The sequence below is a fragment of the Faecalibacterium hattorii genome, from assembly GCF_003287455.1.
Classification (GTDB): Bacteria; Bacillota; Clostridia; order Oscillospirales; family Ruminococcaceae; genus Faecalibacterium; species Faecalibacterium hattorii.
Window position 1 is genome coordinate 1 of sequence record NZ_PRLC01000013.1, and the last position, 57671, is coordinate 57671.

The following is a 57671-nucleotide window of genomic DNA, read 5'->3' on the forward strand; positions in this document are numbered from 1 at the left end:
ATATGCACCTCTAGCTCAGTTGGTAGAGCAACTGACTCTTAATCAGTGGGCCCAGGGTTCGAGTCCCTGGAGGTGCACCAGATATTGAACGTCAAATCGTAAGATTTGGCGTTCTTTTTTGTTATGTAACCCCGAAAAATCGGGGATTGCACGGTCAATGCACGGCTTTTGCACGGTCGTGATTTTCGCCAGCAGATTTTGCAAGGGGCGAAATTGCTTGAAAATGTGTGTCGGATTCTGCATCAGGTCAGCAGAGCCAGACGGAGCTGCGCCTTTACTTCGGGGTCTGCGTTCTTCAGAAGTTCCAGCAAAGCGGTCATAGAGATGGTCGGTTCGCCTTCGGTGGGCACAGCCTGCGGGCTGGGGGTTTCCTGTTTGGCGTAGAACCCTTCCTCAAACTTCTTGCCCAGTTCTACACGAGAGGACTGCTGGATATGGGCGTAGGTGTTTACCAGCATATCTGCCGTAGCGTGTCCAGTAGTTCCCTGAACAGCTTTCACATCGCCGCCGGAGATCATCAGCTGATAGGTCGCACTGGAATGACGCAGACCGTGAAACACGATACGAGGGAACTCCGGGTGTGCATCCTGCCATTTGAGGAACTTCTTGCGGATCAGTACAGGCTCCACAGCCAGACCGTTGGGCAGACGGAACAGCATTCCGCTGTCACGGTAGCGTGTCGGGTCTTTCATCTCGTCTGCCGCCAGCTGACTCAGCCACTTCTTCAATTCCTCTTTCAGTGCAGAGGTCATAAAGATGGTGCGGCAGGAGGACGCCGTTTTGGTGCTTTTCAGGATGAGAGAAGTGGTGCTGCGCTCCAGCTTGTCCGGGAATACCTTAATGATACAGCCATCGTCTACTTGGTTCAGTGCTTCTTTTCGCACCCGCTGCATGGACTTGTTGATACGGAACGTTCCGATGCCATCCGCTGCGTCAAAGTCAATATCTTCCGGGGTCAGACCTACGATTTCGCCCTCTCGCAGTGCGCCTACCAGCGTGAGATGGACTGCCAGATGCAGGATGGGGTCCTCCATGCTGTCCAGTGCTGCCCGCATTTCCTCTACCGTCCAGATGGTACGCTCCTGCGTGGACTTCTTGGGGCTGTCCACAGGAACAGGACTTTTGATCAGGATACCCCACTCCACGGCATACTGGAACGCTGTACCCAGCAGCCGATGAACCTCATGGATGGTTGTGCCAGAAAGAAACCGCTGCTTCTGCTTTTCGGTCAGTTCCTGCTTCTTTCCCTCGATATACGAACCGCAGGGTGTTTTACTCAGGGTCGTGTAGAGGTTCTCCATGTGGTAGGGCTTGAGTTTCTGCATCTCCATGCTGCCGATATAGGGGATAATCAGGTTCTGGATGGTGGAAAGGTTGGATTCGTAGGTTTTGGGTGCCCACTTGTGCTTGCTGCACTGCTTGGGCAGCCAATCCATGAGGAACTCTGCCACCGTCACCGAGGACGGAATCAGGAATGTGCCAGCTGCCAGTTCATGCTCGATTTGCTTCTTTCGGTTCGTTGCCTCCTCTTTTGTGGGAAAACTTTCCCATTTGTCGCAGCTCTTGCCGTGTTCATCTTCGTAGGTGTATCGGACGCTGTAAGAGTTGCCGCGCTTCGTAATATATGCCATACTGTTTGCCTCCTTATCAAGCTGCTCGGTAGAGCCACGCATCGAAACTGTCTTTCGGTACACGGATGCTTCCGCCTACCCGCAGGACACGGAATTCGGTGGTGCTGTTGCACAGGTTGTAAGCAGAGCGCAGGCTGATGGCCAGCATTCGTGCGATCTCTTCCACCGTGTACACCAGTTTCGTGGTTGCCGGGCTGTCAGTCGGAGACTTGACGGCATTGGTTTGAGTGACCACTTCCATTGTAGTGGGATTCGAGTCCTTTTGCAAGAACTTTTTCGTATAATCGGAAGATTGCACAGGGACGGTCATAGAATTACGGTCAAAATCCATAAGCATTGCTCCTTATATTGTCATATCATCTAAAAATTCAGCTTAAAGTTCTACATCTTGCCCACGCTTACGGTTTTGCTGCGGCACATTCATGGTGTGCTCCTGCTTGGGGGCAAGAATCTTTTCCAGAAAGCCACGCACCAGTTCAGGAGCACGGTGGAGAGCATCCAGATAGGGCTTTACATCGTACCACAGGTCGTGGTACTTGTTGCTCCAATGAATGGCTTCCTTCTTGGCGGTGGAAAGTTCTTCTTTCAGGCGGCGGTTCTCCACGTCCATCATATAGCCGTGGTCAGCCTGTTTTTTCAGTTTGGAAAATTCTTCTTCGGTCAGCGAGTAGTTGCCGAGAAAGGTGCGCTTGCCGATATAGTCCAGATCACGCGCATGAATGAGGGCTTCTTTTGTGAGCGTGGCCTTTTTCTGCACAGCGGCAAGTTCCTTTTCGGTCTTGGAGAGGGTTTTGTTGGTTTGGGTGAGGTGCTGCTCTTTCTGGTCAATCTGGGCGGTCAGGCTGTCCAGCCGTTCCTGCTCCCGTTGAACTTTGAACTGTGTGACGGTCAGGTGTTCTTCGGTGCTGCCACGTTCGCCGCGCTCTATATCGGTGTACCCGGCAGCGCGCATAAAATTGAAGAAGTTGTCCTGCAAGATGCTGTACGACTTCTTCAGGACTGGCTTGCCGTTCTTTTGCAGGATAGGCTTTCCAGCATCGTCCAGCAGGGGCTTGGAAGCCCACTTCTTGCTTCGGCTGACCTGCATGACGGTCTCCTTGACGGTGCCGACCAGTGCCTTGTCCTTGCAGCGTTTCGACCAGAGGATCTGCTTTTCCACCACAGGTACATAGACCACGTGGAGATGGTAGTGGTAGACCTCCCGGCCCAGTGCTTCGGTCATGGCACGGTTGATCTCATCGGCGTGCATGACAGCCGAGAGGATATACTGCTCACCACCCACGATTTGCACAGCAGCTTTGTAGGCATCCGCATAGAACTGCTTGGCGAACTCGTAGCCACCGTGATTGTCAAAATAGGCCGAGTTGACATCAAAGACAAGTTCACAGTAGTGGGTAGCATCCGGCTTCAAGCCGCGCGTGGAGATGGTTTCGGCGGCTTCCAGTTGGGCGAATAGGTCGGTGTAGCTGGCGGTTGGCTTTTTGAAGTGGACGTTCCATGAGGTGCGCTGGGGGATAATGTCGGGGTTCCGATAGCTGTCCTTTTCACGCTCATTGTGCTGCTGGGTGTTGCCAACGGCCTTGTCCGAAACGGCGAGATTTCGGACACTGGTGCGGTCAACGCTATCGTTTCTTGCCAAAGGGCATCCCTCCTTTCGGGGTTCAGAGGAAGGTGACGGGGACGGGGATGCACTTCCCCGGAAGTGTAATAACCCACTATAACACTTTCATCCCTATGGGCTGCAAAGTGTAGTGGGCTCTTCGAGGACTCTCCGAGGGGGAACGTCTCCTGCGGGAGAGCTAATCAAGTTCACGTTTGCGAAGCAATGAAAGCCCCAGTGGGGCTTTTAAGTGACCGAACGGTCTTGCGCCAGCAAGATGGAGGGGCCTCGCCCCGACAAGTTCGCACAATGCGAACTTGATTGCTCCGTACGCATCTGAAAAAATTGCGTACGGACTTCAAATAACCTGTACGGTTCGTACGGTGTACGGAAACCCGAAATATAAACGATAACACGCATTAATTTATCCCGATTTGCCGTACAGGTGCGTACAAGTACAGACCGTACAGGTTGTACGAACTTCTTCCGTGAAAAAATGCACTTTTTACGGACAGGGGTGGACAAGCGGCTCGATGCCCACGAATCCTCGCACCCTGCGACCACCGGGCAGGTAGATGTTGTTGGTGGCTTCAAGGTTGTAGCGACGGTCATTCTGGCGCAGTTCTGCGCTGAAACGGATCGCCGATACGCTGTGACAGGCGTTATCTTCGCACCACAGTTTGTAGATTTCATAGAAATCTTTGGAACTGATGGAGTAGTCTGCCTTAAAGCGGAAGTAGCCCTCGGATTCCATGAAGTCAATGACATTGTTGCTGCTGCGCTTGATGGTGTCCACGTTGGCAGCGGCACGTTCGCTGACCGTGAAACGGAAGTTGTTCTGCACCAGCCGGTGCAGCCCTTCCAGACACCACAGCAGGATGCCTTCCAACTCGGCGCACATCTTCTCCACGAGGAAAGGGTCATCCGTGCGGTCGGCAGGCTTGTCCTTGGTGGTCAGGATGAGCTGGCGGCGAAAGAAGCCATCCGAATGGTCGTACAGTGAGGTCAGCGCACCGTTGCCAAAGCAGAGGAACCGGGCGTAAATATCCCGCTGGTAGCTCTGGACACCCTTGCGCTCCAAGTCCAGCTTGGCTTCGGCGGTCACGATGGTCTTGATATAATTGGTCTTGGGCAGGGCGTTCATGTCCATGTCATCGTCGATCATCAGCAGGCGGCGTTCCAGATCGGCACGGGCAAAGCGGTTGTTTTCCACTTTCTGGACGCTGCCGTTGCTGGCGGCATCTCCCATGAGTCGCTTGAGCACCAGCCCGATGCGGGACTTGCCCTCGCCGCCCTTGCCGACAATGAGCATCATCTTCTGCCCCTTGGTGCTGGGGATGAGGCAGTAGCCCAGATACTCCTGCAAGGTGGGGATGTCGGCATCGTCCAGCAACTCGTGCAGGAAAGTTAGCCAGCGGTCAGGGGTGGCGGCTTTGGGGTCATACCTCACAGGCAGGCGGTTCTGGCAGAACAGGCGGCTCTCCTGAAAAGAGCCGTCCGGCAGATGGTACACGCCGTTCTGGAGGTGGATGCAGTCTTGCTCGATGGGGAACGGGTCGGAAAAGGCCAGCAGCTTGATGGTCTCCAGAATGTTGGTGACCTTTTTGGACAGGCCGGAGGTGACATATTCCTCGATGTTTTCCAAAATCTGCTGCTTGATCTCGCTTTCGTCCTCCACCGGACCGTCCAGCGTGTACAGCGTACCGTTGACGCATTTCAGCGGCCGCTGTTCCAGAAAGGCGCGGCCAAACTGGACTTCATCGATCTTCTTGCCGTTGTACCAGTCCGGCCATAAGGGGTTGCGGGAAATGTTTTTCTTCATAGGGTGGTTCTCCTTTAGAAAAGTGAAGTGGCGGGTCTCACGGTGAGACCTACCACTTCAGGTGAATAAATTATCAGGCGCACTTCGCCAGAGCAAGGCGGTCGGTGCGCTCTTCCAGCATCAGCAGGTACGACCCGGACAGCAGCCGTGCAGCGGCATCGGCCTTCTGCTGGGGCGTCCCAAATGCAACGCAGTCCGTCAGGTGCTCGACGGTCTCGGTCATGTGGAAGGCTTCCACGAACCGCTCGTCCAGCGGTTCTTCCGGGCTAGTAGGCTTGTAACACTCTCGCCAGTCGTGCAGCAGGTCGAGATAGTCGGTCAGCACCCGCAGACAGTAGGCGATGTCTGCCCACTGCTCGTCCGTCAGGCCACGCTTGGGCGGCGGCAGGGCGATGGCATTGGCGGGCGGCTTGTCCGGGTTAAGCCAGAGCTTGTCGGGGCGAGGCCCCTCCATCTTGCTGACGCAAGACCGCTCTGTCACTTGCAGTCCCCACTGGGGACTGCATTGCTTCGCAAACGCGAAGTCATTTATCAGCTTCTCGGCGGCTTGCCGGGGGTTCAGGTCGAACAGCTTGGCGGTGAGGTCGATGGCATCTCCATTGGCCCCGCAGCCAAAGCAGTAATAATAGGTGTCGTTCAGCTTCATGCTGGGGTCGCTGTCAGAATGGAACGGACAGCACACCATGCCATGGCGGTCGGGTCCCATGCCGTACATCTCTCCCACCTGCCGAACGGTGATGGCGGACTTGACAGTTTGATACAGGCTCAAGGGCATTTCTCCTTTGTTTCGTGCGTTGCACCAGAGTCCCTAGCGTGGGAACTCTGGTGTTTTTTGCTTCCTGCCTGAATATACGGAAAATTTTGCAGGAAAGGCGAAAAAGCGGCAGAACTGCAACGGAAAAAGAAAAAAGCCCTTACTGGTTGCAGATTTGCAACAGCAAGGGCAGAGGGGAAACCGTATATTGAACAAAACGGCAGAGCGTATTATAATGAGGAAAAAGCTCAAAAAGGAGGGCCGACCACATGGCACAGGAATATCTGCCCGCACCATCCAACATCCGTCTTGCGGACTTGATGAAAGAACACAACATCAGCCAACCAGAGCTTGCCAAGGAGATCGGCTGCTCCAAGAGCACCATCAGCCGCTTCATCAGCGGTGCGAAAGGAACCCTGACCCATGAGCAGGTGCTGAGGATTGCAAGGCTGTTCAACGTGTCCACGGATTTTCTGCTGGGAGAAACCAACATCCCCGACCGCAAAAATTACGACATTGCCGAACTGGGCTTGTCCGTAGAAGCCGCAAAGAACCTCTACACAGGGCGCATCAATGCAGAGGTGGTCAACCTGCTGCTGGAAAACGCCCGGTTTGCAGAGCTTACGTACCGCATAGCGCAGTATTTTGATGATACCTTTGCATCCGGCATCGCAGCACAGAACGCTATGCTCACGACATTGAGTACCCTTCTGCGCACAAAGGTCAAGACCCCGGAAGCAGCCAAGGCTGCAAAGGACATCAGCCTTCGGAGAAAGCCTGTGTACCAAGGCGACCTTGATGACATTGAGATGTATTTCATGGCAGCGGTCAAGGAGATCAAAAAGGGTATCGGGAGCCATTACGCCAAACAGGAAGCCATGAGCAAGAAAGTGGCAGAGAAGATGTTCACCGAATTAACCAAAGGGCAGGATGTGCAGCACCCAACGATTACGGCAGAGCAGCTGACAGACGCAATGTTGGGTAGCGTTTCGGGCATGGAGGGAGCTACGCCGGAAGCACTGGAACAGCTGCGGAACGGTCTGCTGGGAATCTTGCAGTCTGCCGCAGAGCAGGAAAACGCCCATGAAGCAGACGAATGAACGGCTTTGTGCGCTGGCGCAGAAAGGGGACGCCGCCGCACTGGACAGCCTGATCGAAAACAACAAGTCCTTTATTGGCAAGGCGGCAAACGACCTCTTCCGCAGCATGAATCTGGCACAGTCCGGCCTGAACCTTGACACGGACGATTTGAAACAGGCGGGCAATCTGGGCTTGTGGAAGGCTGTGCCAAAGTTCGAAGCAGCGCGCGGCATGAAGTTCCTGACCTACGCGGCTCCTGCCATCCGCAACGCCATGATGGACATGGTACGGGATGCCTTTGCCGCTTTTGAACAGCGGATGGTAACGGAGGACAAGGACGGCGTCTGCTACCAGCGCGTTTCGCTGGACGATGTTCTGCCGGGAGAAGAGCAGCTGCGGCGCATCGAAGCCATAGCCGACCCCTATGCTATGCAGCCGCAGAGCATTATGGAAGAGCAGGAATCGCGCCGGGAACTGTACGATGGCCTGAAACGGCTGACCCAACGGGAGCAGACCTATCTGCTGTACCGCTATGGCTTTACTGATGGCAAGAAACATCCTTTGATCGGCACGGCGATATACTTTCACCTGACGAAAGGCCGCGCCAAAAAGACCGAGGAACAGGCCATGGATAACCTGTGGCTGGAACTGCCGTGGTGGTTTGATTGAATGAAAAGAAAAATCGTGATTGTGCTACAAGTTTTCTGGAAATTTATGTGCAGCTATACGATTTTGAAAAATTTTGTGGACAAACGAAATAAATCAGGCTTAAATTTCGTTATCTAAACAAAAAAGCAAGGCGGGAAGGTTTGATGATTTGTAAAAAATGAGGGCATAAAAATAAAGTAGGCGTTTGATATTTCCAGCAATGTGGGCAGTAGTGAAAGAAGGTATAGAAAATGAAGAAAACTTTATATACATTTTTGGTTTGGAATTTTCTGTTGTTTGTAGCTGGTTTAAGTGATATTGTTTTTTATAGAAATCTTACATCGGTAGAAGGTATGACAATAAGCTGGACCCAGCCAGCGCTTGTAAGTATTACTTCATTTTTAATATTGCTTTCAATATATTATGGGATGCACCAGCTCCTTTTCGGGAAAAATTTTTATTTGAAACTGGAAATCAAGCAGGAAGACATAGATAAATTGCGAAATTCAATTTATGATTTTCTGAAAAAAGGCGAAATTGACCCCGAAAAATTGCAGCAACACTTGAAGTGTTTGATAATTGCTGAAGTTGTTTTGTGGGGTGGATTCATCGTTTACTTATTTATATCAAAGGGCTACTAATTTTCAATTCTAATAATGGGGTAAAGTGGTACGAATGAAAAAGATACAGAACTTTTTCTCGACGATTTTGCAAAAGCTGTGGAAAAGTTCGATAACTATCGTTTAGCATTAAAAACTACGGAAGCTTTACGCTGAAAGCTGTAACTTTAAGCAGACCGGAAAGCTTATAATGAGGGTAGAACAGAAATATGACCAACGAAGATACCACTGATTTTGACGAGCACTTCGCTAAAATTTCGTCCTATATTGTGGACACATTGCACGGCGTTCCACTTGAGATGACCGAGGATGAAAAAGAACAATTTCGCATACAGGTTATTTCAAATCAGTATGCAGAACGGTTGCTAAGTGAAGCCGAAAAGACAGAAACGTATAGAGGTTTATCAAAAATTGATATTCTCCATACAGTTTCTATCCCTCAACTGGCTAGAACAATCCCACTTAAAGGTTTGAATCTCAGTTTAGAAAAATACAGAATGCCGGATGGTGTAATAATAGAGGTTGAGAGTTCGTCACATTATTTGGGGTCATTTAGTGAGAAAAATGATTCTTCCACAAATTGGATAGAAAAGATCATGGAGGGTGTCGGTATTCACTAGATGGATTCTCAAGAAGCATAAACAGCCCGCTATTTGCAGAGAATTCTGGAAGAAAATTGAAGAAAGCATCCTTCCGGCAACAGCACCCCGGACGTTTGTGAACTCTCACAACAGAGATCAAGAACCAATCCCTGCTTTGCGCTTACACCGTTTTGGTGACATTTTTTCTCCGTCTTGCTACAATATTGTGGATTTTTTCTATTTGTGCTTTGCTATTATCAACATCTAAAATGGAAACCGTGATGGAGGTGATTCCAATGCAGATAATTTCCTTGAAAACAAATTGAATGCTTTGGCAAACGGTGGCCAGTTCTCCATTTCCTACGACATCACGATTCCGTAATAAAAGCATTAGATAATGGGTATAAAAGCCACGATTCTTTAGAGTCGAAAGAAAAGAATCGTGGCTTTGTACGTTTGAATTAAGGAGCAAGCCAAATGAATAAGAAATTGGAATTTTTTAGCAGTATGGCGGTTGCCTTTATAGTTTTGATATTGGTCTTTCTTTGCATTCGTTTTTCAGGTCAGGGAAAATTTGCTACACATGGAGGAACCAATCCGTCTGATGTAAAATGTATTTATACTTCAGTTTGGCCGGATAATGAATACACTAGGCTTATTTGTGAGCCGGAAAGTGGAACGATAGAATATATATTGGATGGTTCTAATGCTGGGTATTATGCAATCTTTTATAATAATATCTCTGAAGAAGAAATACAAAAATATATTGACCAATTGAAAACCTTAGGATACGCTGAAGAGGCATCGGCTTCAGAAAGCGTTTCGACAGGCGTTTTGCTAAGAAAAGATGAAACATGGATAAGCATTGCATACTCAGAGGGAGGATTTGGAATCCGGATTTCAGTAGAAAAATCATGAATAAAAGAGATGCTGGGGAATTCCGGTTATCCCTATGATGCAGTGGAAAGAAAATGGATTGCTCAATATGCGAGCCTCCATGACTTGATTTTGATGTTCGGTCACTCAAACCAATGCCGTCAAGCCGGTGGGGGATATGGATAACCTGTGGCTGGAACTGCCGTGGTGGTTTATCTGAGTGAAAAGAAAAATTGTGATTGTGCTACAAGTTTTCTGGAAATTTATGTGCAGCTATACGATTTTGAAAAGAATTGTGGACAGATGAATAAAGCAGGCTTAAAATTCGTTATTCAAACAGAGAAGCCAATAATCATGATACCATTGATGTGATTCTTATAGCTGCAATCGTTCGGAAAAAATGTGACGTTCAGAAAATTCAAATGGAGCTATGATGAAGAGGTGCTTAAAATGACGAAATCAAGTAAGAAATTGACTGCTTTTGGTATAGCTTTGGCCCTAGCAATTCTTATAGGCGGTTTCCTGTTGCATCCGTGGGAGAGGACAAAATCGGAACTTACTGTAACAAAGGTGGATTTAAGCGATAATTCTATCTATGCAACCGCTCCCAATCAACTGTACGGTACAAATGATTACTATCTCATTCAGGGAGCTTCGGAATACTTAAAAGGAAATATTCAGCTATCGCAAATTGAAGAAGGCGAAAATATTGTGGTAGTTTCCAATGGAAAGGTTTTGTTATCTGACCCCTATCAGTTTGATACGATATACAGTATTCGATTGCAGTAATCCTATTTTTCATTAAAGGTCAATCTTCCAGTCTGCCATGGTCGCAGCCAAGTGAGAGGTAATGTTCAAGCTCCCCACCCAGTACAAGCTGGGCGTACTCCAAGGGCTTATTGTAGAGCAGCCAGTCCAGTTCTGCCCGCTGTGCCGGGGTGCTGCCGTATTCGTCCTCAATGGCGATGCAGTCAATGGCAAGGGTGGTGCCATCCTCAAATCGGGCTTCTACCCGGTTGGTGTCCATGTTAAAGCGACAGGAAAGCAGTTTCATCATAGTAATATCCTCCTAGACTTGATTTTGATGTGCGGTCACTCAAACCAATGCCGTCAAGCCGGTAGGGAATAGGGCGATTTTGTTTGTCAGAGAGTAAGTGCACGGTTTCTGCACGGATTTTGCACGGTTTCAAAACGTGCAGAGGGTGCTTTTCGCTGCAAAATCCGACAAAGGGTGCAGAAATTGCTGGGTGAAAAATCACGTTGATTTGATTAAAAATAACGATGGCTCGAAACTTCCATAAATTGAGACGAACCGGCGGCTTGCTCTCTTAATCAGTGGGCCCAGGGTTCGAGTCCCTGGAGGTGCACCAGATTTTGAACGCTAAATCGTAAGATTTGGCGTTCTTTCTTTATGTAAGAAAGCGGCTGCACACTTTCTGCACACCGTTTGCACATTTGCCCGAATCGGGGGCTTTTCTGCGCAAGGTTTGCACAGCCTGCTTTCCTTTGCATAAAAAGAAGAGAAGTTAGGCGAACAAGGCTCTCGTCAATTCTCTGCGTTCGTCTGCGTCCATCAGCCGGATGGCTTCAAGGATCTCCCTACCGGAGATTTTTGTTGCCGCCGGCTTTTCGTTTTGCCGGGGCTGGGATGCTGCCGAGGTCAGGTCTTGGGAGTAGAAGTTTGCTTCGATCTTCTCGGTCAGCTCCAACCGGGGCTTGTCCTGCGTGTGGGCATAGGTGTCCATCAGGACAGATGCGGTAGCATGGCCTGTGTTGCCCTGCACCGACTTGAAGTCACCATCCGACTGCAAGAGCTGGTAGGTGGCACTGGAGTGCCGCAGACCGTGGAACACGATCTGCTCAAACTCTGGATGCTCGGCTCTCCACAGGCGGTACCATTTTGTCAGCAACTCCGGCGCGATGGGCAGACCATCCGGGAGCCGGAACAGCTGCCCGCAATTGCTGTACTTTTCCGGGGCGTTCTGCTCGTTCTGTTTGAGCTTTTCAAGCCATGCTTGAAGTTCCTCTTTCAGAGGTTTGGTCATATACAGGACACGGTTGGACTTCTTGGTCTTAGGCTTTTTCAGGATGAGAGAGGACTTGCTGCCCTCACGCCTGTCCGGGAAGGTGTGGTAGATCTGATTGGGGTCGAGCTTTTCCAAAGCGTCCTTGTTGGCTCGCTGCATGGTCTTGCTGACTGAGATGGTGCCACGCCCATCGGCGGCATCGAAATTCAGATCACTCGGCTGCAAGCCGAGAATTTCGCCCTCACGGAGCGAAAGGATCATGCTCATGTGCACCGCCAGATGCAGGGCGGGGTTTTCGATGGTCTGCAAGGCTGCCAGCATGGTTTTCTCGTCCCAGATGGTGCGTTCCTCGATATTGACCTTGGGGGCATCACGGGGCAGGGGAATCTTGTGGATCAAGTCCCATTCCACCGCATAGGAAAAGGCGGTTTTCAGCAGGGTGTGGACTTCGTGAATAGAGGTGCTGGACAGCAGCCGCTTCTTCTGCTTCTTGGACAGGTCCTGCTTCACACCGTGCACATATTGCCCGCAGGGGGTCTTGGCAAGGGTGGCATAGAACTTCTCAATGTCGTAGGTGCGCAGCTCCTGTACCTTCCGTTTCCCGATATACGGCACGATAAGGTTCTGCACCATCGCTACGGACTGAGTGTAGGTCTTGGGGGACCACTTGTGCTTTGTGGACTGGATCGGGATCCACTTGTACAGCATTTCCTCCACCGTCATGGTGTCGGGGACGAGGAATGTGCCGTCCAGCAATTCCTTTTCGACCGTGATCTTTCGCTCCTGCGCCTCCTTCTTGGTCTTAAAACTTTCCCATCCCTCGCAGGGTTTGCCGGAATGGTCTTTGTACTTGTAACGGACGGAGTAGGAATCTCCGCGCTTCATAATAGATGCCATAGATTACCTCCCTCAGACCGCCGCAAACCAGTTGTCGAAGCTCTGCTTGTTTACCCGGATACTGGTGCCGATGCGCAGCACCCGAAAATCCTTCGTGGTGTTGCACAGGTTGTACGCAGCGCGAGGAGAAATCGCCAAAAGCTGGGCGATTTCCTCCACCCGGTAAACAAGAGGTTCGTGCTTGGCTGCTTTGGTCTGGTCAGAAGATTCAATGGCAGGGGATTTAGACGCTTTCATTGTAACCGGGTTCGAGTCCTTTTGCAAGAACTTATTCGTATAATTTTCGGATTTCACAGTTTCGGTCATGTCAGGCCGATTCATATTCATAGGCAGACCTCCAATTCCTTGTAACCGAACGCCTGTAACCGGGCAGGAAAACTCTCTTTTTCTGCACACAGGCTGTCCGATGCACTTTATACTTTTTCTTATTCTTTTAAGGTTACATGGTTACAGAAAGAGGAAAACGCAGCGGTCATGCGGCTTTTGCGCCGTAACTGAGGTGTAACCGAATCTGTAACCAGACGTGTGACCGCTGCTCGTCAGAAGGGAAAGCCCAGCTGCTGGGCTTCCGCATCCGTTATTTCGGAGAAATCTTCAGCCCCGGTTTCGGGGCTGGTTACGCGCTCCCAGCCTTTCTGAACGCCGTACTTCGGGTAACGCTTGGCGATCTTGTGCGCCTGCCAGCCTTGGATATCGCCGCGCGAAATTCCTGTGTTCATGATCTCGCAGATAGCGCGGGTCTCCCACTCTGCCGGGATGTTGGTGTTGCCCAGTGCCTCCGCATAGAGCTGCTTGGAACACACCCGGTCACCCGTGTAGTCCTCCAGAAAGGCATAGATCATGCCCGCCTGCGCGTCCTCCTGCATGAAGTCCTGTTGATGGGCTTGCAACGTTTCCTGCATGGCAGGGCTGAACGCCAGCTTGTAATTACCGCTGTTGTAAATCGTCATGGCTTCTGCCCAGAGCTGGTCGATATAGGCGCGAGATTCCTCCTCGTTGTCCAAAATGTGGGTCTCAGCCAGTTCCGCATCCACCGGGACGGGGATGAAGCGGCGGTTGCCTGTACGGTCACGGGGCAAAAAATCCTGCCGATTGGTCGTGCCAGCAAAAATACACTGGCGCAGACGGTCGGCAGGATGGGTCTCATAGGGGACTTTATAGGTCTCCTTCTGTTTACTGAGAAAACTTTTGATCTCCTCGATGCTCTTGGCATTGGCGGTGGCGATCATCTCCGACATTTCAATGATCCAGTGCCCCTGCAGCTTGCGATATACGTTGTCATCGTCCAACCGCCGCAGGTCGTCCGAGAACCATTCGTCCTTGACCGCCAGCAGCCGGAAGAAGGTGGACTTTCCTGCACCTTGCCCGCCCACCAGACAGAGCATGGTTTCAAATTTGCATCCCGGCTGGAACACGCGCTTAATGGCTCCCAGCAAGAAAATCTTCATGGCTTCGCAAGTGTACTCGTCCTCCGCAGCACCGAGAAAATGATGCAGGACATGGGGAATCCGTTCAGTCCCATCCCATTTCAGACTGTTTAGATAATCCCGGATGGGGTGGTAGCGATTCTCGTTGGCAACGATGCGGATGGCGGATTCGATCTTCTTCTCGCTGGAAATACCGTATTTCTCCATTCTCCGCAGGATATACTTCATGTCGGTGTCGTTCAGGGGCTTGCCGGAGCGGGGCCAGCCTACGGTCTTCACAATGTCGATGCGCTCACTCAACAAGTTCAGCCGGATGGCATCGGCAAGCACATGGTCGTTCTGCAAAATCGTGATACAGTTCTGAATCGTCCGCTGAATTTCGCCATTGGAGTGCTTGGTCAGCATTTCTTTCACATCGGTAACGGTTCGGGGAGCACGTTCTTCGTTGACTTCTTTGCTCAATAAACATCACCTCGTACTATTATTGAAAGCGATTTTCTGACTTTTCCGCAGTTGAAAGTACAGATGGATTCCGCTGCGCCTGTTCTGCCTGCAAGCGGCTCAGCAGTTGCAGAACAGAATCCCGTGCTTTCTCCTTGACCTGTTCCTTGCCTTTCTGCCGGACTTCCGGTTTCAGCATCTTCTCTTGCAGACGTGCAGCAGTGGTCTGCATGGTCTTGAGGAACTTGTCCAGCACGCCATCCAAACGGTGAGCGACATACTCTCTCGTGGCCTGCGGAGCCTTTCTCTCCGGGGACAGCACCCACTTCTTCGTGTCCTCGATCATCCGCATATCCTCTTTCCGGGTCTCGGTGCGCACTACGTCCGTCACGACCTCCACCGCCTTGTCATAGGCCGCAGCCGAAACTTCATCGATCAGCGTTTCCATGTCGTTGACCCTGAGGGTCAATTCGTCCAGCTTGGTCTGCTGGGCGGTGAGCTGCTCCTTCTGCTTGGCGAGGATGAAGTCCTGCTTTTCCAGATACTGCCGGTTACCGTACTCCGCTTCTTCCTCCAATTCCAGCCCGTGCCGCTTTGCAATCTCGAACAGCATCTTCCGGCAGGCGGCATCAAAGGTGATTTTGCGGTTGTTGCGGCGGCTGAGGGGCTTGTCCGGGTCGGGCAGCTCGAAGCCCAGTGTTTCCAATGCCTTTTCCTGCTGGGGAGCAACCTCGCCGTACTTGTTCTCACAGTCGAACACATGGCGCTCGTGGATGTGGGGCGTGCTTTCATCCAGATGCAACGCCCAGTCCAGCACATGAACATGGTCGCCGAATTTAGCCTTGAACTCCTCGATGAACTCGGTGACGATGTTCAGCAGATCCTCCGCCGAAGCGTGTTCATCTAGCGTTCCCAGTTGGTAAATCGTCTCTTCCGGGCAGGTCTTGCGGCTGGACAGCAGGTCAGGAATGGAGCGGTTGCGTTCCGTGTGCCGGATCTTGGCGTTGCGCTCGTTCTGGCTTTCCACAAAGTTGGAATAGCGGCTCTCATAGAATTGCCGTTCCACATCTGAGAAGGTCGCCGCCAGATCATCCGGGTCGGGTGGAGCAAGAGCCGAGCGGAAACCGTGGAAGCAGTCCCAGTAGATGTTGCCCTTGGCTCGTTCCGAGTCGATGTGTTCACTGTTGGCAAGGTTGAAACTGCGGTCGTTGTGCTTGGGGTTGTAAGTGCCGTGGGTTCCGGCTCGTCCGTTGTGTCGTGTTAATTTCAGATAGACATCCCTCCGTTTCAACAGCTTGGTGGGGAGAACGCAGCAGCGAAGCTGCTGGATCTGCCGCCTTTTTGCGCCAGATAATACCCAGTAGGATATGACGCACAGCATCATATCACTGGGCAAGGCGTTCCCCCTTGACTCCCTTCAACGGGCCATTTTGGCCCGTTGATTTTGGCAAGCTGGCGGGCAAAGATTTGCGAATCCCTGCCCACAGCTCGTCCGGCTTTTTCAGTGGGCCATTTTGACCCACTGATTCTGTTACGGGTAGAATCAAGTGCCGGGTGGCGGCACCTGATTTTCAGCCAACCTTGAGTCGTTACAGGTAGAATCAAGTGCTCATTTTGATCACCTGATTTTTACGGAGTGGGCGCGACGCGTAACAGATAAAACCGAAGTTCTCAAAATGATAACGCCGGTGGCTTCGTTGCAGATGAAATCAAGTTATCATTTTGACAACCTGATTTTGATACGGCTACAATCAAGTTCCCAAAGTGGGAACTTGATTCGGCAGGAGTTACAAATCAAGTTACGGAAAGCGTAACCTGATTTCAGATGACAGCCCAAATTCCCACTTTGGGGATTTGGGAGTGAGCGATTAAGAGTTACGGTATTTTGGCACTTCCCAGAATGGGAAGTGCCACTTTACTAAATAAAAGTATCACCGATAAGGAACTTGACAAACTTTGTCAAGTTCCTAAAAGAGAAGTGTGTGCGGCTGTTTTACGATGGCGGTAGTCTTTCTGACGACAGGCATTGCTGCAATATCTGGCATCCGCCCGAATTGGTAAGAACTGCTTCCCGCAGCAAGCGCAGGTATACTTTCCTCGCTCAACGCGCTTTTTAAGGCTTTTCCGCAGATTCAGCATCTTGTGACCGCAAGTCTGGAAGCTGCAATATTTTCGGTTCCGGGTCTGGGTGTAGATGACCTTGCGGCAGTATTCACATTGGATTCTGCGCACACTGGGGTCGCCATCAATGAAATATTCCATTAAGGTGTCCTGATTTTCGCGTTCCCATTGTTCTGTTGTCATAGGCATTCTCCTTTGGCTGTTACGGATATATGGTGGTTATCAAAATGGTAACCACCACTTTTACACAATAAAGCGTTACGATTGTCTGGTTGGTGATCAAAATGATCACCAACTAAAATCTGTGCGTTATGGCTGGGTGGTAAGTGGATATTTTGTCCATTTACCACTTCCAAGTGGTGAGTTACGGTTTTCGTAACCCACCATGGGGTAATCGTGTTACAGTAATCTGGCAAATACCGGAAAGCGACACTTACCAGATTTCACCGTGGCTTGACAAAATGTCAAGTCGAGGTTAAGCGTAGCACGAACAGAATCAATGTGGACAATTTGTCCACATTGATTTCTCCTACCTCAACGAGTAGATAAACGTCCGTTTCGCCTCATGTGCTCATTTTGAACACATGAGGCTGAGCGCGCCGTTCTCCCTGCATGGCTTTCCTGCCCCCTTCCGGCGGCGTTTTCCGGCTCTCCCTTGCGGGGTCATCGCCGGGTATCCCATGCAGACGGTCATACGGTTTTCAAGGTGCGGTGCTGGATTTGGCAATAAAAAATCGCCACACAACAACCTGAACCTGACCATCCCTTCTGGGATGGCCTTGGTTCGGGTTTGCTATGTAGCGATAAGAAAGTTAAAAACTTGCTCCGGCTGCTTCGGGAGCTGAGCTGGAACTCTAAGTAAATATGTTATATTAAATTGTTGGGATAGATTACCACAAAAATTGAGTTGTGTCAACAAAAAGTTTTGAAAACATGCCACTTTCGGCAGCTTGCAAGAAAACACAAGGAAAACTTTAGCAAAAAGAGAGAGGGCCGGACGATGCCAACCCTCTTGACAAGTTTTTTAAATCAGAAACAGGTTATCGTACCATGCTCTCAAACCGTTTCTGCAAGCGTTCAAACGTTTCGTCATCCACGGTCAGAAAGGTTCGCAGCGACCGCAAATTCAAACGGTGATTCGGCATGAGCTTCAATTTGGTATGTTGAACATCTGATGCATCTGTGAACACTGGCCGACCGCATAGTATTATTCTACTTTTATCATACGGTAGCCCACACCAATATGTGTTTGGATGTATTGCGGGGATTCCTCTGTTGGCTCCAGCTTTTTCCGCAGTGTTGCCATAAATACCCGCAGGGAAGCCACATCGTTATCCCAACTGCGGCCCCAGATATTTTGTGTGATAAAGGTATGGGTCAGTACCTTGCCGACATTCTTGGACAGCAGACACAACAGCTTATACTCAATGGGTGTCAGGTGAAGTTCGTTTTCATCCAGATAAGCGCATCCCCCGGCATAATCCACTTTCAACTTACCATTCACAAATACAGAACTGGCAGTAAACATCTCTGCCGTCATCAGAGAGAGTCTTCGCTGCGTCACCCGAAGTCGAGCCAATAATTCTTCAACAGAAAAAGGTTTTGTCAGATAATCGTCAGCTCCGGCATCCAATGCATGAATCTTGTCATTATCTTCACTTCTGGCGCTAATTACAATGATGGGGGTATTGGACCAGGAGCGTACCGTTTGAATGACTTGAACGCCATCCATATCCGGCAAGCCCAAATCCAGCAAGATGATTTCAGGATGGTGCGATGTGGCCTCCATAATGGCTGTCGAGCCACTGGGCGCTACCACATAACGATAATCATTTGTTTTCAATGTGGTTGTAATGAGATTTCGTATAGATGGATCATCCTCAACCACTAATATCAAAGGTTTATTCATGAAGTTCTACCTCCCCGGCGGGTAATGTGAATGTGAACACAGTGCCGGTTGGCTGATTGTCTGATACGGAAATCGTGCCGCCGTGGGCGGTCACAATGGACTTACAGAGGGACAGCCCCAATCCAAGGCTTCTGCGGCTGTCGACCACTTTATTGGCCCCACTATAAAACATATCGAAAATACGGGGTTTCTGCTCATCGGGAATCCCAGGGCCGTTGTCGGAAACGGAAACCGTGACCCATTGCTCTTTTTGATCGGTATGTATTTCAATTACTGAACCGGCAGGGGTATATTTGATGGCGTTGTCAACCAAATTTATAATCACCTGAACGATCAGCTTCGCATCAATGTGGGCAAGGATAAAGTCTTTCCCGCTGGTTACACGAATGGTGTGTTCTTTACTCTTTCTGTTGATGTGCTTCAGTGCTTCAGAAACGACCTCATCCATGAGTTCGATACTCCGAGTTAGATTGACCTGTCCGCCCTCAATTCGTGTGACTGCCAACAGGTTTTCAACGAGATTGATCAGCCACATGGAATCGTCATAAATATCGGTAAAGGTCTGCTCCCGCAATGCATCATCCATCTTTTTATAATTTGCAAGCAAATTGTCTGCGCTGCCAGAAATCGCTGTCAAAGGGGTTCGAAGATCATGAGAGATTGCCCGCAGCAGGTTAGCACGAAGCTGTTCATTTTGCGCCAGAACAGCCGCTTCCTCTTTTTCTTTGGCGTTTTTGATGTTTTCAAGAGCCAAAGCGCACTCGCCCAGAATAGAGAGGAGTACGCTGTTTTCGAAAGAGTCCAGCGGAATACCGTTCACCGCAATACCAGCCACTCCATATACATGCTGGTTGACCCGAATCGCAAGGTATAAACACTTTGCACTGGATAATGTATCTGTTGTGGCACCGGCGTGTTTATTGTTTCGGAAGACCCAATCGGCGACTGCTTTCTCGTTCTCAGAAATTAAATCTTCCTGAATGCTATTAACAGCACGAAAAACGTTAGGGGTGGCAAGTTCTTTACCATCAGATAGGTAGACGACAATATCTTTTTTCAGCAGCTTCATGAGCTGCCCTGCCGTAGCGGTGATTACCGCATTCTCATCCTGCTCTTTTTGCAGAAGCTGGTTGGTTTCAAAAAGAATCTTTGTACGGTAAGCTGTATGGGCAGATTGTTTCGCATTTTCTTTCAGCCGGGTAGCGAGAGATCCGGAAAGCAGTGTTACTATAAACATAATGGTAAAGGTAACAATATAGTTCGGATCGTCAAAATGGAATGTCAGTCTCGGAGTGGTAAAGAAGAAATTGAAAACCAGCACACTGACAACCGAGGTCAGAATCCCGCACAGTCGGTTGGTTGTGATTACAGCGGCCACAAGTACGCCTAATATGTAAACTGCGATAATATTACTCTCTGTGAACCCAAAAGCGTCAAAGCCACAGCCAATTAGTGTAGCTACCAGCAATACGACGATACTCTTCAGAACATCACGCAGGGGCATCGCATCTGCCTGCGCCTTACTCTTTTTTTCCTGATAGCTGGTTCCTGCGCTGGCATCCGGTATCACATGAATATCCAGATTAGGTGCGCTGGAAATCAGGCGTTCCGTCAAGGTGGGCTTGCTGAAAATATTCTTTCGTGCAATGGTACTTCGTCCAATTACGATTTTTGAGATGCCGGAAAGACGGGCAAATTCCGCAATCTGATAAGGCACGTCATCGCCATAACTTGTCTCAATCGTAGCGCCAAGTTGCTGGGCCAGACGCTTATTATCCTGCAAACGCTTTTTATCATCGTCACTCATCGCCGCTGTATTTGGCGTTTCCACATAAAGAGCGGTAAATGTTCCCCGAAAGGCTCTTGCCATCCTTGCAGCAGTCCGAATGATTTTTGCGTTGGATGGCGACGAGGAAAGACATGCCAGAATGCGCTCGTCTGTATGGTAATCGCCTCGGCTCTGTACTCTGGCGCTTTCCGTCAGCAAGTTCACCCGGTCAGCGCACCGACGGAGGGCGATTTCCCGCAATGCGGTGAGATTTTCCAGCGTGAAAAAATTAACTGTTGCCCGCTGCGCCTGATCTTCCCGGTACACATTTCCACTTGCCAGTCGTTCCAGCAACTCCGCAGGCTCAATATCCACCAGTTCTACCTGATCTGCTTGATCAAAGGTGGAATCCGGAATGCGCTCCCGCACAAGAATTCCGGTGATAGAGGCTACTGTATCGTTGAGACTCTCGATATGTTGGACATTTACAGTCGTATAGACATCAATTCCAGTATTTAGCAGTTCCTGAATATCCTGATACCGCTTCGTGTGCCGACTGCTTTCGGCGTTGGTATGGGCCAACTCATCCACCAGTATGAGCTGGGGATTTCGCTTGAGCGCAGCATCAATATCAAATTCACGAAGGGTCATTCCTTCGTAAGCAACTTGTTTCACAGGAAGCTGCTCCAAGCCGTCCAGAAGTGCCATCGTCTGGGGTCGGGCATGGGGTTCTATGTATCCAGCAACCACATCGATGCCACGCTCCTTAGCCTGATGAGCCGCCTGAAGCATGGCATAGGTCTTTCCGACACCTGCGGCATAACCGAAAAAGATTTTGAGTTTTCCGCTTTTCTTAGTGGATGCATCGTTACGGATCGCACGAAGAAGCTGATCCGGATCTTGTCTTGGCAGTTCCATTTTAACCCTCCTATCAAAGAAATCTTCCGACCGGAAATCATTGCAAAGGATGTGGCTATGGTAATAACCCCCATACCTGCAATCCTCCTTTATACCCCTTTATGTGCCCTTAATTATAAATCAAAGGGATTAAAAAAGGTAAAAGAGAATGCGTATCTGTATTAAGACCGTCTAAAGATGCAGGACTTATTCTTTTTTATCACGAGCTTGTGCCAGAAATTCAATCAGCCGTTTCCTTGTCAGAATCCCGCATAGAGCATTCCGGCCATCAACGATGGGGACAAAATTCTGATTCAGCATTGCAGTTACAACCTGCTCGGAATCTGCATCTATTTGTAACGCAGGGCAAAAATCTCTGCGAACAATGCTGCCAAGTTGGTATCCCTCCTGTACTTTCAAGTCTGTTGTCTGGCAAGCAAGAAGGTGGCGGAGGAAATCTCCCTCCGTCACGCTTCCAATATACTGTTCCTGATCATTCAGTACCGGGACAGCGGTATAGCCATGTACCATAAACCGTTCCAATCCCTGACGAATCGTATCCTTTTCATAAAGAAATACAGTGGAGATTTTGGGAATCATGATTTTAGCTATGTTCATTTCACTTCTCCAGAATACCGTCCAGCATCAGATTGACTTCCAGCACATTGACGGTCTCTTCACCAAAGATGCCAAGGAATCGTCCGTCGGTGCAGTTTTGGATGATCTCACGCACTTCATCTTCGGTCATATCATTTGCCTTTGCAATGCGTGCTACCTGATATTCCGCTGCTGCCGGGGAAATATGGGGATCAAGCCCACTGCCGGAACAGGTGACAAGGTCCACCGGAACAGCTGTTTCATCCATATCCGGATCGGCAGCCCGGAGCTTTTCCACCCGCTCTGCCACGAGCTGTGCATACTCCTCGCTTGCCGGAGAGAGGTTGGAGGGAGCGGCGTACATCAGTGCCTTTCCGTTTTCATCCGTATAGGTTGAAACATCAATATTCATAATGCGCCCCCACATATGAGCTTCATCTGTATATTGCTGCCCCAGCAACTCACAGCCATATTTTTTTCCGTCTACTTCAATGATGCTTCCGTTTGCATTATCCGGGAAAATAAGCTGAGCAATTCCTGTGACAACACCCGTATAGATTACGCCGCACAGCAGCGTAAAGATTAAAAAGATCATACCTGCCTTTGGCAGTACACTTTTCATTGTTTTCATAATATATACCCCCTTATCCGAAGATGGTGAGAAAAATTTTCTGAAGCAATTCCGGCGCCCACAGGGCGAAACGCAGGGTGGTCGCACATAGAACGGTGAAGCTTATTCCAAGCATTCCTTCAAAGTACGAGATCGTTTTCTTTGTTACTGCATTCATAGGATGCATCCTCCTTACATCAGACCGGTAAATACAAGCAGAATATCGATTAGTTTCACAAAGATAAAGGGAGCAGCCAGACCACCCAGCCCATAAACCAGCAGATTCCGTGACAGCAGCTTTCCGGCAGAGACCTCACGGTATTTCACACCTTTCAGCGCCAACGGAATGAGCGCGATAATGATGAGTGCATTATAAATGATCGCAGAGAGGACAGCACTCTGCGGGGAGTGCAGCCCCATAATATTCAGAGCAGACAGACCCGGATAAAGTCCCACAAACAGCGCCGGAATAATGGCAAAGTATTTTGCCACATCGTTAGCAATGGAGAAGGTGGTCAGGCTGCCTCGTGTCATCAAAAGCTGTTTGCCGATGCGTACAATGTCGATCAGTTTTGTGGGTGAAGAGTCCAGATCCACCATGTTACCTGCTTCTTTTGCTGCTTGTGTGCCGCTGTTCATGGCAACTGCAACATCTGCTTGTGCCAAAGCCGGAGCGTCGTTGGTGCCGTCGCCTGTCATGGCGACCAAATGACCCTTGGCCTGAAAATCACGAATCATTGCCAGCTTTCCTTCCGGCGTTGCTTCCGCAAGGAAGTCATCCACACCGGCCTCGGCAGCAATGGCCGAAGCAGTAATCGGATTGTCGCCGGTGATCATAATGGTCTTGATGCCCATTTTCCGCAGATCTGCAAATTTCTCCTTCACACCCTGCTTGATAATATCCTTCAAATAGATAACGCCGAGAATCTTGTGGTTCTTAGCCACAACCAGAGGTGTGCCGCCCTTGGACGCAATAGACTTGACAACTCGATCACAGTCTGGAGAATACATTCCGCCTGCATGGGTCACATAACTCTGCATGGCATCTGCTGCGCCTTTTCGGATTTCGTTGCCGTCAAAGTCGACGCCGCTCATACGAGTCACGGCAGTAAATGGGACAAAGTGCATATTCTTGTCCTGAAGGCTTCTGCCACGAATTCCAAACTGCTCCTTTGCCAGCACAACAACGCTTCTGCCCTCGGGGGTTTCATCGGCCAGAGAAGAAAGCTGAGCGGCGTCCGCCAGTTCCTGAATATCAACACCATCTACCGGAATGAACTCCGATGCCTGTCGATTGCCCAGGGTGATTGTTCCGGTTTTGTCAAGCATCAGAATGTCTACATCACCGGCGGCTTCAATGGCACGACCACTCATGGCCAGAACATTTGCCTGGTTCAGTCGGGACATACCGGCAATACCGATGGCGGAAAGCAAGGCACCAATGGTAGTAGGCGCAAGGCACACCAACAGCGCTACCAGAGTTGTTACAGAGGTGGGATTCTCAATTCCCGCCAGCTTTGCAGAAAAAATGGAATAAGTGTAGAGAGAGACTGTCACCAAGATAAAGATAATGGACAAGGCTACCAGAAAAATCTGCAAAGCAATTTCGTTGGGCGTCTTCTTCCGGGCAGCACCTTCTACCATCGCAATCATCTTGTCCAGAAAGCTCTCTCCGGCTTCGTTGGTCACTCTGACAACGATCCAGTCCGACAGTACAGTGGTGCCGCCGGTCACAGCGCTGCGGTCGCCGCCTGCCTCACGAATTACAGGAGCGGATTCGCCGGTGATGGCGCTTTCATCCACAGATGCCGCCCCTTCTACGACTTCGCCGTCTGCCGGAATCTGCTCTCCGGCTTTGACGATCACCAGTTCCCCCTTTTTCAGCAGAGCGGAGGGAACCACGGTCACGCTGTCCTTCTCCGAGACAGAGGAAATCTTATGCGCGTCTACGTCCTTACGGGATGCCCGGAGAGAATCAGCCTGTGCCTTGCCTCGGCCTTCTGCAATGGCCTCGGCAAAATTGGCAAATAGCACGGTAAACCAAAGAATCACCGCAATCGCCAGCGTATATCCGCTTGGAGCGTCTTTTAAGCCGAACAGGGACACCACCCAAAGAATGCTGGTCAAAATAGCAGCCACAAAAACCAGAAACATGACCGGATTTTTTGCCTGTGTTTTCGGGTTCAATTTCACAAAAGAATCTTTAATTGCCCTGCCGAGCATTTTCCGGTCGGCAAAAGCAGTTTTCTGTTTTGTACTCATATCTGTAACCCTCCGTTACGCAATGCTTCCAAAGAACTCAGCAAGTGGACCAAGAGCAAGCGCCGGGAAGAAGCTCAGCGCACCGATTAGCAATACCACAACAATCAGCAGGAAAACAAATATTCCATTTGTGGTAGACAAGGTGCCCGCAGTCGTGGCAATTTTCTTTTTCCCAGCCAGGCTGCCTGCGATTGCAAGTGTGCCGATGATGGGCAGGAACCGGGCAAAGAGCATCGCCAGTCCCAGGCTTACATTCAGAAATACGGTATTCGCATTGAAACCTGCAAAGGCAGAGCCGTTATTGCCGCCACAGGATGAGTAGGCATACAGCATTTCAGAGAAACCGTGGGCACCGCCGTTATGCAGGCTATCCATGACAGAGGGTACTACAGCGGCAAGGCCGCTGCCGACCAGAATTGCAATGGGTGTTGCAAGGCAAACCAGTACCGACCATTTCATCTCATAAGGCTCAATTTTCTTGCCAAGGAATTCCGGTGTACGGCCTACCATCAGACCGGCAATGAACACCGTCAGAATAGCAAAAGCAAGCATACCGTAAAGGCCGCAGCCCACGCCGCCGAAAACAACCTCGCCAAGCTGCATCAGCAGCATAGTCACCATGCCGCCAAGAGGCGTGTAGCTGTCATGCATGGAGTTTACAGAGCCGTTGGAGGCTGCTGTGGTGAAGGCTGCCCATGTAGAGGACCCTGCAATGCCAAAGCGAGTCTCCTTGCCCTCCATATTGCCGCCTGCCTGTTCGGCCATTGACATATTGACTGCGCCGTTTTGTGCAAGCTGGGGGGTGCCAACCTGTTCAGTGACGGCGATACAGCTCAAGGCAACAACCAGGCAGAGAAACATTGCCATAAAGATCGCAACACCCTGCTTCTTGTTCTTTACTGCAGAACCGAATGTGAAACACAGTGCCGCCGGAATCAGCAGAATGGAAATCATTTCGATCAGATTGGTAAAGGCATTGGGATTTTCCAAAGGATGTGCGGAGTTGACGCCCATATAACCGCCGCCGTTGGTGCCGGTCTGTTTGATTGCGACCTGGCTGGCCGCAGGACCCATCGGTACGAACTGCTCGGTAACGATCTGTGCATTCGAAACGATTTCGCCATCTACAGTGACGGTTTCGGTGTCTAAGTCAATTACCGCATCCTCAAGGATTTCGCCTTCTGCACTGACGGCAATCGGTTCTACAAGGGATACTGTTTCTGCACTTTTCAGGTTCTGAATCACGCCGCCGCCTACCAGCAACAGAGAAATGACCAGATTCAGCGGGAGTAGGATGTGAACCACAATGCGGGTCAAGTCCACCCAAAAGCTTCCTAACCCGGAGGATTTCACCTTGATAAAGCCACGGATCAATGCAAATAGAACGGCGATACCTGTAGCTGCGGAAACAAAGTTCTGAACAGTCAGACCTAAAGCCTGAGTGAGATAACTCAATGTGGATTCACCGGAATATGCCTGCCAGTTTGTATTGGTAATGAAACTTGCAGAAGTGTTAAATGCCAAATCCCACTTCACACCGGAAAGATTCTGCGGGTTTCCGGGAAGAACTCCCTGCAGAAGTTGAAGCAGGAACAGAAAAACAAGCCCGATACCGGAAAAAATCATTACACTTACCGCATATTTTTTCCATGTCATCTGTTCTTCTCTGTCTACACGCGTAACCTTGTAAATCAGGTTTTCGCATGGTGTCAGAACTTTGGACAAAAAAGTTTTCTCGCCGCTCATGACGTTTTTTATGTATGCGCCCAGCGGAATTGCCAAAACAACCAGAATGGCAAGATATAAAACATACTGAATCATGGTGCTCATGCCTGATCATCTCCCTTCATTAAAATATAGACATACCACAGCAGCATTGCTGCCGCACATACACCTATGAGTGCAATTAGCATTTGCATAAGATTCATCCTCCTTTTTTGCTGTCCCCAATATCATAAACCCTTTCCTCTAAAAATGGCATTAGTGATCTTTTGTGCGTTTAAAGATGAAATAAAGATTACAACCAACCCAAAAGCCATGCCATAGGAAAGGCGATAACGATCGTACTGATACAGACACACGCCAAAACCAGTAAGGGCATTCCAACAAAGATGGAGATGGAGCCAAGTAGCGGATGATGCCAAATAAAGCGCTCCGCTTTTGCGTCAAATCTCTGTTCAAATCTTCTAGTTGCATTTGTAATACTCATAACTGTTCACCCCCATTTCTTTCTTGCAAAGTCATAATACCGCTAAAAGTATTAAGAGGGGAAAAGGGTCCTGCAATCGAAACTAAGATTGTATAAGTCTTTGTCGATCCAGAAAGTGATCTTACGGCTTTGTTCAAGCCTTGTGCGCTTTTGTCTGAAATCCATCACGCTTTATAACGAGTTGTGATCCTTCAGGGTTTTGCTGCCAAATAGATGTCAAAACAGCAGTATAGCCCGGATGGAGGCGCTGTCGATAAAATAAAAAAAGTGAACCCTCTGGGTATTTCCGCCCAGAAAAGTCCACATAGAAAGAGCTGCTTTGGGTTTATAAGAGATCGCAGTTGTCCAAATCCCTGCCATGAATCGTAGTTGTTGATGTACATTTGATGCTTGGTCTAAACAGGCAAGATTTCAGCTGCTGTTTTGGGCTCGAACCCGACCGTTTTCCCGGCTTTGAATAAAAATCCGATACCCGTTTTAAGGGGCTGATTTTGGCTCTGCACATTTTCGCACACTTTTTGCACACCGGAACGGCTGGATAACGGATGCAAGAGGGGATGGCGGGTGCAAAGAATGCAGCAGATGCAAAATGTTAATTTACGACAAAACGCTAAAAACGACGAATTTACGTAATTCCGGAAATTGACGATTGTTGCACGTTGGTTTCTCTTAATCAGTGGGCCCAGGGTTCGAGTCCCTGGAGGTGCACCAGAAAATGCCGTGAAATCGAAAGATTTCATGGCTTTTTTGTTTTGTAAGCCATGAGTGCACGGTTTCTGCACGGTTTTTGCACGGTCGGTGTTTTCCATGTCCGATTATGTAGGGCGCTGTATTGCTTTGCAATCAGTGCCCTTTTTTGCATCAGGTGAGCAGAGCTAAGCGGAGCTTTGCCTTCATTTCCGGGTCGGCATCCTTGAGCAATTCCAAAAGAGCCGTCATGGAGATGGTGGGTTCGCCTGCGGCGGGTACAGCCTGCGGGCTGAGAGCGTCGGGCTTGGCATAGAAGCCGCTTTCAAACTTCTTGCCCAGCTCCACACGGGAGGACTGCTGGATATGGGCGTAGGTGTTCACCAGCATATCCGCACTGGCGTGTCCTGTGGTCCCCTGCACCGCCTTGATGTCACCGCCGGAGATCATCAACTGGTAGGTGGCACTGGAGTGTCGCAGACCGTGGAACACGATGCGCGGGAACTCCGGGTGTGCATCCTGCCATTTCAGGAACTTTTTGCGGATGAGCACCGGCTCCACCGCCAGACCGTTGGGGAGCCGCAGCAGCATCCCGCTGTTGCGGTACCGCTCCGGGTCGAGGGCTTCTTCCCGCTTCAGCCGTTCCAGCCACTGCTTCAGTTCCTCCCGCAGGGCGGCGGTCATAAAGATGGTGCGGCAGGAGGCTTCGGTCTTAGTGTCCTTCAGGATAAGAGAGGTCTTGCTGCCCTCCAGCTTGTCCGGGAAGATGCGGAGGATGCAGCCCTTGTCCACCTGTGCCAGCGTGTCCTTCTGCACCCGCTGCATGGAACGGTTGATCGTGAAGGTGCCCATGCCGTTGGCAGCATCAAAGTCGATGTCCTCCGGGGTCAGACCTGCCACCTCCCCTTCCCGCAGTGCGCCCACCAGTGTGAGGTGGACTGCCAGATGCAGGATGGGGTCCTCAATGCTGTCCAGAGCCGCCCGCATCTCCTCTACCGTCCAGATGCTGCGCTCTTGGGTGGTCTTTTTGGGGGCTTCCACCGGGACGGGGCTTTTGATGAGGATGCCCCACTCCACCGCCAGCAGAAAGGAATTGTGCAGCAGTTGGTGGACCTCATGGAGGGTAGTGCCGGAGAGGGTACGCTTCTGCTGCTTGGGCGAGAGGTCTCGCCGCTTGCCACCCACATACTGTCCGCAGGGGGTCTTGCTCAGGGTGTCGTACAGGGCTTCGATGTGGTAAGGCCGCAGCTTCTGCATCTGCATCTCTCCGATATAGGGGATGATGAGATTCTGGATGAGGGCCAGATTGGACTGGTAAGTCTTGGGTGCCCACTTGTGCTTGCTGCACTGCTTGGGCAGCCAGTCCATCAGGAACTCTGCCACCGTCACGGTGGACGGGATCAGGAAATTACCGGTCGCCAGCTCGTGTTCGATCTGTTTCTGGCGTTTCACCGCCTCCTCTTTGGTGGGAAAGCTCTCCCATTTGTCGCAGCTCTTGCCGTGCTCGTCCTGATAGGTGTAGCGGACACTGTAAGAGCTGCCGCGTTTCGTGATATATGCCATAGATTTGCCTCCTTATCAAGCTGCCCGGTAGAGCCACGCATCGAAGCTGTCTTTCGGGATGCGGATGCTTCCGCCTGCCCGCAGGACACGGAACTCGGTGGTGCTGTTGCACAGATTGTAGGCGGCACGCTGGCTGATAGCCAGCATCTGCGCGATTTCCTTCACCGTGTACACCAGCTTTGTGGTTGCTGGGCTGTCAGTCGGAGACTTGACGGCATTGGTTCGAGTGACCACCTCCATTGTAGCCGGATCAGAGTCCGACTGCAAGAACTTTTTCGTATAATCCAAAGATTTCACATTCTCGTACATTTTATTACACATAGGCATTGCTCCTTACTTATCATGGCGCATCGCAGGCTCCTGCGTGCTGCGGTTCTCATAAAATCGAATGACCTCCGGCGGGATGCTGTCCAGCGTTTTCAGGGCGGCTTCATAGTCCTGCCGCAGCTTGGCATCCTCCAGACGCTTCAAGACGCTCACTTCCGTCGCTTTGTCCAGCGAGGCAGAGAGCGTCTTGTTCTTCTCTTTCAGCTTTTCGTTTTCGGCGGCGGTCTTGGTGAAGGCTACGTTGTACTTTCGCAGCTGGTCCCTCATCCGTGCCACGTTGGGAATATAGCTGTCCAGCACCTTGCTGATTTCCGCCGCACGGCTCTTGCCATTGAAGGGATTGATACCCACCAGCAGGGCATCCAACTGCTCCTTCTGCTTGGTCAGTTGGGTCATCTCTTTGAAGATACGAGGCGGGATATGCTCCCGTCCAGTCTGGCTGGCGCTTTCGCCCCGTTCCAACTCCGGGTACTGCTTGACCATGTGCTGCCAGAACTCGTCCTGCCACTTCACAAGGTTCTTGCGGTTGCCGATGATCTCCTTGGCGCTCAGCCGTCCGTCAGCAGTCAGGGGCACGAAGCAGAGGTGCAGGTGGGGCGTTTTCTCGTCCATGTGGACAACAGCAGAGAGAAAGGTATCCGGGCACTGTCTGCCCTCCAAAAATTTCAGGGCGTACGCAAAGTACGCCCTGATCTCCCGGTTGTTTTTATCCTTGAAAAACTCCGGGCTGGCGGTGACAAGAGCCTCTACCACCCGCACGCTGTCCTTGCGGACACGGCAGTGGGCGGCAGCTATCATGCGGTCAGCTTCTTCCCGGTACCTGCCCTGCGGCTGCACCAGATGGAGGTTGTATCGGCTCCGGCTCGTGTCGATATCCGGGTTGCTGGCGTACTGCTCCTTGGTGCGCTCGTTGTGGGCTTCGATGGGGCTGATGGCAGGCCCCTTGTACTTTTTGAACCTTAAAATGCCGTATTGGGCTTTCATAGATCACGCTCCTTCTTGGGGTGTACAAAAAATCTGTACGGACTTCAAATAACCCGTACGGTCTGTACGGTGTACGGAAATTCGAAATATAAACGATAATTCGTTTTAATTTGTTTCAATTCGCCGTACAGATGCGTACAAGTACAGACCGTACAGGTTGTACGAACTTCTTCCGTGAAAAAATGCACTTTTTACGGGCAGGGGTGGACAAGCGGTTCGATGCCTACAAAACCCCGCACCCTGCGGCCACCGGGCAGATAGATGTTGTTGGTGGCTTCAAGGTTATAGCGGCGGTCGTTCTGTCGCAGTTCTGCGCTGAAACGGATGGCCGATACGCTGTGACAGGCATTGTCCTCGCACCACTGCTTATAAATGTCGTAGAACTCCTTGGAACTGATGGAGTAGTCCGCCTTGAAACGGAAGTAGCCCTCGGACTCCATGAAGTCGATGACATTGTTGCTGCTGCGCTTGATGGTGTCCACGTTGGCGGCGGCTCGTTCGCTGACCGTGAAGCGAAAATCGTTCTGCACCAGCCGGTGCAGCCCTTCCAGACACCAGAGCAGGATGCCTTCCAACTCGGCGCACATCTTCTCCACAAGGAAGGGGTCATCCGTGCGGTCAGCAGGCTTGTCCTTGGTGGTCAGGATAAGCTGGCGGCGAAAGAAACCGTCCGAATGGTCATACAGCGAGGTCAACGCACCATTGCCGAAGCAGAGGAACCGGGCGTAAATGTCCCGCTGGTAGCTCTGGACACCCTTGCGCTCCAAGTCCAGCTTGGCTTCGGCGGTGACGATGGTCTTGATATAGTTGGTCTTGGGCAGGGCGTTCATGTCCATGTCATCGTCGATCATCAGCAGGCGGCGTTCCAGATCGGCACGGGCAAAACGGTTGTTCTCCACTTTCTGGACGCTGCCGTTGCTGGCGGCATCCCCCATGAGCCGTTTCAGCACCAGCCCGATGCGGGACTTGCCCTCGCCGCCCTTGCCGACAATGAGCATCATCTTCTGCCCCTTGGTGCTGGGGATCAGGCAGTAGCCCAGATATTCCTGTAAGGTGGGGATGTCGGCATCGTCCAGCAGTTCGTGCAGAAAGGTCAGCCAGCGGTCAGGGGTGGCGGCTTTGGGGTCATACTTTACAGGCAGGCGGTTCTGGCAGAACAGGCGGGTCTCCTGAAAAGAGCCGTCCGGCAGATGGTACACGCCGTTCTGGAGGTGGATGCAGTCCTGCTCGATGGGGAACGGGTCGGAAAAGGCCAGCAGCTTGATGGTCTCCAGAATGTTGGTGACCTTTTTGGACAGGCCGGAGGTGACATATTCCTCGATGTTCTCCAAGATGCGCTGCTTGATCTCACTTTCGTCCTCCACCGGGCCGTCCAGCGTGTACAGCGTTCCGTTGACGCATTTCAACGGCCACTGCTCCAGAAAGGCACGGCCAAACTGGACTTCATCGATCTTCTTGCCGTTGTACCAGTCCGGCCATAAGGGGTTGCGGGAAATGTTTTTCTTCATAGGGTGGTTCTCCTTTAGAAAAGTGAAGTGGTGGGTCTCACGGTGAGACCCACCACTTCGGGTGAATAAATTATTAGGCGCACTTTGCCAGAGCAAGGCGGTCGGTGCGCTCTTCCAGCATCAGCAGGTACGACCCGGACAGCAGTTGTGCGGCGGCAGCGGCCTTCTGCTGGGGCGTCCCAAAAGCAACGCAGTCCGTCAGGTGCTCGATGGTCTCGGTCGTGTGGAGGGCTTCCACGAACCGCTCGTCCAGCGGTTCTTCCGGGCTAGTAGGCTTGTAACACTCTCGCCAGTCGTGCAGCAGGTCGAGATAATCGGTCAGCACCCGCAGGCAGTAGGCGATGTCTGCCCACTGCTCGTCTGTCAGGCCACGCTTGGGCGGCAGCAGGGCGATGGCATTGGCGGGCGGCTTGTCCGGGTCAAGCCAGAGCTTGTCGGGGCGAGGCCCCTCCATCTTGCTGACGCAAGACCGCTCTGTCACTTGCAGTCCCCACTGGGGACTGCATTGCTTCGCAAACGCGAAGTCATTTATCAGCTTCTCGGCGGCTTGCCGGGGGTTCAGGTCGAACAGCTTGGCGGTGAGGTCGATGGCATCTCCATTGGCTCCACAGCCAAAGCAATAATAATAGGTGTCGTTCAGCTTCATGCTGGGGTGGTTGTCGGAGTGGAACGGACAGCACACCATGCCATGGCGGTCGGGCTCCATGCCGTACATCTCTCCCACCTGCCGAACGGTGATGGCGGACTTGATCTTTTGATATAAACTCAAAATTTCTCCTTTGGTCAAAGGTTTTGGCACGGATCAATTTGATCCCTGCCACGTTCAAAGTCACCGGGGTTCCCCCAATGGGAACTTCGGTGAAGCCGGTCTCCCTTGCTGCCTCCCGACAGGAAATCTTTTTGGACTCTGTGTCGGCCCCATGCAGGGCGCTCGCTCCCCCGATGGGAGGTCTTGGCGGTCTGGGCAGTTCGGACGGTCATTCGGTTGTCAAGGTTCTGGTATGAAAGATATTTCAGAGGGCTTTCGCGGGAAGCCCTTAATATGTTCGCTGCTGGGGAGTTAATATGTTTTCTTTCTGTCTATAGGATAGCACTGCAATGGCCGCTGTGCCGTATATCCATAATGTCGGAAAACAGGTGCAGAAACTGCAAAATTCCACGTTTATGGACAGAAACCGCCGGAAGTGGTATACTGTGCAAAAAACATCGGAGGTGCGACCATGAACATCAAGCTGACACTGGGAGAACGGCTCAAAGACCTGCGTGTGGAGCGGAATCTGAAGTTGGAAACGCTGGCAGAACAGACGGGTCTGTCCAAATCGGCGCTGTCGAAATACGAGAGCGACGATGTGACCGACCTCAGCATTTATGCGGTGACAACGCTGGCTGAGTTCTATGGCGTGACCACCGACTACCTGCTGGGTGTGACGGAAAACAAAAAACGCCCAGATGCAGTCCTTTCGGACTTGCATCTGAGCGATGGCGCAGTGGACGTATTAAGGAATGGAAAATTCAATCATCGGCTGCTGTGCGAACTGATCGTGCATGAGAATTTCCGGCGGTTCATGACCGATCTGGAAATCTATGTGGATGGATATGTCAGCGCAAACATTCAAAACCTCAATGCTGGTCTGGAAGCGACCCGGCAAATGCTGAAAAAGAAGTATGCAGCAGATGAAAACGATCTGTACATGAGCACCTTGAAGCTGGGGCAGATCGATGAAGATGAGTACTTTGGTCAGGTCTTGTATGACGAGTTGGTGGCTATCCTGAAGAACATCAAGACGGAACACCGCAAGGACAAGACCACTTCGGATGGTTCAATGATCGACAACCTGATGAAGGAACTGGAGGATGCACAGAAACTTGAAGGGTCTGCGGATGAAAAGAAGATCCGAACAGCATTGAAGGCAATCGGCATCAACTACGATAAGCTGACAGAGGATGAAAGAAAGCTGATAAAGAAGATTCTTTATAAAACGGCAATGCTGAAACCGGGGACACTTGCAGGCAACCGGGGAAAGCACAGACGCTGATCATTTGCCTTGCGGCTTATAGGAGAAACGCTGCTGCGGCAGGAAGGAGAACGTACACCATTGGTTCTTCTGAAAGCCTGCGCTGGGTGGGCGGAGATCGTCAACTGCCACGCCCATCCGCGCATCCTTCTGCCACAGAACAGGTGCTTGCCGGAGCCTTTCGCAGCCCCTTTTCCGCATCAGCCGGAACCAAGGTGTAACACACTAGACTTTGCAGGCAAAGTCGTGTGCCAACGAGCGTTCCGCCGCTCTTTGGATTCTTCCCGGCAGGGCACTGGAAAATGGGGTGCCCTGATGAAAACGGTGGATGGTACACATTCACAAACCCCGAAAGGTGTGTTATTATAGTACCATCAATAAATGGAAGGGAGGGCGGCGGATGTTCAGCATTGCAGGGATTGACCTGTTGGAGCAGGAACTTTTGGACCATGAACGCACCCTCCTTGAGATTTTGCTTCAGGACAAGACCACCAAGAAAAACATCATCTGGGCAACCGATGATTACGCTGAACTGGGCGAACGGTACAGCTTCAAAAAAGAAATCCTGCCGGAACTGGTTACAGGCGAACAGGACAGCCTGATTCAGCCCAGAGTGGAAAAAGCACTGGAGCACCAGACCAACCGCACCCGTGACAAAGCAGAGGTATTTACCCCCAGTTGGATCTGCAACGCACAGAACAATCTGGTGGATGAGCAGTGGTTTGGCAGGAAGGATGTTTTCAACATCCAGAAGGAGATGTCGTGGAAAGCAACGGCTGACAAAATCGCTTTCCCGGACGACCGTCAGCACACATGGCAGAAATATGTGGATGCACAGCGGCTGGAAATCTCCTGCGGCGAGGCTCCCTATCTGGTAAGCCGCTACGACACCGTAACGGGCGAAACCATTCCCATTTCCCAGCGAATTGGCCTGCTGGACCGCAAGCTGCGTGTTATCAGCGAAAACACGGACACCGAAGAAGAATGGTTCACATGGACGAAGCGGGCATTCCAGAGCGTGTACGGCTTTGAGTATCAGGGCGACAGCCTGCTGCTGGCACGGGAAAACCTGTTTGTGACCTTCGTGGAGGTTTACCGGGAACGCTTTGGTAAACTTCCCCACCTGCGGCAGATGAAGGTGATCGCTAACATCATTGCGTGGAACCTCTGGCAGATGGACGGCACAAAGTATGTAGTTCCGGGCAGCTGTAAGGAAAACAAAATTGAAATTATCAGCTGGTTCGGCAGTGAGGAACAAATTGACCTCTGCCCCGGATGCAAAAAGATAGCAGCATGAGGTTCTAATATTTACAGTGCCTGACCAACGTGGTACAATAAAAAAAGCGATATCCGGTGTGAGGATTTTTGACTATGAACTTGTGTTTTGACCAATCGCTGGGACTTGGATATAAAAGCAATTCACAGAAAATCCGTGTAATGAGTGAAAGCTGGGTCAATGATAACATTTTCTGCCCGGTATGTGGAAACGCTCGAATTTCAAAATTGGAAAATAACCGCCCTGTTGCAGACTTTCAGTGCCCATCCTGTGGGGAAATCTTTGAGTTAAAAAGTAAAGATGGAAGAATTGGAAGAAAAATATCGGATGGCGCATACGATACTATGATAAGTCGCATAACCAGTATGACAAATCCTGATTTATTGGTTATGCACTACTCCTCGTTACAGGTTGTCGATTTAACGGTTGTTCCCAAATTCTTCTTTACGCCTATGGTGATCGAAAAGAGAAAACCGTTATCGCCAACTGCCAGACGTGTTGGATGGGTCGGTTGCAATATTTTGTACGGGGATATTCCAGAACAAGGGCGAATCCCTATTATTGAAAATCAGAATTTCCGCAGTAAGGATCGTATCGTACAAGACTATGCAAGAATCAAACGTCTGCAAACGGGATCTATTGAAAAGCGTGGATGGCTGTTTGATATACTCAACTGTGTAAACGTTATCCCGACGAAAGATTTTTATCTGAAGGATATTTATGTGTTTGCAGACAAACTGAAGATTCAGCATCCCGACAATCAAAACATTGAAGCGAAGATTCGCCAACAGATGCAATTTCTTCGGGATAAAGGGATGATCGAATTTCTGGAACGAGGTCATTACCGAAAACTTTTGTAGATCCGGCAGGAGCAAAGACGCAAGCGGGAGTGGGAGACCCTGCACGGGATTTTCGTCCTCTGCCTGCTGGCGCACAGGTGGGCGATTTTGTCCACGAGGCCGATGTGCGCAGCTTTCTGGACCTGATTTCTTCGGAGAACCCGGAGAGCAACTACCCCTACTCCACGCCGGAGTACCGGGAGATGTTCCGGCATACCCTCTGGATGGTTCCGGGCGTGAAAGAAGCCAGTGCCCTGAGCAGGCTGCTGAAAGACCACCCTGTGTTTGGAGCCTATAAAATCGCTAACGTTGCAGGTGACGGCGATGCCGAAATGCCTTACGACAATGCCCTGACGCTGGTAAAGCAGGTCATCAAGGCGAACCGCTACACCATTACCATTTCCTGCGGCAAGCTGACCACCGGCGTGACGGTGCCGGAGTGGACGGCTGTGATGATGCTGACCGGGTCGGCAAGCACGGCTGCGTCCGGCTATATGCAGACCATCTTCCGGGTGCAGTCGGCAGGAGTGCTGGACGGCAAGCAGAAGGAACGCTGCTACGTCTTTGACTTTGCCCCGGACCGTGCCCTGAAGGTGATTTCTGAGGTCAATCGCATTACCAAGCGGGGTCGAACTAACGAGGAGCAGAACCGGGCGGCACTGGGCGAGTTTTTGAACTTCTGCCCGGTGATTGCGGTGGACGGCACCCAGATGACTGCATACAGCGTCTCCAGAATGATGCGGCAGATCAAGCGTCTGACGGTGGATAGAGCCATCAAGAGCGGCTTTGACGATGAATCGGTCTACAAGCAGGACACCGGCATCGTCATGGACGAGGACGATGTGCAGCTGTTCCATACCCTGTCGGACAAGCTCAGTGAGCAGAAAGCCGCCAAAAAGGAAACCAAAGTCCACATCAACCATCAGGGGCTGACGGGCGAGGAATACGAAAAGGCAGACAAGATTTCCAACAAGCCCAAGCGGGAGCGCACCAAAGAGGATGATGACCTGCTCAAGAAACTGCAAGAGCAGAAAAAGGAACGGGAGAAGGTCATCCGGCTGCTGCGGAATGTGTCCATCCGCCTGCCCCTGCTGATTTACGGTGCCAAGGTGGATCTGACCGAGAGCATCAAGATGGCAGACTTCATCACGCTGGTGGATGAGGAATCCTGGCAGGAGTTTATGCCCAAAACCGTGGACAAACCCCTGTTCCGCAAGCTGCTGAAATACTACGACGAGGATGTGGTCAGCGGGGCGGGTCTGCGCATCCGCCGCATGGCAAAGGCTGCGGACGAACTGCCGCCCACCGAGCGTGTGAAGCGCATTGCCGAGATCTTCAGCCACTTCCGCAACCCCGACAAGGAAACCGTTCTGACCCCGTGGCGGGTGGTGAACCTCCATCTGAGCAACATGGTGGGCGGCTACTGCTTCCTCAACGAGCAGTTCGATCCGCAGGAGGTTCTGGAGGAGCCTCGTCTGGTGGATCAGGGGCAGGTCACCGAGGACATCTTCCTCAACCCGGAGGCACGGATTCTGGAAATGAACTCCAAATCCGGCCTGTATCCCCTGTATATGGCATACAGCCTGTACGCCATGAAGCTGCCCGGCCCGGAGGACAAGCTGCCACTGGAGCAGACACAGGCTCTCTGGCAGGAGACCGTGGAGCAGCAGATCTTTGTTCTGTGCAAGACCCGGATGGCAGAAAGCATCACCCGGCGGACGCTGGTGGGCTATCAGGATTGGACGGTCAACACCACCTACATTCCGCACCTGCTGGAACGAATGGAAAAAGACCCGCAGCGTCTGGCAAAGAAGCTGCAGCGAACCGATACATGGGGAAAGGAGGGACAGCCCATGAAATTTGATGCCATTGTGGGCAATCCGCCGTATCAGGAGGATACAGGCGGCGGAAGCGCAGCCAATGTGGCGGCGAAACAGGCACGCCCGGTTTATAACCTGTTTGTGGATCAGGCAAAAACCATGCAGCCCCACTATATCTCCATGATTATGCCGGCACGCTGGTATGCTGGCGGCATCGGACTGAACGATTTCCGCAATGAGATGCTGAACGATCCGCATCTGATCAGGCTGACGGATTTTGTGAACTCCAAAGACTGCTTCAGCACCGTAGATATTGCTGGCGGCATCTGTTATTTCCTGTGGGATCGGGACAAGGAGGAGGTCTGCGAGGTTACAAACGTCAGCGGTCTGGAACGTCATACCATGCGGCGCAACCTCAATGAGTTTGGGGAGATCTTCATTCGGTCGAATGAATCGCTGTCCATCATCCATAAGGTTCTGAACCGTTCGGAACACTTCCTGACCGATCGGGTGCAGCCCATTGATGCCTTTGGCTTCCCCTCTGCGGCTCGTGGCGAAAAAGAACCCTTTGATGGTTGCATTTCCCTTATTCACAGCCAAGGCACCGGCTATATTAAGGGAAGCGATGTCAAGAAAAATGCGGAGCTGATCGACAAGTACAAGGCAACGATCTCCATTCTGGTTCCCTGCAATGGTGAGGTTGGCATTGACCCGTCCAAGGGCTATAAGGCCATCACAACACCCCGGATTGAGGTTCCGGGTGAGGTGAACACCTTCTCCTATCTGGTTCTGGGCGTATTTGATACTGAAAAAGAAATCAAAAACTACAAGCAGTATCTGATGTGTAAGTTTACTCGCTTCATGTTGCGCTTGACCTACTCTTCCATGCACATTGCAAGAGCAAACTTTATCTTTGTGCCCGATCAGGATTTTACAGAAGAATGGACGGATGAAAAGCTGTACAAGAAGTACGAGCTGACGGAAGATGAAATTGCGTTTATTGAGAGTACGATTCGGGTGATGGAATAAGAAAAACCAGAAGATTAAAGATGAACGGAATATCTGTTAAAAATATTGATGGAGAGATAAAATTATATTATATCACGATTGGATGTAAAAAATCAATAACCGTTTTCTTATGAAATATGTAGTGGATTTCAAACATCGTGTTGTGGTATGATGAAATCGGAAAGGGGTGAGAATCGTGGAGAAAATTTACGCTTTCACGGACGAATCTGGTTCTTTTGGCTGGGAATTGGACAATGAAAACACTTCTACTCATTTTATCATTACAGCCATCATTGTAAGAGAGTCGGATGTTGATGCTGTTAGAACAGCCGTGGCGGATATTCGAGATCGTTATTTTCCAAAAGGCGAAATAAAGTCGTCTAAAATTGGAAAAAAACATAATCGCCGGAAGAAGATACTCGAAGAAACTTTGGATATTCCATATCGAATTTTTGCAGTTGTTGTAGATAAAAAGCTTCTGAAAGATTCTCGTGGATTGAGATTTAAGCCTCCATTCTATAAATTTATGAACAATATTGTTCATAAAGAACTTCGTGCGGCTTTCAAAAATTTGGTAGTTGTTGCAGACGAAATTGGCGGAAGTGATTATATGCAGAGCTTCTGCAAATATGTTGAAGAACATTCTGAAATTCCCAATTTGTATGGAGAGAGTGAATTCTCCTTTGAAAATAGCAAAGCAGAAGTTGTCGTCCAATTAGCGGATTTAATTAGTGGAACATTATCTTTCTTATATGATGAGCATAAGAAAGATGCATCTGTTCCAGATTACCAAGAAATTCTTAAGGATAAGATCATCAGAATAGAACAATATCCGAAGACATTTTATAATTATGATTTGGAAAAGAGTGCACTTGCATCAGAGTATGATAAAGACATTGCTGAGATTTGTCTTCATCAGGCTATCAATTTTATTCGTAAGCACGAGGATGACGAGAGCGAACTTTGTCAGGCACAGTTAATTGTTCTTAAATATCTTTTGTTCCGGTTTATGAATAATGATACGAGAGCTTATATTCCGACGAGTGAACTTATTCACCAACTTGAGTGGACGAAATACGGAAAAATTAAAGAGCAACCATTTAGAACAAATATAATTGGTGGACTAAGGGATGCTGGAGTTATTATTTCTGGATCACATCATAAAAAGGGATATAAAATTCCATCAAAAAAATCCGAGATCGAAGATTTTTTGAATCATGATGTTTCAATTATTTTGCCGATGCTGGGACGTTTGAAAAAATGTCTTGATACAGTGAAATTAGGAACTTGTGGCGTGGTAGACTTGTATCAAGCAGATGCGTATAAAGAACTGAAAGCGTTTATTGAAAAAGATATGGCTGAATGAGTTTTAGAGGAAGGAGGCCCCCACCATGACCGAACAAGCACTCCGCAAAATGATTGCTGCCGGGGAGAGCACACGGCAGGAGTTTAAGTCGTGGGTGAAGTGCAAGGACTACCGGCAGCGGAAAGACCTTGCGGTGAAAAGTGCGGTTGCGCTGGCAAACACAAAGGGCGGCGTTTTGCTGTTTGGCGTGGAAGATGACGGCACCATTACAGGCTGCCCTAAAAGCGACCCGCAGGCACTGATGGAAGCCATCTACGATATGACCCGGCCCAGCCTGTTTACCGAAATCGAGCCGGTGGAAACCTCTGACGGTGTGGTGCTGGTGGTATCAGTGGAGAAATCCAATTCTCATGTTGCCACCACCGGCGGCATCTATTACAGGCGGCTGGGGAACGTGACAAAACCTTACTACCCGGCAAATGATGTGTACTCCCCTGCCGATAACCCGGATTTTTCGGCAAAGATCGTGGAAGGCGCAACCGAAAGCGACATTGACCTGCTGGAAGTGTACCGCCTGAAAGAGAAGCTGCGGATTCGGGATGCAGGCTCTGCCCTGCCGGACTTGGCAGATACCACCTTTCTGGACAACCTGAACCTGATCCGCATGGATAAGGATGAAGTGCGTGTGACGGTGGCAGGGCTGCTGTTTGTGGGCAAGGCAGCGTCTATTGCACGGCTGCTGCCGCAGGCAGAGGTGATCTACCTGCATTACAGCGATGAATCACAGACAGAATACGACAACCGCATGGATATGCAGGAGCCGCTGATCTCGATTTTGGATAAGCTGACGGAACGCATCCGCACCTATAACCACCTGACCAATGTGCAGGTGGGGCTGTTCCGGCTGGAGGTGTACGATTTCTCCGAGGCGGTTTTTCAGGAGGCTTTGCTGAATGCACTGGCGCACCGCTCCTATGAGGATATGGCACCGGTCTACGTCAAGCACTACCCCACAAAGATCGTGATTGAGAACCCCGGTGGTTTTCCGGGGGACATCAACGAAAGTAACATCATCACCCACCAGTCCATTCCCCGGAATAAGCTGATCGCAATGACTCTTCAGCACCTGAAGTATGTGCAGCGTTCCGGGCAGGGCGTGGACATCATGTTCCAGAGTATGCTCACCGAGGGCAAGCCCTACCCGGAGTACGCCAGCACGGCCAACTCCGTCCGGCTGACCCTTCGTAGCACGATGGAAAACCAGAACTTCGTGCGTTTCATCGCAGAAACGCAGGATAAGCGTTCCAAGATGTTCACGCTGTCAGAGCTGATGACCCTGCACTATCTGCGGGAACATCAGAAAATCACCCTGAAACAGGCCGCAAAGACGATTCAGGAAACCGATGACAATGCCCACAAGGTTCTGAACAGTCTCCGGGACGAAGGGCTTCTGGAACTCAACGGCAAGACCTATATGCTGTCCCTCAAGGTCTACGAAACGGTGAAAACCGATGTGGCCTATGTGCAGGACAAGACGGTCAGCCAGATTCAGGCAAAGGATCGGATTCTTGAATATCTGAAGCATAAGCCGTCGATTACGAATCAGAAAGCTCAAGAGCTGTGTGGGTTTAACAAGAATCAAACCTATTATATCCTGCACCAGATGTGCAAGGACGGCATCTTGCAGCCTGATGGCATAGGCCGGGGAACGAAGTACAAGAGCGTGAAGTGAAAATTTACGCTGACTTTTACGCTGAAAGTTTGATTTGCGCTGAATTTACGCTGACTTTCCGGGATTTACGCTGAAAATACGCTGACTTGGCATGGTTTGCGCTGAATTTACGCTGAGAAATGCGCGCTGCGCGATTAGCGATTTTGCCGCGCGTTTTCTATGGCTCAATCCTCCAGTCTGCCATGGTCACATCCCAGCGACAGGTAGTGCTCCATCTCCCCTCTCAGCACCATCTGTGCATACTCCAAGGGCTTGTTCCACAGCAGCCAGTCCAGCTCCGCCCGCTGCGCTGGTGTGTTGCCGTACTCGTCCTCAACGGCGATGCAGTCGATGGCAACAGTAGAGCCATCTGCGAACCGGGCTTCCACCCGGTTAGTGTCCATATTGTAGCGGCAGGAAAGCAATTTTGTCATAGTCATATCCTCCAAGACTTGATTTATGGTGTGCGGTCACTCGAACCAATGCCGTCAAGTCATTGTCGGATGAAGTGGTTTTTAGTTTGTCCGGGAGTAAGTGCACGGTTTCTGCACGGTTTTTGCACGGTTTCAAAACGTGCAAAGGGTGCAAATCGTTGCAAAATCGGACAAAGGGTGCAGAAACTCGAAGCTCAAAACCTGCGATGTATCGCTTGGAAATGACGATGAAACGTAACTTCCAAAAATTGAGTGAATCGCCCGGCGTGCGCTACGAATCAGTAGGCCGGGGGTTCGAGTCCCTTCCATCGCACCAGATATTGAACGTCAAATCGAAAGATTTGGCGTTCTTTTTTGTTATGTAACCCCTAAAAATTTCCACTTGACAATCCAATATTGCCTTGCTATAATCCAATTCGCAACTAAGTTGCAAATTCGAGAGGGGAGGGCAATGGAATGAACTGCACTGTAAAACAACGCCGCGCTGCGTGGATTCTGCTGGTTGGTTTTCTGCTGGCCATTTTGGTTTCATTGACGTTCTGCGCGGAAGAAGTCAACCACGACTGTACCGGGGCAGACTGCGCCGTCTGCGCACAACTGAAACTTTGCGAGAATATCCTGCACGCCGGAAAAGATGGTTCCGAGCAGTTCATTCGGACATCCACGCCGCATTTTGTGCTGGCGGCTTTGCTGTCGCTTTGCTCTCCGCTTTTGCTGATAAAAACACCGATTCGACTAAAGGTAAAGCTGTCGGATTAAGAAATGCCTGTCCGTATGATTCTTGAGATCAAACAATGGAGAGCATTTCTATGAAAAAACTCAAACGTATATTCGCTGTATTTTTTTGCCTTTTACTGGCTTCTGGCATTTTGGGTGGCTGTGGGAAGGCCGCATCTTCGTCCGCTCCTGCACTGTCTGCATCGCAGAGTGGCAGCAAGCCGCTGAAAATCGTCACGACTATTTTCCCGGAGTATGACTGGGTGCGCGAAATCCTCGGCGATAAGGCCGATCATGCCGAGGTTACCATGCTTCTGGACAACGGCGTGGATTTGCACAGCTATCAGCCCACCGCAGATGATATCATTAAGATCTCGGACTGTGACTTGTTCATCTATGTTGGCGGCGAATCGGATGGCTGGGTGGAGGATGCCTTGAAGGAAGCCGCCAATAAGGATATGCAGGTCATCAACCTGCTGGATGTGCTGGGTGAGTAGGTAAAAGAGGAAGAAGTCGTAGAAGGCATGGAGGCCGAGGAAGAAGAATCCGAGGATGAAGATGAGCCGGAGTACGATGAACACGTCTGGCTGTCCCTGAAGAACGCCGAGACCCTCTGCAGCGCCATCACCGATGCACTGAAAGAAATCGACCCGGCCAACAAAGATGCCTATGCTGCCAACGCTGCATCCTATCTGGAAAAGCTGGCCGCTCTGGATGGCGAATATCAGACGGTGGTGGACAATGCCGCCCGGAAAACCGTGCTGTTCGGCGACCGTTTCCCGTTCCGCTATCTGGTGGACGATTATGGTCTGAGCTATTATGCCGCGTTTGCGGGCTGCTCTGCGGAAACGGAAGCCAGCTTTGAGACCATTTCTTTCCTTGCTGGCAAGGTGGATGAACTGGGGCTGCCCTGTGTGCTGACCATTGAGGGCGCACAGCATAAAATCGCTGAAACCATCGTGCAGAATTCTGCCGCCAAGAACCAGTTCATCCTGACGCTGGATTCCATGCAGTCCACCACATCCGCCGATGCGGCAAACGGCACGACCTATCTTTCCGTGATGGAAAGCAACCTTGACGTGCTGAAACAGACTCTGAACTAAAGGAAGGAACCGTTATGTCTCAGCTCATTTGTAAGAACCTTCTCGTTGGCTATGAGGGAAAGGCCATTCTGGATCCTCTGAATTTTGAGATCCACGCAGGTGACTATCTTTGCGTGGTCGGAGAAAACGGTGCGGGCAAAAGCACCTTGATGAAAACGCTGCTCGGTTTGCAGCAGCCTGTTTCCGGGCAGATCGAGATGGGTGATGGTCTGCGCCAGAACGAGATCGGCTATCTGCCCCAGCAGACCATCGTGCAGAGAGATTTTCCGGCGTCGGTGCAGGAGATCGTGTTGTCTGGCTGCCAGAGTCGCTGCGGTCTGCGTCCGTTTTACAGTCGTGAAGAAAAGCAGCTTGCGCAGAATGCCATGCGCAAAATGCAGATCGAACCGCTGGCAAAACGCTGCTTCTGGACGAGCCTGTTTCCGGACTTGACCCAAAGGTGACTGCGGAGATGTACCATCTGATCGAAACGCTGAACCGACAGGAGGGCATTACTGTCCTGATGATCTCCCATGACATTCGGGCTGCGGTTTGCTATGCCAGCCACATTCTCCATATCGGCGAAAGCGTCTTTTTCGGCACACGGGAAGAGTATCTGCAAAGCCCGCAGGGGCGGCTGTTTGCGGCTGGGAAAGGCGGTGCCGTATGAACATGTTGGAAAAGCTGGCCTTTTACTGGAACTATCCTTTTGTCCGCTATGCGCTCATTGTGGGTGTTCTGATTGCCCTGTGTTCTTCGCTGCTGGGCGTGACGCTGGTGCTGAAGCGGTTCTCCTTTATCGGAGATGGCCTTTCTCATGTGGCGTTCGGCGGCATGGCCGTTGCGACGGTATTGGGAATGTCCGACCATATGCCGCTGACGCTGGCCGTGACTGTGGCGTGTGCAGTCCTGCTGCTGCACACCGGGCAGAACACCCAGATCAAAGGCGATGCTGCCATTGCGATGGTGTCCGTTGGCGCGCTTGCAATGGGCTATCTGCTGATGAATCTGTTCTCGACCTCGGCAAACCTGTCCGGCGATGTGTGCAGCACCTTGTTCGGCTCTACCTCGATTCTGACCCTGACAAAATCAGAGGTCTGGCTCTGCATCGGGCTGTCCATCGTTGTAGTTCTGGTGTTTGTGTTGTTCTACCATAAGATATTCGCTGTCACTTTTGACGAAACCTTTGCAAAGGCGGTCGGAACCAATGCGAACGGATACAATCTGCTGATCGCCATTGTCATTGCCGTCATCATTGTGCTGGCCATGAACCTTGTCGGCTCGCTGCTGATTTCTGCACTGGTGATTTTTCCGGCTCTTTCGGCCATGCGCCTGTGCAAAAATTTCTGCGCCGTCACCATCTGCTCGGCGGTACTGTCCGTGAGCTGTGCCTTTGTGGGCATCGTGGCTTCCATCCTAGCCGGAACGCCGGTTGGCTCGACCATTGTAGCGGTTGACATGGCGGCGTTTGGTTTGTGCTGTCTGGCCGGAAAACTGCTGGGGAGGGCATCATGAAACGATTCTTGAAAGGGCTTCTGCTGCTGGGTATCGCCGCTGCGTTGACCGCCTGCGGTGCAAAATCTGAAACAGCATCTTCTGTGGTGACGGTCCTGCCGGAACCCGCATCCTCCAATGCTGCTACTGCGCCCGCCCCGGAACATTCTATGCAGCTCCCGGAAAGCAGCACTGCTGATGCAAGCGATATTCACGCCGGGATGGATGCAGAGATTGACCTGACCTTACTCAGTGATACGGTTGTGAACGCAGAAGTTTACAATATGCTCGTTACCCCGGAGAACTACACCGATAAAATTGTTCGTATGACGGGCGAATATCAGGAGTACATAGATGAGCAGACCGGGGAGCTGTATCACTCCTGTGTCATCTACGATGCGCTTGCCTGCTGCCAGCAGGGAGTGGAGTTCGTGCTGACCGATGGCGATTACCCGGAAGAAGGCGCACCCATTACCGTGGTGGGGCGGTATGAAACCTATACAACACCGTACTATGATTACTTTCATCTGGTGGATGGAGTAAGAGAGTAATTGATTGGCGGAAAGAGGTGCTCCATGCGGATCTTTTCCAGTGTCAGCAGCTTTGCCTTTTTGTCGATGCCGCCTGCGTAGCCGGTCAGGCTGCCGTTGGTGCCGACGACCCGGTGGCAGGGGATGATGATGGAGATCTCGTTGTGCCCGACCGCCCCACCCACGGCCTGTGCCGACATCCGGGGAAGACCGTGCATCGCCGCCAGCTGCTTTGCCAGTGCGCCGTAGGTCGTGGTCTGGCCGTAGGGGATCTGGAGCAGAAGCGCCCAGACTTCCTGCCGGAAGGGGGAACCAATGGGGTGGAGCGGCGGAGTGAAGTCCGGCTCCTGCCCGCGGAAGTAAACATCCAGCCAGCGCTTTGCTTCGCGGAGGATGGGCGTTTCCTGCGCCTTATGCTCCGGGTCCAGCGTATCGGCGAAATATTTTTCGCCATCGAACCAGAGTCCGGTCAGGCCGACCTCATCCGCTGCCAGCAGGATGCCGCCCAGCGGGGAATCGTAGTGCAGCGTGTACATCATGGCGGGTCCCCCTTTCCTTTTCTTGGAGGTCAAGCGTAGCAGATTTTGCACGCAGTGTCAAGAAAAACGGAGTGATTGAAAAGCCTTGCGTAATTTTGTATAATAAAACTGGATTTTGCCGAACATGGAAAACAGGGGAGGTGCGGGGCGTGATCCGAGTGGCCATCGTGGAGGACGAAGAGGCGGTGCGGGAGCAGCTGCTGGGCTATGTGCAGCGCTACACCCGGCAATACGGCACGACCTTTGAAGTACGAACATTTTCGGACGGGGTGGAGATCTTGGAGGGGTACCGCCCGGTTTTCGATCTCATCCTGCTGGATGTGGAGATGAAGCATCTGGACGGCATGGAAACGGCCCAGCGCATCCGGGCGCTGGATTCAGACGTGATGATCGTCTTCATCACCAACATGGCGCAGTATGCCATCAAGGGCTATGCGGTGGGGGCACTGGACTACGTGCTGAAGCCGGTGCCCTATTTTGCGTTCTCCCAGCAGCTTCAAAAGGCGGAGGAGCAGCTGCGCCGCCGTACCCGGCACTATCTGGCTGTGCCGGTGGAGGGTGGTCTGCGGCGGCTGGACACCTCCCGCATTTACTATATAGAAAGCGAGGGCCACCGGGTGCGTTTTTACACCGAAGAGGGCGACTTTGCGGCCCCCGGCGCGCTGAAGGCACTGGAAGAAAAGCTGGCCGACCGCCCCTTTGCCCGCTGCAACAGCGGCTACCTTGTCAATCTGGCACAGGTACAGGCCGTGCAGCAGAACACGGTGCAGGTTGGGCCCTATGAGCTGCAGGTCAGCCGCCCCAAGCGGAAGAGCTTCCTTGCGGCGCTGACCGACTACATCGGGGGTGACGGCTTATGATTGAGCTACCCAATATCCCGCGCCTCTATACGGCGCTGGCGGAGGTGCTGGCCGTCTGCCTGTACGCCGACCGTCTGCCGCTGCGGTGCGGAAAGACCGCCACAGGGGCGATCACCGTGGTCTGGGTGATCGTGCTGGGGGCTTTTCTGAAATGCACCGGCTTTGTGCCGCTGATGTGGTGGATCCCCTGTATGCTCTGTGCGGTGAGTCTGCTCTACATCTACCTTTGGGGCACCCGGTGCGTGAACTGGCTGGAAGCGCTGTATACCACGGCGCGGGCCTTTATGCTGGCCGAGCTGGCCGCCAGCGTGGAGTGGCAGCTCCACTGCTGGGTCTTCCCGCACCGCAGGGGCGGCGACCCGCTGGCACTGCTGCTGTTGGTGGTCGTGTACGGTGCGGTGTATGGGGAGATGTACTGGCTGGAGACCAGCCGCCCCCAGCCCAGCGGACATCTGGACATCAGCAACAAAGCGGCGCTGGTGGCGGTGGTCATGGCCGGGACCGTCTTTGCGGTGAGCAACCTGCTGTTTTTGGGCAGCGGCAAGGTCACGATGATGCTGTACTATGTTCGCACGCTGGTGGATATCTGCGGCGTGCTGATCTTGACGGTCCAGCAGGACCAGCTGCGGGAAGCGGCCCTGCACAAGGAGCTGACCGCGCTGGACAGCGTGCTTCACCGCCAGTATGAGCAGTACAAGCGGAGCAAGGAGGGCGTCAAGCTCATCAACCGGCGCTACCACGAGCTGAAAGTTCAAATCGCCGACATCCGCGCCGAGCGGGACCGCGCCAAGCAGGACGCGGCCTTGGCTCGGATGGAGTCGGGCATCCTGCAATATGAGGCCGAGAACAAGACCGGCAACCCGGTGTTGGACACCCTGCTGACGGCCAAGAGTATGGACTGTCAGGAAAAACACATCCAGATGACCAGCGTAGCCGACGGCCGGGCGCTGAATTTCCTGACCACGCGGGAGATCTGCACCATCGTGGGCACCGCGCTGGACAACGCCATTGAGAGCTGCGCCGCTGAGCCGGACCCCGAAAAGCGGCTCATCCGAACGGCGGTCTATGTCCAGAACGGCTTTGTCATGTTCCGGTTTGAAAATTACTGCGCTGAACCCGTAGAACTGGGCCCGGACGGTCTGCCCGCCCGGAGCGCCCACGGCGGCTACGACCTGAAAAGCCTCCGTGCGCTGGCCCAGCAGCACGGCGGCAGCATGACCGTCCACTGGGAGAACCAGTGGTTCACGGTGCGGATGCTGCTGCCGCTGCCGAAAAAAGCATAAACGAGAGGGAGCATTTTGCAAATTGCACAAATGCTCCCTCCTTTTCTTTGTATATTAGCACAATAGAAATTGAAACCGATTTGAAACTTTTGACAGATTATGTTTCCAAAACGACAGATTATGAAGAAACTGAAAAATTTCTGTGTGGATTTGTTATCCTATAGATCAGTTCGGCGGAGTTGTGCGCTCCGCCATCCGTTTATTAACCCCATAAGAAGGAGGAGAAACATTATGCTGTCCATCAATTTGGATGACGTGATGCAGGTTCTGACGAACGTTCGCAGCTACCTCATCGCGTTTGGCGTAGTTCTCGCTCTGGCGATCATTGTGATGGTTGCGGTGCGGAAGCTGCCCAAAGCAAAAAAGAAGATGATCCGTGCACAGTCTGGCCTTGCCATTCTGCTGGCGCTGACCATCGTTGTCAACCTGATCTGCACCGGCCCCATGTCCACCATGCTGGACCTCGTTTCCGGCAGCGGCACCATCAACGAGGAGACCTCTGCAAAGGCCACGGAGCTGGTCAATGAGATCACCGCAGAGGGCGTCGTTCTGGCAAAGGACGAGGACAATGTTCTGCCGGTGGCTTCTGGCTCCAAGCTGAACGTCTTCGGCTGGTCTTCCACCAACCCCTGCTATGGCGGCACCGGTTCCGGTGCGCTGAACACCGCTTACCCTGTCACCGATCTGCTGACCGGTCTGCACGATGCCGGCATCGAGACCAACGAGGAACTGAGCAAGTTCTACACCGATTACAAGGCGGACCGCCCCAGCGTTGGCATGGTGGAGCAGGACTGGACCCTGCCCGAACCCAATGTCAACCTGTACACCGATGAGATGATGGAGAACGCCAAGGCATTCTCTGACACGGCAATGGTCGTCATCACCCGCGTCGGCGGCGAGGGCGCTGACCTGCCCACCGATATGGCTTCCGTCGTGGACGGCAGCTGGATCCGCCGCGTGGCACAGGCTTACGGCTCTGAGCGCGGCACCGCTTACTACAATGGTACTTACGACGATTCCCTGAACGAGGGCAACGACTGGGATAAGGGCGACCACTTCCTGCAGCTGTCCAACCGCGAAGAGGATCTGCTCGATCTGGTCACTTCCAACTTCGACAACGTCATTCTGGTCTACAACGGCGCAAACGCTTTCCAGATGGACTTCCTGAAGGATTATCCTCAGATCAAGGGCGTTCTGCTCTGCCCCGGCACCGGTCAGTCCGGCTTTGAGGGCTTCGGCAAGGTCGTTTCCGGCGAGGTCAACCCCTCTGGCCGTACCGCGGATACCTATGTTTCGGATCTGACCGCTGCTCCTTGGTGGAACAACTTCGGCGACTTCAAGTACACCAACACCGAGGATCTGAACTCGGATGCAAGCTTCTTTGACCCGGAAGGCGCCACTCCTTCCTTCGTCAACTACGTGGAAGGCATCTACGTCGGCTACAAGTTCTATGAGACTGCTGCGGACGAAGGCCTGATCAACTACGACGATGAAGTCGTGTTCCCCTTCGGCTATGGCCTGAGCTACACTTCCTTCACCAAGGAAATGAGCAGCATCACCTCCGACGGCACCAACCTGAACTTCACCGTCACCGTTACCAACACCGGTTCTGCTGCCGGTAAGGATGTTGTGGAGATCTACAGCAATCCTCCGTACACCAATGGCGGCATCGAGAAGGCCTCTGCAAATCTGCTGGACTTCGCCAAGACCAATGAGCTGGCTCCCGGCGAGTCTCAGACCATGGAGTTCTCCATCCCGGTGGAGGATCTGGCTTCCTATGATTACCAGACCAACGGCTGCTATGTGCTGGAAGCTGGCGACTATATCATCAGCGCCAACAACGATTCCCACAATGTGGCTGATTCCGAGACCTACACCGTTGCATCCGACATCGTTTACAACGAGTCCAACAAGCGCAGCAGCGACGCTGTGGCCGCTACCAATGAGTTCGATTTCGCAGAAGGCGAGGTCACCTATCTGTCCCGTGCCGACGGCTTCGCAAACTATGCCGAGGCTACCGCTGCTCCCGCAAACTATGAGATGTCCGATGCGGACAAGGCTGTGTTCTACAACGCGCACAGCTACACCGAGTCTGGCTATGAGGCTGACGACGACGCAAATGCTGAGGACATCACCACCGGCGCAAAGAACGGCCTGAAGCTGGTTGACCTGCGCGGCGTGGATTACAACGACCCCAAGTGGGATGACCTGCTGGATCAGATGACCATTGAGGATATGCAGCAGCTCATCGGCTTTGGCGGCTACCAGACCGCTGCGGTCTCCAGCATCGAGAAGGTCCGTACCAATGACTGCGACGGCCCTGCTTCCATCAACAACAACTTCACCGGTGTCGGCTCCGTCGGCTTCCCGGCTGCTACCCTCATCGGTATGACTTGGAGCAAGGAGCTGGCCCACGCCTTCGGCGACAGCATCGGCGAGATGGCCAATGAGATGGACACCTCCGGCTGGTACGGCCCCGCTATGAACATCCACCGCACTGCATTCGCTGGCCGTAACTTCGAGTATTACTCTGAGGACGGCGTCCTGTCCGGCGTCATGGCTTCCAACGCCATCAAGGGCGCTCAGGAACACGGCGTCTACGCTTACATGAAGCACTTCGCCCTGAACGATCAGGAAGGCAACCGTACTTCCATGGTGGCTACTTGGTCCAACGAACAGGCCATCCGTGAGATCTACCTGCGTCCCTTCGAGATGTCGGTCAAGGATGCGGACAGCCACGCAGTCATGTCCTCCTTCAACTACATTGGCAACCGCTGGGCTGGCGGCTGCTCCGAGCTGCTGAAGAATGTCCTCCGTGGGGAGTGGGGCTTCGTGGGCTTTGTTGAGACCGACTACTTCGGTGTCTACGGCTACATGACCGCAGATCAGGGCGTCCGCAACGGCAGCGACCTGATGCTCTGCACCACCGGCAACGATTTCAATACCGTTACCGTGCTGACCAACAGCAGCAAGCAGGCTCTGCGCGAGGCTTCCAAGAACATCCTCTACACCGTGGTCAACAGCCGCGCTTATGCGGAGGAGAACCTGAACCCCGGTATGCCCAAGTGGAAGATCATCATGATCGGCGCTGACGTCATCGTCGCCCTGCTCATCGTTGGTCTGGAGTACACTGCCATCAAGGGCTACAAAAAGCGCAAGGAAGAGGAAACCGAGAACGCCTGATGCGCACTCTGGGTTCTGAACCGATGCAGCACCTGAACTGAACCAACGGCAAAGGCCCGCTGCGCAAAAACAGCGGGCCTTTGCCCTGCTCAGGAAACAAAGAGGAAAATGCGATGAAACACGCAGACATCATTCAAACACTGGATCTGGAACAGAAATGCGCCCTGCTTTCCGGCGGGACGGTGTTCGACACCCGCGCGCTGCCGGGCAAAAACGTCCCCTCCATCACCCTGTCGGACGGCCCCAACGGCGTGCGCAAACAGGCGGGCGCGGCGGACCATCTGGGCCTGAACCCCAGCGTGCCCGCAACCTGCTTCCCGACGTCCGCCACCGTGGCAAACAGCTGGGACCCCGCCTTGGGCGAGGCCGTCGGCGAGGCCATGGGCGAGGAAGCCGCCGCGCAGGAAGTTTCGGTCCTGCTGGGCCCCGGCCTGAACATCAAGCGCAGCCCGCTGTGCGGCCGCAACTTCGAGTATTTCTCTGAGGACCCCTATCTGGCCGGTAAAATGGCGGCGGGCTATGTCCGCGGCATCCAGAAGAACGGCATCGCGGCCTGCCCCAAGCACTTCGCGGTGAACAGTCAGGAGCTGCGCCGGATGGCCAGCGACTCCATCGTGGACGAGCGCACCCTGCGGGAAATCTACCTCACCGGCTTTGAGATCGTGGTCAAAGAGGCAAAGCCGAAGACCATCATGTCCTCCTACAACCTCATCAACGGCACCTATGCCAACGAGAACGCCCATCTGCTCAAGGACATCCTGCGGAAGGACTGGGGCTTCGAGGGTGCCGTCGTCACCGACTGGGGCGGCTCCAACGACCACGCCCTCGGCGTGAAGAACGGCTCCACGCTGGAGATGCCCTTCCCCGGCGACGACTCCGTCCGGGAGCTGATGAAGGCCGTGGAGAGCGGCAAAATTTCGGAAGCGGACGTGGACGCCCGGCTGGACGAGCTGCTGGAGCTGGTGCTGGACACCAAGGCCGCCGTCGAAGCGGCCCCCCGCACCTTTGACGCCGACGCCCATCATGCGCTGGCCCGCCGCGCGGCGGGGGAGAGCATCGTTCTGCTCAAGAATGAGGGCGGCATCCTGCCTCTGAAAGCGGGCGAGAAGGTGGCCGTCATCGGCGACTTCGCCAAGACGCCCCGGTATCAGGGGGCCGGTTCCAGTGCCGTCAACTCCATCAAAGTGGATTCCTTCCTCGACTGTCTGACCGAGAGCGGCCTTGTGAGCGCGGGTTATGCGCAGGGCTTTGAGCGGCAGGGCAAGGCAAACGACACCCTGAAGCAGGAAGCCGTGGCGCTGGCGCAGAACGCCAACGTCGTTCTGCTCTGCATGGGTCTGGACGAGATCAAGGAGAGCGAGGGCATCGACCGCTCCAACATGAAGCTGGCGCAGAGCCAACTGGACCTGCTGGCAGCCGTTGCCGCCGTCAACCCGAACGTCATCGTCCTGCTCAGCGCGGGTTCTTCTCTGGAAACGGAGTGGCTGCGGGACTGCAAGGCGCTGGTCTACGGCTGCCTCGGCGGTCAGGCGGGCGCGGGCGCTCTGGTGGACGTGCTCACCGGCGCGGTCTGCCCCAGCGGCAAGCTGGCCGAAACGTGGGTGAACGGCTACGACGATTCCCCGGTGAAGGATCACTTCGCGGGCGAGGGCCGCACCGTGCAGTACCGCGAGGGCCTGTATGTGGGCTACCGCTACTTTGAGACGGCGGGCAAGCCTGTGGCCTTCCCCTTCGGCTACGGCCTGAGCTACACTACCTTCGCCTACAGCGGCCTCAAAGCCGCTGCCGACGGCGTGACTCTGACCGTGACCAACACCGGCAGGTGCGCCGGTGCCGAGATCGTGCAGCTCTACGTGGCCAAGCCCGACGCCAAGATCTTCCGCCCCGCACAGGAGCTGAAGGGGTTTGCAAAGGTCTGGCTGGAGGCTGGCGAGAGCAAGACCGTCACCATCCCGCTGGACGATAAGGCGTTCCGTTATTGGAATATCACCACCGATGGCTGGGAGGTCGAGGGCGGCAAGTACCTGATCCGTGTGGGCGCTTCCAGCGATGACATCTGCCTGACCGGCGAGATCACGGTGCTGGGCACCGGGGCCCCGAACCCCTACCAGAGCGTCGAGCTGCCCCACTACCGGACCGGCGAGGTCACGCAGGTCTCCGATGAGGAGTTTGCCGCCCTGCTGGGCCGCCCCATCCCGGAGGATAAGATCAAGATCGACCGCAATATGACGCTGGGCGAGCTGGGCCACGGCCGCAGCCCGCTGGGCTGGATCGTTGCGGCGGTGCTGGGGCAGCTGCTGCGGCGGAGCATTCAGCGCGGCAAGCCGGATCTGAACATCCTGTTCCAGTACAATATGCCGCTGCGTGCCTTGGCCAAGATGACCAACGGTGCCATCAGCATGGGCATGGTGGACGGCATCGTGATGGAAGCACAGGGCTTCTGGATCATCGGTCTGCTGCGGGTCATCGTGGAGGCCGTGAAGAACATCGTCCTCAACGCGCAGATGGAAAACCGCCTGAAAAACAGCTGAAAGGGAAGTAAGTATGAACTTCTGGAATGATTTTGCCGCCAAGCACCCGGCGGCTGCCAAATGGGTGCGTGAGGGCGGTCTGTTCGTCATCGTGTCGAACCTCATCACCGTCTTCAAGTATCTGCTGCTGCAGTTCCTGCCTGCAGCGTTCAAGAGTCTGCCGGTGGTGGACTTCGGCTGGCCGGGCATCGACATCACCCTGTTCGGCGAGACCTTCAAGTGGAACATCCTCGGCTATGACGCCGCTCACGGCGGTCTGCCCTACTTCTGCGCTTACATGATCGCTATGGTCATCGGCGAGTGCATTAACTTCCCGATCCAGCGCAGCTTCGTCTTCCGCAGCAAGGGCAACCTCGGCAAGCAGATCGCATGGTATGTGCTGGCCTTCTGCGTCATCACCTGCATTGTCAACTCCATCAACTGCATCTGGGTCGCGGTGGCCGGTCTGCTGGTGCCCGACTTCATCTACAACATCGGCACCACCGTCCTGAACGGCGGCATCTCGATGATCATCTTCTTCTTCGTCAATAAGATCATCTTCCCCGAAGGCGAGGCCAAGAAGAACTAAACAGTGCGTTTCTCCTTCATCATTATCATTTCTCCATAGAACAAAACGCCCGGTACCGTGCAGGAACCGGGCGTTTTGTTGTCGTTTTGCGGATTTTTTGTCCGCCCATCGCGGACTTTTTGCGGATAGGGCCGAAGTTTCCAAAAAGGCTTGCACTTCTGTGCTTTAGTGTGGTAAAATCAGAGCAACCTTATATGGGAAAGGGGAAAGTATATGAGCAACATCTGTATCATTGTTACCATCGTTGTCTATCTGGTGGCAATGCTGCTCGTCGGGTTTGCGTACAGCAAATCCAACAACGACAGCACCGACTTCTACCTTGGCGGCCGCAAGATGGGCCCGCTGGTCACGGCCATGAGCGCCGAGGCCAGCGATATGTCCAGCTGGCTGCTGATGGGGATGCCCGGCCTCGCGTACCTGACCGGCATCGCCTCGCCCGGCTGGACGGCCATCGGCCTTGCGGTGGGCACATGGCTGAACTGGCTGATCGTGGCCCGGCGGCTGCGGCGGTACTCGGCCAATCTGGACGCCATCACGGTGCCGCAGTTCTTGTCGCTGCGATTCCATGACCAGCGCAACCTGCTCAACGCGCTGGGCGCGGTCATCATCATCGTCTTCTTCGTGCCCTACACGGCCTCCGGCTTTGCGGCCTGCGGCAAGCTGTTCCACAGCCTGTTCGGGGTGGACTACATGGCGGCGATGCTGGTGTCGGCCCTCGTCATCGTGGGTTATACGATTCTGGGCGGTTTCCGCGCCGTGACCACCACCGACCTTATCCAGTCCATCGTCATGTCGCTGGCGCTGGTGGCTGTGCTGGTGTACGGCATCGGCGCGGCGGGCGGCTGGGACGCCGTGGTGACCAACGCCCAGAGCCTGACCGGCTACCTGACCATGATGGCCAGCCACGACGCGGCCGCCAACACAGCCACCTCCTACAGTCTGCTGGACATCGTCTCTACGATGGCGTGGGGTCTCGGCTATTTCGGAATGCCCCACATCCTGCTCCGTTTCATGGCCATTGAGGATGAGAAGAAGCTGGTCCTCAGCCGCCGCATCGCCTCGGTGTGGGTGGTCATCGCGATGACGGCCTCCATCGTCATCGGTGTGGTGGGCCTCGGCATGACCAAGGCCGGTGCGCTGGAGTTCTTGGGCGGTTCGTCCAGCGAGACCCTCATCGTCCGCATCGCCAGCCTTATCAGCGGCCACGGCATGCTGGCGGCCGTTCTGGCGGGCCTGATCTTGGCGGGCATTCTGGCTGCGACCATGTCCACCGCCGACAGTCAGATGCTGGCGGCAGCGTCCAGCGTCTCCCAGAACATCCTGCAGGAGTTCGCCCACCTCAAGCTCAGCGAGAAGCAGAGCCTGTTTGCCGCCCGCCTGACCATCATCTGCGTCAGCGTGGTGGGCGTGGTGCTGGCCCGCGACCCGGATTCCAGCGTCTTCGGCATCGTCAGCTTCGCGTGGGCCGGTTTCGGCGGCGCGTTCGGCGCGGTCGTCCTCTGTGCGCTGTTCTGGAAGCGCTGCAACTGGCAGGGCGCTCTGGCTGGGATGCTCTGCGGCGGCCTGATGGTCTTCGTCTGGAAGTACCTCATCAGCCCGCTGGGCGGCATTTTCGGCATCTATGAGCTGCTGCCCGCCTTCCTGACCTCGCTGGTCGTCTGCTTTGTCGTCAGCCTCGTCACCCCGGCACCTTCCGAGGAGATCGAAGCGGAGTTCGAGGCAGCGAAGTAAAGAGGAAAAATAAGAAATGAGCCTTTGCAGAAAACGCAAAGGCTCATTTTGTATCCGGAAAAATCAATTCATCACGATCAGGAGGACCTCACAAAACGGCACCGTCAGCCCGCAGCAGAAAAAGAAGAAATAATCCAGTGCGAACTTTACAAGGCAGACGCCGGGGGAGAGAAAATCAAGCGAATTTGTAAGGACTGCATCCCACTCGCCCCAGTGGCGAAAATATCCGGTCTGTTCAAAGAGACGCCAAAGGTTCAGAGAGAAACACTCCAGCGCCAGAAGTAGCGGAAAGATCAGGAGGGACTGCATCCAGCCGTCCGCTCGGAAATCTCCATTGCCAAGGCCGTGCCAGTGAACGACAAGAACACCGGGGTGGAAGCATACGCCCCAGACGGCCAGCAGGATGCTCAGGCAGAGCAGCGCGGCCCGGATGGAGTGCCAGTCGATGTGATGCGGACGGCGGAGCATGGTCAGGAAATCTTCCAGTGTGGGTTCGGCGTCCGGCAGAGACGTTTCCTGCGGGTCGCGGCAGTGCATCAGGTCGGAGAGCGTCAGGCCCAGTGCATCTGCTAGTGGTTCCAGCGTGTTGATGTCCGGCAGACCGACGCCCCGCTCCCAGCGGCTGACGGCTTTGTCGGTCACATGCAGCTGTGCGGCCAGATCGGCCTGCGTCAGCCCGCAGGCCTTGCGGGTCCGGGCCAGAAAGGCCCCGAAATCTTTGGCGTTCATACGGTTCACATCCTTTGAGGACAGGATAGCATACCCGGCTCCAAAACGCAACCGACGCTTCGTTTACCAGCGTCGTCACGCAAAAATCCCCGCCTTGTGCTCGGTCAATGAACACAGGGCGGGGATCGTTTTATATGGAGTTCAGAAGAAAAATGCTGGGTTCAGCTTA

The 57671-nt window shown here is 52.7% G+C and carries 52 protein-coding genes, 1 tRNA gene and 1 pseudogene (1 of these 54 running past the window's edge); 25 read left to right on the forward strand and 29 right to left on the reverse strand.

Annotated elements, in window-relative coordinates; genetic code table 11:
* Nucleotides 1-4 precede the first annotated feature (4 nt).
* Nucleotides 5-80: transfer RNA gene (locus C4N23_RS09550), tRNA-Lys, on the forward strand.
* 162 nt (nucleotides 81-242) lie between these two features.
* Here the strand turns inward: C4N23_RS09550 and C4N23_RS09560 are convergent.
* The 5 genes from C4N23_RS09560 to C4N23_RS09585 form a co-directional block, all read right to left on the reverse strand.
* Nucleotides 243-1631: a site-specific integrase gene (locus tag C4N23_RS09560; RefSeq protein ID WP_112145636.1), complete on the reverse strand. Its 1389-nt coding sequence runs from the start codon at nucleotides 1629-1631 to the stop codon at nucleotides 243-245.
* A gap of 16 nt (nucleotides 1632-1647) precedes the next feature.
* Nucleotides 1648-1962 carry a helix-turn-helix domain-containing protein gene (locus C4N23_RS09565; RefSeq protein WP_097783233.1) on the reverse strand — a complete coding sequence of 105 codons (315 nt, stop codon included), beginning with the start codon at nucleotides 1960-1962 and terminating at the stop codon, nucleotides 1648-1650.
* 42 nt (nucleotides 1963-2004) lie between these two features.
* The gene (locus tag C4N23_RS09570) at nucleotides 2005-3270 is read right to left on the reverse strand and encodes a plasmid recombination protein (protein ID WP_112145639.1); all 1266 of its coding nucleotides are present in this window, start codon (nucleotides 3268-3270) and stop codon (nucleotides 2005-2007) included.
* A gap of 466 nt (nucleotides 3271-3736) precedes the next feature.
* Nucleotides 3737-5053: a DNA primase family protein gene (locus C4N23_RS09580; RefSeq protein WP_112145641.1), complete on the reverse strand. Its 1317-nt coding sequence runs from the start codon at nucleotides 5051-5053 to the stop codon at nucleotides 3737-3739.
* Nucleotides 5054-5126: 73 nt separating this feature from the next.
* Nucleotides 5127-5822 carry a CHC2 zinc finger domain-containing protein gene (locus tag C4N23_RS09585; RefSeq protein ID WP_425349589.1) on the reverse strand — a complete coding sequence of 232 codons (696 nt, stop codon included), beginning with the start codon at nucleotides 5820-5822 and terminating at the stop codon, nucleotides 5127-5129.
* A 254-nt stretch (nucleotides 5823-6076) separates the two neighbouring features.
* Here C4N23_RS09585 and C4N23_RS09590 point away from each other — a divergent pair, with 254 nt between their 5' ends.
* The 6 genes from C4N23_RS09590 to C4N23_RS09610 all read left to right on the forward strand — a co-directional run bounded on the left by C4N23_RS09590 (nucleotide 6077) and on the right by C4N23_RS09610 (nucleotide 10401).
* On the forward strand, nucleotides 6077-6907 hold the full coding sequence (locus C4N23_RS09590) for a helix-turn-helix domain-containing protein (RefSeq protein WP_112145644.1): 831 nt from the start codon (nucleotides 6077-6079) through the stop codon (nucleotides 6905-6907).
* Nucleotides 6891-7556: a sigma-70 family RNA polymerase sigma factor gene (locus C4N23_RS09595; protein WP_112145646.1), complete on the forward strand. Its 666-nt coding sequence runs from the start codon at nucleotides 6891-6893 to the stop codon at nucleotides 7554-7556. The genes C4N23_RS09590 and C4N23_RS09595 overlap by 17 nt, the downstream gene beginning before the upstream one ends.
* A 230-nt stretch (nucleotides 7557-7786) precedes the next feature.
* The gene (locus tag C4N23_RS09600; RefSeq protein ID WP_005923150.1) at nucleotides 7787-8176 is read left to right on the forward strand and encodes a hypothetical protein; all 390 of its coding nucleotides are present in this window, start codon (nucleotides 7787-7789) and stop codon (nucleotides 8174-8176) included.
* A 188-nt stretch (nucleotides 8177-8364) separates the two neighbouring features.
* A complete protein-coding gene (locus tag C4N23_RS09605) occupies nucleotides 8365-8775 on the forward strand; it encodes a hypothetical protein (protein ID WP_015564578.1) in 411 nt (136 codons plus the stop codon).
* A 438-nt stretch (nucleotides 8776-9213) separates the two neighbouring features.
* A complete protein-coding gene (locus C4N23_RS13820; RefSeq protein WP_005929376.1) occupies nucleotides 9214-9654 on the forward strand; it encodes a hypothetical protein in 441 nt (146 codons plus the stop codon).
* Nucleotides 9655-10062: 408 nt separating this feature from the next.
* Complete coding sequence (locus C4N23_RS09610) at nucleotides 10063-10401, forward strand: hypothetical protein (RefSeq protein WP_015538141.1); 339 nt, start codon at nucleotides 10063-10065, stop codon at nucleotides 10399-10401.
* 19 nt (nucleotides 10402-10420) lie between these two features.
* Here the strand turns inward: C4N23_RS09610 and C4N23_RS09615 are convergent, their stop codons facing one another.
* From C4N23_RS09615 to C4N23_RS09700, 20 genes are all read right to left on the reverse strand, one after another.
* Nucleotides 10421-10669, reverse strand: coding sequence for a DUF6061 family protein (locus tag C4N23_RS09615; RefSeq protein WP_112145648.1), 249 nt, complete (start codon nucleotides 10667-10669; stop codon nucleotides 10421-10423).
* A 469-nt stretch (nucleotides 10670-11138) separates the two neighbouring features.
* Nucleotides 11139-12536, reverse strand: coding sequence for a site-specific integrase (locus C4N23_RS09620; protein ID WP_112145650.1), 1398 nt, complete (start codon nucleotides 12534-12536; stop codon nucleotides 11139-11141).
* 12 nt (nucleotides 12537-12548) lie between these two features.
* Nucleotides 12549-12863, reverse strand: coding sequence for a helix-turn-helix domain-containing protein (locus C4N23_RS09625; protein ID WP_087231334.1), 315 nt, complete (start codon nucleotides 12861-12863; stop codon nucleotides 12549-12551).
* A 212-nt stretch (nucleotides 12864-13075) separates the two neighbouring features.
* Nucleotides 13076-14368: a virulence-associated E family protein gene (locus tag C4N23_RS09630; protein WP_112145776.1), complete on the reverse strand. Its 1293-nt coding sequence runs from the start codon at nucleotides 14366-14368 to the stop codon at nucleotides 13076-13078.
* A 76-nt stretch (nucleotides 14369-14444) separates the two neighbouring features.
* On the reverse strand, nucleotides 14445-15788 hold the full coding sequence (locus tag C4N23_RS09635) for a plasmid recombination protein (protein WP_112145652.1): 1344 nt from the start codon (nucleotides 15786-15788) through the stop codon (nucleotides 14445-14447).
* Nucleotides 15789-16363: 575 nt separating this feature from the next.
* A complete protein-coding gene (locus C4N23_RS09640) occupies nucleotides 16364-16708 on the reverse strand; it encodes a hypothetical protein (protein WP_112145653.1) in 345 nt (114 codons plus the stop codon).
* Between the two features lie 1024 nt (nucleotides 16709-17732).
* The gene (locus C4N23_RS09645; protein WP_112145655.1) at nucleotides 17733-18434 is read right to left on the reverse strand and encodes a response regulator transcription factor; all 702 of its coding nucleotides are present in this window, start codon (nucleotides 18432-18434) and stop codon (nucleotides 17733-17735) included.
* A complete protein-coding gene (locus C4N23_RS09650; RefSeq protein ID WP_112145657.1) occupies nucleotides 18427-21120 on the reverse strand; it encodes a sensor histidine kinase in 2694 nt (897 codons plus the stop codon). Before C4N23_RS09650 ends, C4N23_RS09645 begins: the two co-directional genes overlap by 8 nt.
* 186 nt (nucleotides 21121-21306) lie before the next feature.
* Nucleotides 21307-21699, reverse strand: a complete 393-nt coding sequence (locus tag C4N23_RS09655; protein ID WP_242983765.1) for a CBS domain-containing protein — start codon at nucleotides 21697-21699, stop codon at nucleotides 21307-21309.
* A gap of 19 nt (nucleotides 21700-21718) precedes the next feature.
* Nucleotides 21719-22327 (reverse strand): potassium-transporting ATPase subunit KdpC, encoded by a 609-nt coding sequence (kdpC, locus tag C4N23_RS09660; RefSeq protein WP_112145661.1) that lies wholly within the window; start codon nucleotides 22325-22327, stop codon nucleotides 21719-21721.
* A gap of 13 nt (nucleotides 22328-22340) precedes the next feature.
* Nucleotides 22341-22484, reverse strand: a complete 144-nt coding sequence (locus C4N23_RS14055; protein ID WP_157774379.1) for a hypothetical protein — start codon at nucleotides 22482-22484, stop codon at nucleotides 22341-22343.
* A 14-nt stretch (nucleotides 22485-22498) separates the two neighbouring features.
* Complete coding sequence (gene kdpB, locus C4N23_RS09665; RefSeq protein ID WP_112145663.1) at nucleotides 22499-24568, reverse strand: potassium-transporting ATPase subunit KdpB; 2070 nt, start codon at nucleotides 24566-24568, stop codon at nucleotides 22499-22501.
* Between the two features lie 15 nt (nucleotides 24569-24583).
* On the reverse strand, nucleotides 24584-26398 hold the full coding sequence (gene kdpA, locus C4N23_RS09670; RefSeq protein ID WP_112145665.1) for a potassium-transporting ATPase subunit KdpA: 1815 nt from the start codon (nucleotides 26396-26398) through the stop codon (nucleotides 24584-24586).
* A gap of 187 nt (nucleotides 26399-26585) precedes the next feature.
* Nucleotides 26586-26777, reverse strand: a complete 192-nt coding sequence (locus C4N23_RS09675) for a hypothetical protein (protein ID WP_112145667.1) — start codon at nucleotides 26775-26777, stop codon at nucleotides 26586-26588.
* 395 nt (nucleotides 26778-27172) lie between these two features.
* Nucleotides 27173-27586 (reverse strand): hypothetical protein, encoded by a 414-nt coding sequence (locus C4N23_RS14060; protein ID WP_181567107.1) that lies wholly within the window; start codon nucleotides 27584-27586, stop codon nucleotides 27173-27175.
* A gap of 52 nt (nucleotides 27587-27638) precedes the next feature.
* Nucleotides 27639-29027 carry a site-specific integrase gene (locus C4N23_RS09680; RefSeq protein WP_112145669.1) on the reverse strand — a complete coding sequence of 463 codons (1389 nt, stop codon included), beginning with the start codon at nucleotides 29025-29027 and terminating at the stop codon, nucleotides 27639-27641.
* A 15-nt stretch (nucleotides 29028-29042) separates the two neighbouring features.
* A complete protein-coding gene (locus C4N23_RS09685) occupies nucleotides 29043-29336 on the reverse strand; it encodes a helix-turn-helix domain-containing protein (RefSeq protein WP_112145671.1) in 294 nt (97 codons plus the stop codon).
* A 24-nt stretch (nucleotides 29337-29360) separates the two neighbouring features.
* Entirely contained in the window at nucleotides 29361-30338 is a 978-nt protein-coding gene (gene mobV, locus C4N23_RS09690) for a MobV family relaxase (RefSeq protein WP_112145673.1), read from the reverse strand.
* Nucleotides 30339-30529: 191 nt separating this feature from the next.
* On the reverse strand, nucleotides 30530-31846 hold the full coding sequence (locus C4N23_RS09695; protein ID WP_112145675.1) for a DNA primase family protein: 1317 nt from the start codon (nucleotides 31844-31846) through the stop codon (nucleotides 30530-30532).
* 73 nt (nucleotides 31847-31919) lie between these two features.
* Nucleotides 31920-32615: a CHC2 zinc finger domain-containing protein gene (locus tag C4N23_RS09700; RefSeq protein ID WP_242983766.1), complete on the reverse strand. Its 696-nt coding sequence runs from the start codon at nucleotides 32613-32615 to the stop codon at nucleotides 31920-31922.
* A 451-nt stretch (nucleotides 32616-33066) separates the two neighbouring features.
* Here C4N23_RS09700 and C4N23_RS09705 point away from each other — a divergent pair, with 451 nt between their 5' ends.
* The 6 genes from C4N23_RS09705 (at nucleotide 33067) to C4N23_RS09730 (ending at nucleotide 41842) form a co-directional block, all read left to right on the forward strand.
* Nucleotides 33067-33882 (forward strand): helix-turn-helix domain-containing protein, encoded by an 816-nt coding sequence (locus C4N23_RS09705; RefSeq protein WP_112145677.1) that lies wholly within the window; start codon nucleotides 33067-33069, stop codon nucleotides 33880-33882.
* A gap of 379 nt (nucleotides 33883-34261) precedes the next feature.
* On the forward strand, nucleotides 34262-35158 hold the full coding sequence (locus tag C4N23_RS09710) for a restriction endonuclease subunit M (protein ID WP_112145679.1): 897 nt from the start codon (nucleotides 34262-34264) through the stop codon (nucleotides 35156-35158).
* A gap of 74 nt (nucleotides 35159-35232) precedes the next feature.
* On the forward strand, nucleotides 35233-35997 hold the full coding sequence (locus tag C4N23_RS09715) for a DpnI domain-containing protein (RefSeq protein WP_112145681.1): 765 nt from the start codon (nucleotides 35233-35235) through the stop codon (nucleotides 35995-35997).
* A 29-nt stretch (nucleotides 35998-36026) separates the two neighbouring features.
* Nucleotides 36027-38825, forward strand: a complete 2799-nt coding sequence (locus C4N23_RS09720; protein WP_146746479.1) for an Eco57I restriction-modification methylase domain-containing protein — start codon at nucleotides 36027-36029, stop codon at nucleotides 38823-38825.
* Between the two features lie 175 nt (nucleotides 38826-39000).
* Entirely contained in the window at nucleotides 39001-40170 is a 1170-nt protein-coding gene (locus C4N23_RS09725; RefSeq protein ID WP_181567108.1) for a DUF3800 domain-containing protein, read from the forward strand.
* Between the two features lie 25 nt (nucleotides 40171-40195).
* Nucleotides 40196-41842, forward strand: a complete 1647-nt coding sequence (locus C4N23_RS09730; RefSeq protein ID WP_112145687.1) for an RNA-binding domain-containing protein — start codon at nucleotides 40196-40198, stop codon at nucleotides 41840-41842.
* 164 nt (nucleotides 41843-42006) lie between these two features.
* Here C4N23_RS09730 and C4N23_RS09735 read toward each other — a convergent pair whose 3' ends face one another.
* A complete protein-coding gene (locus tag C4N23_RS09735; RefSeq protein ID WP_112145688.1) occupies nucleotides 42007-42255 on the reverse strand; it encodes a DUF6061 family protein in 249 nt (82 codons plus the stop codon).
* Nucleotides 42256-42711: 456 nt separating this feature from the next.
* Between C4N23_RS09735 and C4N23_RS09740 the strand changes: the two genes are divergently transcribed.
* The 6 genes and pseudogenes from C4N23_RS09740 (at nucleotide 42712) to C4N23_RS09760 (ending at nucleotide 46099) form a co-directional block, all read left to right on the forward strand.
* Nucleotides 42712-43014 carry a hypothetical protein gene (locus C4N23_RS09740; RefSeq protein ID WP_112145690.1) on the forward strand — a complete coding sequence of 101 codons (303 nt, stop codon included), beginning with the start codon at nucleotides 42712-42714 and terminating at the stop codon, nucleotides 43012-43014.
* A gap of 50 nt (nucleotides 43015-43064) precedes the next feature.
* Nucleotides 43065-44075, forward strand: a pseudogene (locus tag C4N23_RS09745) (metal ABC transporter substrate-binding protein).
* Nucleotides 44076-44089: 14 nt separating this feature from the next.
* On the forward strand, nucleotides 44090-44518 hold the full coding sequence (locus tag C4N23_RS09750) for a metal ABC transporter ATP-binding protein (protein WP_425349590.1): 429 nt from the start codon (nucleotides 44090-44092) through the stop codon (nucleotides 44516-44518).
* The gene (locus C4N23_RS14445; protein ID WP_483423401.1) at nucleotides 44515-44724 is read left to right on the forward strand and encodes a hypothetical protein; all 210 of its coding nucleotides are present in this window, start codon (nucleotides 44515-44517) and stop codon (nucleotides 44722-44724) included. The genes C4N23_RS09750 and C4N23_RS14445 overlap by 4 nt, the downstream gene beginning before the upstream one ends.
* Nucleotides 44721-45569, forward strand: coding sequence for a metal ABC transporter permease (locus tag C4N23_RS09755; RefSeq protein WP_181567109.1), 849 nt, complete (start codon nucleotides 44721-44723; stop codon nucleotides 45567-45569). The genes C4N23_RS14445 and C4N23_RS09755 overlap by 4 nt, the downstream gene beginning before the upstream one ends.
* Entirely contained in the window at nucleotides 45566-46099 is a 534-nt protein-coding gene (locus C4N23_RS09760) for a hypothetical protein (protein ID WP_112145693.1), read from the forward strand. Before C4N23_RS09755 ends, C4N23_RS09760 begins: the two co-directional genes overlap by 4 nt.
* Here C4N23_RS09760 and C4N23_RS09765 read toward each other — a convergent pair.
* Nucleotides 46072-46617 (reverse strand): methylated-DNA--[protein]-cysteine S-methyltransferase, encoded by a 546-nt coding sequence (locus tag C4N23_RS09765; RefSeq protein ID WP_112145695.1) that lies wholly within the window; start codon nucleotides 46615-46617, stop codon nucleotides 46072-46074. The two genes, C4N23_RS09760 and C4N23_RS09765, sit on opposite strands and share 28 nt — an antisense overlap.
* Before the next feature lie 149 nt (nucleotides 46618-46766).
* Between C4N23_RS09765 and C4N23_RS09770 the strand changes: the two genes are divergently transcribed.
* From C4N23_RS09770 to C4N23_RS09795, 6 genes are all read left to right on the forward strand, one after another.
* Entirely contained in the window at nucleotides 46767-47477 is a 711-nt protein-coding gene (locus C4N23_RS09770) for a LytR/AlgR family response regulator transcription factor (RefSeq protein ID WP_112145697.1), read from the forward strand.
* Nucleotides 47474-48760 (forward strand): ATP-binding protein, encoded by a 1287-nt coding sequence (locus C4N23_RS09775; protein ID WP_112145699.1) that lies wholly within the window; start codon nucleotides 47474-47476, stop codon nucleotides 48758-48760. The genes C4N23_RS09770 and C4N23_RS09775 overlap by 4 nt, the downstream gene beginning before the upstream one ends.
* 231 nt (nucleotides 48761-48991) lie before the next feature.
* The gene (locus C4N23_RS09780; RefSeq protein WP_112145701.1) at nucleotides 48992-51943 is read left to right on the forward strand and encodes a glycoside hydrolase family 3 N-terminal domain-containing protein; all 2952 of its coding nucleotides are present in this window, start codon (nucleotides 48992-48994) and stop codon (nucleotides 51941-51943) included.
* A gap of 113 nt (nucleotides 51944-52056) precedes the next feature.
* Complete coding sequence (locus C4N23_RS09785; protein WP_112145703.1) at nucleotides 52057-54474, forward strand: glycoside hydrolase family 3 C-terminal domain-containing protein; 2418 nt, start codon at nucleotides 52057-52059, stop codon at nucleotides 54472-54474.
* Between the two features lie 13 nt (nucleotides 54475-54487).
* A complete protein-coding gene (locus C4N23_RS09790; protein ID WP_112145705.1) occupies nucleotides 54488-55042 on the forward strand; it encodes a GtrA family protein in 555 nt (184 codons plus the stop codon).
* A 213-nt stretch (nucleotides 55043-55255) separates the two neighbouring features.
* On the forward strand, nucleotides 55256-56773 hold the full coding sequence (locus tag C4N23_RS09795) for a sodium/proline symporter (protein ID WP_112145707.1): 1518 nt from the start codon (nucleotides 55256-55258) through the stop codon (nucleotides 56771-56773).
* Between the two features lie 63 nt (nucleotides 56774-56836).
* On the opposite strand, the gene C4N23_RS09800 is transcribed toward C4N23_RS09795, so the two are convergent.
* Both C4N23_RS09800 and pckA read right to left on the reverse strand, forming a co-directional pair.
* A complete protein-coding gene (locus tag C4N23_RS09800; RefSeq protein WP_112145709.1) occupies nucleotides 56837-57502 on the reverse strand; it encodes a helix-turn-helix domain-containing protein in 666 nt (221 codons plus the stop codon).
* A 166-nt stretch (nucleotides 57503-57668) separates the two neighbouring features.
* Nucleotides 57669-57671, reverse strand: partial view of a phosphoenolpyruvate carboxykinase (ATP) gene (gene pckA, locus C4N23_RS09805; RefSeq protein ID WP_112145711.1) — the 3' end only. Its footprint extends 1602 nt past the window's final position; 3 of the gene's 1605 nt are visible here — the last part of the coding sequence; the start codon falls outside the window, past its right edge — the gene reads right to left on this strand; the stop codon is at nucleotides 57669-57671.

Bases quoted from the DNA above. Each gene is read 5' to 3' on its own strand.
- C4N23_RS14060 (WP_181567107.1), bottom strand. From the start codon at position 27,586: ATGGAAAACACCGACCGTGCAAAAACCGTGCAGAAACCGTGCACTCAT.
- C4N23_RS09710 (WP_112145679.1), top strand. From the start codon at position 34,262: ATGTTCAGCATTGCAGGGATTGACCTGTTGGAGCAGGAACTTTTGGAC.
- C4N23_RS09650 (WP_112145657.1), bottom strand. From the start codon at position 21,120: ATGGAACTGCCAAGACAAGATCCGGATCAGCTTCTTCGTGCGATCCGT.
- C4N23_RS09765 (WP_112145695.1), bottom strand. From the start codon at position 46,617: ATGATGTACACGCTGCACTACGATTCCCCGCTGGGCGGCATCCTGCTG.
- C4N23_RS09775 (WP_112145699.1), top strand. From the start codon at position 47,474: ATGATTGAGCTACCCAATATCCCGCGCCTCTATACGGCGCTGGCGGAG.
- C4N23_RS09760 (WP_112145693.1), top strand. From the start codon at position 45,566: ATGAAACGATTCTTGAAAGGGCTTCTGCTGCTGGGTATCGCCGCTGCG.
- C4N23_RS09705 (WP_112145677.1), top strand. From the start codon at position 33,067: ATGAACATCAAGCTGACACTGGGAGAACGGCTCAAAGACCTGCGTGTG.
- C4N23_RS09630 (WP_112145776.1), bottom strand. From the start codon at position 14,368: ATGCTGACCAAGCACTCCAATGGCGAAATTCAGCGGACGATTCAGAAC.
- C4N23_RS09675 (WP_112145667.1), bottom strand. From the start codon at position 26,777: ATGAGTATTACAAATGCAACTAGAAGATTTGAACAGAGATTTGACGCA.
- C4N23_RS09685 (WP_112145671.1), bottom strand. From the start codon at position 29,336: ATGTACGAGAATGTGAAATCTTTGGATTATACGAAAAAGTTCTTGCAG.
- C4N23_RS14055 (WP_157774379.1), bottom strand. From the start codon at position 22,484: ATGAATGCAGTAACAAAGAAAACGATCTCGTACTTTGAAGGAATGCTT.
- C4N23_RS09600 (WP_005923150.1), top strand. From the start codon at position 7,787: ATGAAGAAAACTTTATATACATTTTTGGTTTGGAATTTTCTGTTGTTT.
- C4N23_RS09640 (WP_112145653.1), bottom strand. From the start codon at position 16,708: ATGACAACAGAACAATGGGAACGCGAAAATCAGGACACCTTAATGGAA.
- C4N23_RS13820 (WP_005929376.1), top strand. From the start codon at position 9,214: ATGAATAAGAAATTGGAATTTTTTAGCAGTATGGCGGTTGCCTTTATA.
- C4N23_RS09780 (WP_112145701.1), top strand. From the start codon at position 48,992: ATGCTGTCCATCAATTTGGATGACGTGATGCAGGTTCTGACGAACGTT.
- C4N23_RS09580 (WP_112145641.1), bottom strand. From the start codon at position 5,053: ATGAAGAAAAACATTTCCCGCAACCCCTTATGGCCGGACTGGTACAAC.
- C4N23_RS09740 (WP_112145690.1), top strand. From the start codon at position 42,712: ATGAACTGCACTGTAAAACAACGCCGCGCTGCGTGGATTCTGCTGGTT.
- C4N23_RS09750 (WP_425349590.1), top strand. From the start codon at position 44,090: ATGTCTCAGCTCATTTGTAAGAACCTTCTCGTTGGCTATGAGGGAAAG.
- kdpC (WP_112145661.1), bottom strand. From the start codon at position 22,327: ATGAAAACAATGAAAAGTGTACTGCCAAAGGCAGGTATGATCTTTTTA.
- C4N23_RS09615 (WP_112145648.1), bottom strand. From the start codon at position 10,669: ATGATGAAACTGCTTTCCTGTCGCTTTAACATGGACACCAACCGGGTA.
- C4N23_RS09795 (WP_112145707.1), top strand. From the start codon at position 55,256: ATGAGCAACATCTGTATCATTGTTACCATCGTTGTCTATCTGGTGGCA.
- C4N23_RS09715 (WP_112145681.1), top strand. From the start codon at position 35,233: ATGAACTTGTGTTTTGACCAATCGCTGGGACTTGGATATAAAAGCAAT.
- C4N23_RS09620 (WP_112145650.1), bottom strand. From the start codon at position 12,536: ATGGCATCTATTATGAAGCGCGGAGATTCCTACTCCGTCCGTTACAAG.
- C4N23_RS09680 (WP_112145669.1), bottom strand. From the start codon at position 29,027: ATGGCATATATCACGAAACGCGGCAGCTCTTACAGTGTCCGCTACACC.
- C4N23_RS09730 (WP_112145687.1), top strand. From the start codon at position 40,196: ATGACCGAACAAGCACTCCGCAAAATGATTGCTGCCGGGGAGAGCACA.
- C4N23_RS09595 (WP_112145646.1), top strand. From the start codon at position 6,891: ATGAAGCAGACGAATGAACGGCTTTGTGCGCTGGCGCAGAAAGGGGAC.
- C4N23_RS09565 (WP_097783233.1), bottom strand. From the start codon at position 1,962: ATGGATTTTGACCGTAATTCTATGACCGTCCCTGTGCAATCTTCCGAT.
- C4N23_RS09695 (WP_112145675.1), bottom strand. From the start codon at position 31,846: ATGAAGAAAAACATTTCCCGCAACCCCTTATGGCCGGACTGGTACAAC.
- C4N23_RS09605 (WP_015564578.1), top strand. From the start codon at position 8,365: ATGACCAACGAAGATACCACTGATTTTGACGAGCACTTCGCTAAAATT.
- kdpB (WP_112145663.1), bottom strand. From the start codon at position 24,568: ATGAGTACAAAACAGAAAACTGCTTTTGCCGACCGGAAAATGCTCGGC.
- C4N23_RS09800 (WP_112145709.1), bottom strand. From the start codon at position 57,502: ATGAACGCCAAAGATTTCGGGGCCTTTCTGGCCCGGACCCGCAAGGCC.
- C4N23_RS09610 (WP_015538141.1), top strand. From the start codon at position 10,063: ATGACGAAATCAAGTAAGAAATTGACTGCTTTTGGTATAGCTTTGGCC.
- C4N23_RS09785 (WP_112145703.1), top strand. From the start codon at position 52,057: ATGAAACACGCAGACATCATTCAAACACTGGATCTGGAACAGAAATGC.
- C4N23_RS09655 (WP_242983765.1), bottom strand. From the start codon at position 21,699: ATGATTCCCAAAATCTCCACTGTATTTCTTTATGAAAAGGATACGATT.
- kdpA (WP_112145665.1), bottom strand. From the start codon at position 26,398: ATGAGCACCATGATTCAGTATGTTTTATATCTTGCCATTCTGGTTGTT.
- C4N23_RS09635 (WP_112145652.1), bottom strand. From the start codon at position 15,788: ATGATGCTGTGCGTCATATCCTACTGGGTATTATCTGGCGCAAAAAGG.
- C4N23_RS09755 (WP_181567109.1), top strand. From the start codon at position 44,721: ATGAACATGTTGGAAAAGCTGGCCTTTTACTGGAACTATCCTTTTGTC.
- mobV (WP_112145673.1), bottom strand. From the start codon at position 30,338: ATGAAAGCCCAATACGGCATTTTAAGGTTCAAAAAGTACAAGGGGCCT.
- C4N23_RS09735 (WP_112145688.1), bottom strand. From the start codon at position 42,255: ATGACAAAATTGCTTTCCTGCCGCTACAATATGGACACTAACCGGGTG.
- C4N23_RS09790 (WP_112145705.1), top strand. From the start codon at position 54,488: ATGAACTTCTGGAATGATTTTGCCGCCAAGCACCCGGCGGCTGCCAAA.
- C4N23_RS09645 (WP_112145655.1), bottom strand. From the start codon at position 18,434: ATGAATAAACCTTTGATATTAGTGGTTGAGGATGATCCATCTATACGA.
- C4N23_RS09560 (WP_112145636.1), bottom strand. From the start codon at position 1,631: ATGGCATATATTACGAAGCGCGGCAACTCTTACAGCGTCCGATACACC.
- C4N23_RS09625 (WP_087231334.1), bottom strand. From the start codon at position 12,863: ATGAATATGAATCGGCCTGACATGACCGAAACTGTGAAATCCGAAAAT.
- C4N23_RS09590 (WP_112145644.1), top strand. From the start codon at position 6,077: ATGGCACAGGAATATCTGCCCGCACCATCCAACATCCGTCTTGCGGAC.